Source organism: Planococcus sp. 1R117A (assembly GCF_051417975.1).
Lineage (GTDB): Bacteria > Bacillota > Bacilli > Bacillales_A > Planococcaceae > Planococcus > Planococcus shenhongbingii.
In genome coordinates this window covers 1,036,996-1,094,359 of the sequence record NZ_JBPRLO010000001.1, presented here as the reverse complement: position 1 = coordinate 1,094,359, position 57,364 = coordinate 1,036,996, and the positions used below count along the sequence as shown (strand labels likewise).

General features: G+C 44.0%; 57 protein-coding genes and 2 riboswitches (2 of these 59 running past the window's edge). Of the genes, 36 read left to right on the top strand and 21 right to left on the bottom strand.

Going from position 1 to position 57,364, the window contains the following annotated elements:
* From ACSFXN_RS05150 to ACSFXN_RS05125, 6 genes are all read right to left on the bottom strand, one after another.
* Nucleotides 1–881, bottom strand: partial view of an EamA family transporter gene (locus tag ACSFXN_RS05150; protein WP_437149100.1) — the 5' portion only. The gene continues 19 nt to the left of window position 1, outside the view; 881 of the gene's 900 nt are visible here — the first part of the coding sequence; it begins with the start codon at nt 879–881; the stop codon falls past the left edge of the window.
* A 193-nt stretch (nt 882–1,074) separates the two neighbouring features.
* Nucleotides 1,075–2,622, bottom strand: coding sequence for an alkyl hydroperoxide reductase subunit F (gene ahpF / locus ACSFXN_RS05145; RefSeq protein ID WP_437149099.1), 1,548 nt, complete (start codon nt 2,620–2,622; stop codon nt 1,075–1,077).
* Nucleotides 2,623–2,634: 12 nt separating this feature from the next.
* Nucleotides 2,635–3,204 (bottom strand): alkyl hydroperoxide reductase subunit C, encoded by a 570-nt coding sequence (ahpC, locus tag ACSFXN_RS05140; protein WP_437149098.1) that lies wholly within the window; start codon nt 3,202–3,204, stop codon nt 2,635–2,637.
* A gap of 429 nt (nt 3,205–3,633) precedes the next feature.
* Entirely contained in the window at nt 3,634–5,082 is a 1,449-nt protein-coding gene (locus ACSFXN_RS05135; protein ID WP_437149097.1) for an SLC13 family permease, read from the bottom strand.
* 1 nt (nt 5,083) lies between these two features.
* A complete protein-coding gene (locus tag ACSFXN_RS05130; protein WP_437149096.1) occupies nt 5,084–6,265 on the bottom strand; it encodes a glycerate kinase family protein in 1,182 nt (393 codons plus the stop codon).
* 293 nt (nt 6,266–6,558) lie between these two features.
* The gene (locus ACSFXN_RS05125) at nt 6,559–7,194 is read right to left on the bottom strand and encodes a GntR family transcriptional regulator (RefSeq protein ID WP_437149095.1); all 636 of its coding nucleotides are present in this window, start codon (nt 7,192–7,194) and stop codon (nt 6,559–6,561) included.
* A 282-nt stretch (nt 7,195–7,476) separates the two neighbouring features.
* Between ACSFXN_RS05125 and garR the strand changes: the two genes are divergently transcribed.
* The 4 genes from garR (at nt 7,477) to ACSFXN_RS05105 (ending at nt 12,226) form a co-directional block, all read left to right on the top strand.
* Nucleotides 7,477–8,367 carry a 2-hydroxy-3-oxopropionate reductase gene (gene garR, locus ACSFXN_RS05120; RefSeq protein WP_437149094.1) on the top strand — a complete coding sequence of 297 codons (891 nt, stop codon included), beginning with the start codon at nt 7,477–7,479 and terminating at the stop codon, nt 8,365–8,367.
* Between the two features lies 1 nt (nt 8,368).
* Nucleotides 8,369–9,814: a four-carbon acid sugar kinase family protein gene (locus tag ACSFXN_RS05115; protein WP_437149093.1), complete on the top strand. Its 1,446-nt coding sequence runs from the start codon at nt 8,369–8,371 to the stop codon at nt 9,812–9,814.
* Between the two features lie 138 nt (nt 9,815–9,952).
* Complete coding sequence (locus ACSFXN_RS05110) at nt 9,953–10,789, top strand: class II fructose-bisphosphate aldolase (protein WP_437149092.1); 837 nt, start codon at nt 9,953–9,955, stop codon at nt 10,787–10,789.
* A gap of 114 nt (nt 10,790–10,903) precedes the next feature.
* A complete protein-coding gene (locus ACSFXN_RS05105; RefSeq protein ID WP_437149091.1) occupies nt 10,904–12,226 on the top strand; it encodes a gluconate:H+ symporter in 1,323 nt (440 codons plus the stop codon).
* 106 nt (nt 12,227–12,332) lie between these two features.
* On the opposite strand, the gene ACSFXN_RS05100 is transcribed toward ACSFXN_RS05105, so the two are convergent.
* The gene (locus ACSFXN_RS05100) at nt 12,333–13,094 is read right to left on the bottom strand and encodes a DeoR/GlpR family DNA-binding transcription regulator (protein ID WP_437149090.1); all 762 of its coding nucleotides are present in this window, start codon (nt 13,092–13,094) and stop codon (nt 12,333–12,335) included.
* Nucleotides 13,095–13,333: 239 nt separating this feature from the next.
* Between ACSFXN_RS05100 and ACSFXN_RS05095 the strand changes: the two genes are divergently transcribed.
* Genes ACSFXN_RS05095 through phnX form a run of 5 tightly spaced genes read left to right on the top strand, consistent with a single transcriptional unit; the run spans nt 13,334 to nt 18,644 of the window.
* The gene (locus ACSFXN_RS05095) at nt 13,334–14,086 is read left to right on the top strand and encodes an ABC transporter ATP-binding protein (protein ID WP_437149089.1); all 753 of its coding nucleotides are present in this window, start codon (nt 13,334–13,336) and stop codon (nt 14,084–14,086) included.
* On the top strand, nt 14,079–15,698 hold the full coding sequence (locus ACSFXN_RS05090) for an ABC transporter permease subunit (protein ID WP_437149088.1): 1,620 nt from the start codon (nt 14,079–14,081) through the stop codon (nt 15,696–15,698). The genes ACSFXN_RS05095 and ACSFXN_RS05090 overlap by 8 nt, the downstream gene beginning before the upstream one ends.
* A gap of 29 nt (nt 15,699–15,727) precedes the next feature.
* Nucleotides 15,728–16,711, top strand: coding sequence for an extracellular solute-binding protein (locus tag ACSFXN_RS05085; protein WP_437149087.1), 984 nt, complete (start codon nt 15,728–15,730; stop codon nt 16,709–16,711).
* Nucleotides 16,712–16,728: 17 nt separating this feature from the next.
* Nucleotides 16,729–17,823 carry a 2-aminoethylphosphonate--pyruvate transaminase gene (gene phnW / locus ACSFXN_RS05080; protein WP_437149086.1) on the top strand — a complete coding sequence of 365 codons (1,095 nt, stop codon included), beginning with the start codon at nt 16,729–16,731 and terminating at the stop codon, nt 17,821–17,823.
* Nucleotides 17,820–18,644, top strand: coding sequence for a phosphonoacetaldehyde hydrolase (gene phnX / locus ACSFXN_RS05075; RefSeq protein ID WP_437149085.1), 825 nt, complete (start codon nt 17,820–17,822; stop codon nt 18,642–18,644). The genes phnW and phnX overlap by 4 nt, the downstream gene beginning before the upstream one ends.
* Before the next feature lie 132 nt (nt 18,645–18,776).
* Here phnX and codA read toward each other — a convergent pair whose 3' ends face one another.
* Nucleotides 18,777–20,036: a cytosine deaminase gene (codA, locus tag ACSFXN_RS05070; RefSeq protein ID WP_437149084.1), complete on the bottom strand. Its 1,260-nt coding sequence runs from the start codon at nt 20,034–20,036 to the stop codon at nt 18,777–18,779.
* 266 nt (nt 20,037–20,302) lie between these two features.
* Here codA and ACSFXN_RS05065 point away from each other — a divergent pair, with 266 nt between their 5' ends.
* The 3 genes from ACSFXN_RS05065 to ACSFXN_RS05055 all read left to right on the top strand — a co-directional run bounded on the left by ACSFXN_RS05065 (nt 20,303) and on the right by ACSFXN_RS05055 (nt 21,270).
* Nucleotides 20,303–20,800 (top strand): LURP-one-related/scramblase family protein, encoded by a 498-nt coding sequence (locus ACSFXN_RS05065; RefSeq protein WP_437149083.1) that lies wholly within the window; start codon nt 20,303–20,305, stop codon nt 20,798–20,800.
* Between the two features lie 108 nt (nt 20,801–20,908).
* Nucleotides 20,909–21,052, top strand: coding sequence for a hypothetical protein (locus ACSFXN_RS05060; RefSeq protein ID WP_437149082.1), 144 nt, complete (start codon nt 20,909–20,911; stop codon nt 21,050–21,052).
* A 2-nt stretch (nt 21,053–21,054) separates the two neighbouring features.
* Nucleotides 21,055–21,270 (top strand): GyrI-like domain-containing protein, encoded by a 216-nt coding sequence (locus ACSFXN_RS05055; RefSeq protein WP_437149081.1) that lies wholly within the window; start codon nt 21,055–21,057, stop codon nt 21,268–21,270.
* A 77-nt stretch (nt 21,271–21,347) separates the two neighbouring features.
* Here the strand turns inward: ACSFXN_RS05055 and ACSFXN_RS05050 are convergent, their stop codons facing one another.
* Both ACSFXN_RS05050 and ACSFXN_RS05045 read right to left on the bottom strand, forming a co-directional pair.
* A complete protein-coding gene (locus ACSFXN_RS05050; RefSeq protein ID WP_437149080.1) occupies nt 21,348–21,719 on the bottom strand; it encodes a VOC family protein in 372 nt (123 codons plus the stop codon).
* A gap of 24 nt (nt 21,720–21,743) precedes the next feature.
* Nucleotides 21,744–22,457 (bottom strand): DUF4386 domain-containing protein, encoded by a 714-nt coding sequence (locus ACSFXN_RS05045; protein ID WP_437149079.1) that lies wholly within the window; start codon nt 22,455–22,457, stop codon nt 21,744–21,746.
* A 473-nt stretch (nt 22,458–22,930) separates the two neighbouring features.
* On the opposite strand from ACSFXN_RS05045, the gene ACSFXN_RS05040 reads away from it, so the two are divergent.
* The 9 genes from ACSFXN_RS05040 to ACSFXN_RS05000 all read left to right on the top strand — a co-directional run bounded on the left by ACSFXN_RS05040 (nt 22,931) and on the right by ACSFXN_RS05000 (nt 31,236).
* Nucleotides 22,931–24,451 (top strand): malate:quinone oxidoreductase, encoded by a 1,521-nt coding sequence (locus tag ACSFXN_RS05040; protein ID WP_437149078.1) that lies wholly within the window; start codon nt 22,931–22,933, stop codon nt 24,449–24,451.
* 153 nt (nt 24,452–24,604) lie between these two features.
* Nucleotides 24,605–24,985: a VOC family protein gene (locus ACSFXN_RS05035; protein ID WP_437149077.1), complete on the top strand. Its 381-nt coding sequence runs from the start codon at nt 24,605–24,607 to the stop codon at nt 24,983–24,985.
* 344 nt (nt 24,986–25,329) lie between these two features.
* Entirely contained in the window at nt 25,330–25,764 is a 435-nt protein-coding gene (locus tag ACSFXN_RS05030) for a MarR family winged helix-turn-helix transcriptional regulator (protein ID WP_300990786.1), read from the top strand.
* A gap of 109 nt (nt 25,765–25,873) precedes the next feature.
* Nucleotides 25,874–26,467, top strand: a complete 594-nt coding sequence (locus ACSFXN_RS05025) for an NADPH-dependent FMN reductase (RefSeq protein ID WP_437149076.1) — start codon at nt 25,874–25,876, stop codon at nt 26,465–26,467.
* A 175-nt stretch (nt 26,468–26,642) separates the two neighbouring features.
* On the top strand, nt 26,643–27,584 hold the full coding sequence (locus tag ACSFXN_RS05020; protein ID WP_437149075.1) for a ring-cleaving dioxygenase: 942 nt from the start codon (nt 26,643–26,645) through the stop codon (nt 27,582–27,584).
* Nucleotides 27,585–27,633: 49 nt separating this feature from the next.
* Complete coding sequence (locus tag ACSFXN_RS05015) at nt 27,634–28,239, top strand: flavin reductase family protein (protein ID WP_437149074.1); 606 nt, start codon at nt 27,634–27,636, stop codon at nt 28,237–28,239.
* Between the two features lie 22 nt (nt 28,240–28,261).
* The gene (locus tag ACSFXN_RS05010; RefSeq protein ID WP_437149073.1) at nt 28,262–28,882 is read left to right on the top strand and encodes an alpha/beta hydrolase; all 621 of its coding nucleotides are present in this window, start codon (nt 28,262–28,264) and stop codon (nt 28,880–28,882) included.
* A gap of 47 nt (nt 28,883–28,929) precedes the next feature.
* A complete protein-coding gene (locus ACSFXN_RS05005) occupies nt 28,930–29,865 on the top strand; it encodes a ring-cleaving dioxygenase (RefSeq protein WP_437149072.1) in 936 nt (311 codons plus the stop codon).
* Nucleotides 29,866–29,988: 123 nt separating this feature from the next.
* Nucleotides 29,989–31,236 carry a diguanylate cyclase domain-containing protein gene (locus ACSFXN_RS05000; protein ID WP_437149071.1) on the top strand — a complete coding sequence of 416 codons (1,248 nt, stop codon included), beginning with the start codon at nt 29,989–29,991 and terminating at the stop codon, nt 31,234–31,236.
* Nucleotides 31,237–31,294: 58 nt separating this feature from the next.
* On the opposite strand, the gene ACSFXN_RS04995 is transcribed toward ACSFXN_RS05000, so the two are convergent.
* Complete coding sequence (locus ACSFXN_RS04995; RefSeq protein ID WP_437149070.1) at nt 31,295–32,683, bottom strand: PLP-dependent aminotransferase family protein; 1,389 nt, start codon at nt 32,681–32,683, stop codon at nt 31,295–31,297.
* A gap of 108 nt (nt 32,684–32,791) precedes the next feature.
* Between ACSFXN_RS04995 and azlC the strand changes: the two genes are divergently transcribed.
* The 3 genes from azlC to ACSFXN_RS04980 all read left to right on the top strand — a co-directional run bounded on the left by azlC (nt 32,792) and on the right by ACSFXN_RS04980 (nt 35,036).
* Nucleotides 32,792–33,538, top strand: a complete 747-nt coding sequence (azlC, locus tag ACSFXN_RS04990; RefSeq protein WP_437149166.1) for an azaleucine resistance protein AzlC — start codon at nt 32,792–32,794, stop codon at nt 33,536–33,538.
* Nucleotides 33,535–33,867, top strand: coding sequence for a branched-chain amino acid transporter permease (locus ACSFXN_RS04985; protein ID WP_300990776.1), 333 nt, complete (start codon nt 33,535–33,537; stop codon nt 33,865–33,867). Before azlC ends, ACSFXN_RS04985 begins: the two co-directional genes overlap by 4 nt.
* 230 nt (nt 33,868–34,097) lie before the next feature.
* Nucleotides 34,098–35,036, top strand: a complete 939-nt coding sequence (locus tag ACSFXN_RS04980) for a Gfo/Idh/MocA family protein (RefSeq protein WP_437149069.1) — start codon at nt 34,098–34,100, stop codon at nt 35,034–35,036.
* 37 nt (nt 35,037–35,073) lie between these two features.
* Here the strand turns inward: ACSFXN_RS04980 and ACSFXN_RS04975 are convergent, their stop codons facing one another.
* Both ACSFXN_RS04975 and ACSFXN_RS04970 read right to left on the bottom strand, forming a co-directional pair.
* Nucleotides 35,074–36,000 (bottom strand): AEC family transporter, encoded by a 927-nt coding sequence (locus ACSFXN_RS04975; protein WP_437149068.1) that lies wholly within the window; start codon nt 35,998–36,000, stop codon nt 35,074–35,076.
* Nucleotides 36,001–36,195: 195 nt separating this feature from the next.
* Entirely contained in the window at nt 36,196–37,068 is an 873-nt protein-coding gene (locus tag ACSFXN_RS04970) for a LysR family transcriptional regulator (protein WP_437149067.1), read from the bottom strand.
* 229 nt (nt 37,069–37,297) lie between these two features.
* On the opposite strand from ACSFXN_RS04970, the gene ACSFXN_RS04965 reads away from it, so the two are divergent.
* Both ACSFXN_RS04965 and ACSFXN_RS04960 read left to right on the top strand, forming a co-directional pair.
* Nucleotides 37,298–38,047 (top strand): TerC family protein, encoded by a 750-nt coding sequence (locus ACSFXN_RS04965; RefSeq protein WP_437149066.1) that lies wholly within the window; start codon nt 37,298–37,300, stop codon nt 38,045–38,047.
* A 209-nt stretch (nt 38,048–38,256) separates the two neighbouring features.
* Entirely contained in the window at nt 38,257–38,874 is a 618-nt protein-coding gene (locus ACSFXN_RS04960) for an HAD family hydrolase (RefSeq protein WP_437149065.1), read from the top strand.
* A 73-nt stretch (nt 38,875–38,947) separates the two neighbouring features.
* Here ACSFXN_RS04960 and ACSFXN_RS04955 read toward each other — a convergent pair whose 3' ends face one another.
* The 6 genes from ACSFXN_RS04955 to pgeF all read right to left on the bottom strand — a co-directional run bounded on the left by ACSFXN_RS04955 (nt 38,948) and on the right by pgeF (nt 43,759).
* Nucleotides 38,948–40,501, bottom strand: coding sequence for a polyamine aminopropyltransferase (locus tag ACSFXN_RS04955; RefSeq protein WP_437149165.1), 1,554 nt, complete (start codon nt 40,499–40,501; stop codon nt 38,948–38,950).
* Between the two features lie 16 nt (nt 40,502–40,517).
* The gene (locus ACSFXN_RS04950) at nt 40,518–40,913 is read right to left on the bottom strand and encodes a DUF350 domain-containing protein (RefSeq protein WP_437149064.1); all 396 of its coding nucleotides are present in this window, start codon (nt 40,911–40,913) and stop codon (nt 40,518–40,520) included.
* Nucleotides 40,914–40,936: 23 nt separating this feature from the next.
* Complete coding sequence (locus ACSFXN_RS04945) at nt 40,937–41,488, bottom strand: DUF4247 domain-containing protein (RefSeq protein WP_300990768.1); 552 nt, start codon at nt 41,486–41,488, stop codon at nt 40,937–40,939.
* A 60-nt stretch (nt 41,489–41,548) separates the two neighbouring features.
* The gene (locus ACSFXN_RS04940; RefSeq protein ID WP_437149063.1) at nt 41,549–42,220 is read right to left on the bottom strand and encodes a PspA/IM30 family protein; all 672 of its coding nucleotides are present in this window, start codon (nt 42,218–42,220) and stop codon (nt 41,549–41,551) included.
* Between the two features lie 19 nt (nt 42,221–42,239).
* Nucleotides 42,240–42,749, bottom strand: a complete 510-nt coding sequence (locus ACSFXN_RS04935) for a DUF4178 domain-containing protein (protein WP_437149062.1) — start codon at nt 42,747–42,749, stop codon at nt 42,240–42,242.
* A gap of 242 nt (nt 42,750–42,991) precedes the next feature.
* Complete coding sequence (pgeF, locus tag ACSFXN_RS04930) at nt 42,992–43,759, bottom strand: peptidoglycan editing factor PgeF (protein ID WP_437149061.1); 768 nt, start codon at nt 43,757–43,759, stop codon at nt 42,992–42,994.
* A gap of 370 nt (nt 43,760–44,129) precedes the next feature.
* Here pgeF and ACSFXN_RS04925 point away from each other — a divergent pair, with 370 nt between their 5' ends.
* The 5 genes from ACSFXN_RS04925 to ACSFXN_RS04905 all read left to right on the top strand — a co-directional run bounded on the left by ACSFXN_RS04925 (nt 44,130) and on the right by ACSFXN_RS04905 (nt 48,889).
* Complete coding sequence (locus ACSFXN_RS04925; RefSeq protein ID WP_437149060.1) at nt 44,130–44,693, top strand: class I SAM-dependent methyltransferase; 564 nt, start codon at nt 44,130–44,132, stop codon at nt 44,691–44,693.
* 205 nt (nt 44,694–44,898) lie between these two features.
* Nucleotides 44,899–45,978: a tRNA 2-selenouridine(34) synthase MnmH gene (mnmH, locus tag ACSFXN_RS04920; protein WP_437149059.1), complete on the top strand. Its 1,080-nt coding sequence runs from the start codon at nt 44,899–44,901 to the stop codon at nt 45,976–45,978.
* 148 nt (nt 45,979–46,126) lie between these two features.
* Nucleotides 46,127–46,310: riboswitch (Lysine riboswitch) on the top strand.
* A 135-nt stretch (nt 46,311–46,445) separates the two neighbouring features.
* The gene (locus ACSFXN_RS04915) at nt 46,446–47,288 is read left to right on the top strand and encodes a transporter substrate-binding domain-containing protein (protein WP_437149058.1); all 843 of its coding nucleotides are present in this window, start codon (nt 46,446–46,448) and stop codon (nt 47,286–47,288) included.
* A gap of 63 nt (nt 47,289–47,351) precedes the next feature.
* A complete protein-coding gene (locus ACSFXN_RS04910; protein ID WP_437149057.1) occupies nt 47,352–48,119 on the top strand; it encodes an amino acid ABC transporter permease in 768 nt (255 codons plus the stop codon).
* 35 nt (nt 48,120–48,154) lie between these two features.
* On the top strand, nt 48,155–48,889 hold the full coding sequence (locus ACSFXN_RS04905) for an amino acid ABC transporter ATP-binding protein (protein ID WP_437149056.1): 735 nt from the start codon (nt 48,155–48,157) through the stop codon (nt 48,887–48,889).
* A 110-nt stretch (nt 48,890–48,999) separates the two neighbouring features.
* Here the strand turns inward: ACSFXN_RS04905 and ACSFXN_RS04900 are convergent, their stop codons facing one another.
* The gene (locus ACSFXN_RS04900; protein WP_437149055.1) at nt 49,000–49,935 is read right to left on the bottom strand and encodes a DMT family transporter; all 936 of its coding nucleotides are present in this window, start codon (nt 49,933–49,935) and stop codon (nt 49,000–49,002) included.
* 185 nt (nt 49,936–50,120) lie between these two features.
* Between ACSFXN_RS04900 and ACSFXN_RS04895 the strand changes: the two genes are divergently transcribed.
* Both ACSFXN_RS04895 and ACSFXN_RS04890 read left to right on the top strand, forming a co-directional pair.
* Nucleotides 50,121–50,609 (top strand): Lrp/AsnC family transcriptional regulator, encoded by a 489-nt coding sequence (locus ACSFXN_RS04895; protein ID WP_437149054.1) that lies wholly within the window; start codon nt 50,121–50,123, stop codon nt 50,607–50,609.
* Nucleotides 50,610–50,625: 16 nt separating this feature from the next.
* On the top strand, nt 50,626–51,006 hold the full coding sequence (locus ACSFXN_RS04890) for a MazG nucleotide pyrophosphohydrolase domain-containing protein (RefSeq protein ID WP_437149053.1): 381 nt from the start codon (nt 50,626–50,628) through the stop codon (nt 51,004–51,006).
* A 51-nt stretch (nt 51,007–51,057) separates the two neighbouring features.
* Here the strand turns inward: ACSFXN_RS04890 and ACSFXN_RS04885 are convergent, their stop codons facing one another.
* Nucleotides 51,058–52,884 (bottom strand): APC family permease, encoded by a 1,827-nt coding sequence (locus ACSFXN_RS04885; protein ID WP_437149052.1) that lies wholly within the window; start codon nt 52,882–52,884, stop codon nt 51,058–51,060.
* A gap of 230 nt (nt 52,885–53,114) precedes the next feature.
* Nucleotides 53,115–53,256, bottom strand: a riboswitch (cyclic di-AMP (ydaO/yuaA leader).
* Nucleotides 53,257–53,472: 216 nt separating this feature from the next.
* Between ACSFXN_RS04885 and ACSFXN_RS04880 the strand changes: the two genes are divergently transcribed.
* The 3 genes from ACSFXN_RS04880 to ACSFXN_RS04870 form a co-directional block, all read left to right on the top strand.
* The gene (locus ACSFXN_RS04880; protein ID WP_437149051.1) at nt 53,473–53,814 is read left to right on the top strand and encodes a zinc ribbon domain-containing protein YjdM; all 342 of its coding nucleotides are present in this window, start codon (nt 53,473–53,475) and stop codon (nt 53,812–53,814) included.
* 163 nt (nt 53,815–53,977) lie between these two features.
* The gene (locus tag ACSFXN_RS04875; protein WP_437149050.1) at nt 53,978–57,133 is read left to right on the top strand and encodes an SNF2 helicase associated domain-containing protein; all 3,156 of its coding nucleotides are present in this window, start codon (nt 53,978–53,980) and stop codon (nt 57,131–57,133) included.
* Nucleotides 57,134–57,144: 11 nt separating this feature from the next.
* Nucleotides 57,145–57,364: the 5' end (the start) of an NUDIX hydrolase gene (locus ACSFXN_RS04870; RefSeq protein WP_437149049.1), read on the top strand. It continues 395 nt past the right edge of the window; the window shows 220 of its 615 coding nt (coding positions 1–220); it begins with the start codon at nt 57,145–57,147; its stop codon lies beyond the right edge, outside the window.

Here is a 57,364-nt window from a genome sequence, read left to right as displayed (position 1 = left end):
ATTCGGAAAAGGTTCGGGCTGAGTTCATTTAAAGCAATAGCGGCTAGTATAATCGCGATGCCAAACCATTGGTACGGCGACACAACTTCTGACAGAATAAGGCTGGCCGACAGAATGGCAATCGGCAATTCGATAGACGTTAAGATATTGGCAACTCCTCCTGACACCAAAGGCGCACCAGCCGCAAAAAATAATGGCGGCAGGACTGCTCCAAACAGCGAAACACCCACTGCAGTTGCAAACAAATCTTTCTCCAATGGCAATACAGTTGGCATGTCACCCATGAATACGACAAGCACTAAAATGGTTGAACCTGTCACCATCAGAGAACTGCGCGTCCACGGATCCACGTTTACAGCCACCTTGCCACTGCAAAAAATAAATCCGGCATAGGTGAAGGCGGATAGAATTCCAAAAATGAACCCTTTAATCGGCAATCCCTGTATGTCGCCATTTACAAAATTTGAAGCAAAAAAGACCCCTATTAAGATTAATAGGATGGATAAGACTGTTACAGGAGCAGGTTTTATTTTACTGAAAATCCATTCCAAGATAATCCCGATCCACACGAATTGGAACATTAAAATGATGGCTAATGAAGCCGGCAAATATTGCATTGAACCGTAATAAAAAATACTTGTTAAGCCGATAAAACAGCCGGTCATCATAATTTGAAGAACATTCTTCTTATGGAGTCCTTTAAAGCTGGAGCGTTTAAGGAGAGTGAAAGACCATAATAAAAAGAAGGAAATTACCATTTGAACGATATTGATTTGGCCAAGTGAATAGCCGTGGCTAAACCCGATTTTGGCAAATATCGGAGTAAATCCGAAAAATGACGCACCTATTAATATATAGATAACACCTTTATTAAAATTCATCATCTAACCCCCTTCATGCCAAGGCACAACTAGATTATCATATCATAAATAAGCTGAAGATTAACCGTTCCTCCAGCAGTTAATCTGAAGGAATAAACGATGCTTCACGGGAACAATCTTTAATGCCAAGCAAAAGGACTGTTGAGAGGAATTAAATTCCTTTCAACAGTCCTTTACTTTTATTCAAGCTTTTTTATACCAAAACAGGAACTTCACTTCTGATGAGGTAATCGAACGCACTCAATGAGGCAGTGGCGCCGGATCCCATCGAAATGATGATTTGTTTATACGGGCTGTTTGTGCAGTCGCCTGCAGCAAACACGCCAGGTACACTTGTTGCTCCGCGCTGATCGATAACAATCTCACCGAATTTATTGCGTTCAACGGTGTCGCCTAACCAGTCTGTATTCGGAACAAGACCAATTTGAACAAATACTCCGGAGAGTTTGACATGTTTTACGTCTCCTGTTTCACGCTCAACATAAGAAATGCCGTTCACTTTGTCTGTTCCTGTGATTTCCTGCGTTTGGGCATTAATTACGACTGTTACGTTCGGCAGGCTGTGCAAGCGGTCTTGCAGGACCGAATCTGCTTTCAGCTCTGAATTGTATTCAAGAACGGTAACGTGGTTCACAATGTTCGCCAGGTCGATGGCTGCTTCGACGCCGGAGTTGCCGCCGCCAATAACGGCTACATCTTTGCCGGCAAATAATGGGCCATCACAGTGTGGGCAGTAAGCTACCCCTTTGTTCTTGAATTCAGCTTCGCCAGGCACTCCGACGTTGCGCCAGCGGGCACCTGTCGAAAGAATGACAGTTTTGCCTTTTACAACAGCGCCGTTTTCAAGTTCAATTTCGATGTAATCCTTCTTTTCTAAACGCTTGGCACGTTGCAGATTCATCACATCGATGTTGTACTCTTTCACATGTTCTTCCAGGCTTGCTGCAAACTTAGGCCCTTCCGTTTGCTTGACACTGATGAAGTTTTCAATGCTCATCGTATCCAACACTTGACCGCCAAAGCGTTCAGCGACAATACCCGTCCGAATGCCTTTGCGTGCTGCATAGATGGCCGCACTTGCACCGGCTGGTCCTCCGCCGACTACAAGAACCTCGTAAGGCTCTTTGTCCGCAAATTCAGATGCATCTGGAGCACTGCCCAATTTAGCAAGCAATTCTTCCAATGACATCCGTCCGCTGGAGAAAGATTCCCCGTTTAGGAACACAGTCGGAACTGCCATGATGTCTTTGCTTTCAACCTCTTCTTTAAATGCCGCCCCGTCAATCATGGTATGCGTTATATTCGGGTTGAGGACACTCATCAAGTTCAGCCCTTGGACAACTTCCGGACAGTTTTGGCAGCTTAAGCTAATGTAAGAGTCGAAATGGTAAGTGCCTTCAATGCTCTTGATTTGGTCAATCACTTTCTGCTCGACTTTCGGAGCCCGCCCGCTAACTTGTAAGAGAGCAAGCACTAAAGAAGTAAATTCATGGCCAAGAGGGATGCCCGCAAATGTAATTCCGGTATCTTCTCCGACACGATTTACGCTAAAGCTCGGTGTTCTTTCCAACTCCGTGCGTTCAACTTTAATGTTGGAAGACATGGTGGATAGTTCATTTACTAGAGCCAACATGTCGCGGGAAACGTCGTCAGATCCTGCACTGACTTTAAGCAGCACGTCGCCTTCCAACAATTCTAGGTATTGCCCTAATTGTGCTTTTATATCTGCGTCTAGTATCATTGTCTGAACTCCTTAAATTTTCCCTACAAGGTCAAGGCTAGGCTTAAGTGTTGCGCCGCCTTCTTCCCATTTTGCAGGACAAACTTCACCAGGATTGTTGCGAACATACTGTGCTGCTTTAATCTTGCCGACAAGCGTGCTTGCATCGCGGCCGATGCCGTCTGCGTTGATTTCTGCTGCTTGGACAATACCTTCTGGATCGATGATGAATGTACCGCGTTGTGCCAGGCCTGCTTCTTCGTCAAGAACATCGAAGCTGCGAGTAATTCTTTGAGAAGGGTCGCCAATCATAACATATTCGATCGTGCTGATCGCATCTGAATGATCGTGCCATGCTTTATGAGTGAAGTGAGTATCCGTTGAAACAGAATACACTTCAACTCCTAAACTTTTCAGGGTAGCGTATTGCTTTTGAAGATCCTCAAGTTCAGTAGGGCAAACGAATGTAAAGTCTGCGGGGTAGAAGCAAACAACACTCCATTGCCCTTTCAAGTTTTCCTCAGTAACTTCGATAAACTCACCGCTTCCAGCGTTGTAAGCTGAAGTTTTAAATGGTTGGATTTCTTTTCCGATCAATGACATATAAAATACCTCCTAGATGTTTTTTAGAATGATTATAGTCAGTGATTCAAAAAAATATTAATCAAAGCGTTTCACCTTAATTAATATAATTATTTAACTATAATGATTCTAATCATATATCTATTGTTATATGAAATGGATTTTTTGTCAAAGGTAACCCCTTATTTAAATTAATCTCTTCGGATTCCTATGAAATCAATGCTTCGGGTCATAATTCGTTAGTAATGGTTTTAGTGGAAGGTAGGAAAATTGAGACCAAATCAATCTTTTTGAATAATATTAATTTTCAATAATCTTATGTATTTCTCAATCAAAGAGCATTAACTGATAGAAGGTCCACTGTTGGATATAAAGATAAGAACCTTGTAAAGCACAACAAGCAAACAAGGACACGGCTTCAAGTGCCATATCCCTGTTCTTTGCCGCCGTTTATAATTGCAGTCCTGTCCATTGCCAATAGGAAAAGTAAAACAGCATCATCACACCGATATAAAGAGGCATTAATATGACGCTTATTTTTAACAAAGTTCTTGCATTGTATGAAGCCCCTTCATCTTCATAAAAGAGCAGCAATGCTTTTGAACTGACAGGAAACGTCACGCAATAGTTCATGCCGATCAAACTTAAAAACACGACGGTTGAAGGGTTTACTCCGATCGCTTCACTGAACAGCAAGAACCCTGGAATAAAGACGATGGCACGCGTCGTATGTGAGGTAATATACAAATGGCTTGTCACCGATACGAGCAAAATGACCAACACAATCTGCCAATCCGGGGCATCTGTAAATAAATGCAGAAAGGCCAGCATTTCTTTTTCCAGCCATTTGACGACGCCTGTTTCCACCAATATTTTTCCAAGTGCGGCAGCAGCAGCGACAAACATGATCAAATTCCATGACACGGATTTCATTCCTTGTTTCCAGCTGATAATTCCGTAGGTCGGCGCCATGACTAAGATGGCACCGACCATCGCAACAAAAGCAATGTCATAGCCATGGATACTTTCTGTCATCCAAAAGGCGATTAAAGAAATCAGCAAGATCAAGGTCTTTTTTTCTGTCCGGTTCAGCTGTTTTTTCAAAACAGATGTTTCAGCTGTTTGATCGAGTTTCGGCATTTTTCCACCATTTTTCGGCCAGAGCGTCCATTTGACCACTAAAAAGGAAACAAGCGTCATCACCAATGCGAAAGGAAGTCCCCACACAAACCATTGGATAAAAGAAATGGATTGATGAACGGTGCTTTCAAGCAAGCCGATTCCGATTAAATGAGAACCTGCTCCAATAAGGGTAGCGGAGGTGCTCATCAAAATGATGATAGGCGCTAAAAGCACCAAAACATTTTGTTCTTTTTCTGTGTACTTTTGGTTTAATTGATTGATAATCGGCATGGCCAATGCTGCCCGGCCGGAAGTTGAAGGGATGAAAAACACGGTTGCGAATAACACGGCACTTATCCCGGCGAGGACCCTTTCTTTTTCGTTCGATTTACTCAATATGATCAGGATTAATCTTTGGGCTAATCCAGACTCTTTGACGGCATTGCCGATGATAAAAGAGCCGATCATCAACCAAACCACTTCCTCTGAAAGTGATTCGTATAACAGCTCCGGTTCAGCCGCATTCATGATGATGACGAATGCAATGAGCGAAATGGCTACAAATCCAGCTGGTATTTTCGTGGCAACCCATAAAATCATCGCTGATAAAAAGGCAAATAAAGCAATCTTTGAACGATAGTCCAAGTCATCAATCAAAACTATGGCTAGCAAGACCAGAACATGTAAAACAACAAGAACCATCGGCTTTGGAAATGCACGAATACGGGATATTAATGGATGATCCTTTTTTATTTGCTTTTCTAATCCTTCAATCATATTAGACAGGCACCTTCTTCAACACACCTTTATTTGTCATCCTCCAGCCGATAGCAACTTTCCGCAGCGCGGAATAGGTGCTTTCCTCTATCCATTTCGGCGCGTTTTCCATAGCCATTTCCAAGGAAACAGGTTTTTGAATAATACTGCTGTAAGCGTCTATACCGGTCTCGTAGTTCAGGTCTGCTCCTTCTCCAATGGTTCCGGTGATCGCGATAACAGGGATATGGCTCGTTTTGGCAATCCGCGCTACCTCTGATGGGATTTTGCCGTTTGGCGTTTGAAAATCCAAGCTGCCTTCTGCTGTGAACACCATATCGGCTGTTGAAATTTCCTTCTCGATATTGATAAAGTCCATAATGATATCAAAGCGGGGGTGGAGGACGGCATTTGTAAATGCAAGAAGGCCCGCGCCTAAACCTCCGGATGCGCCGCTGCCTGGCAATGAGCGAACATCTAATCCGGTTCCTTCCTGAATGACGCCAGCATAATGTTCCAGTGCTGAAGATAAGGCTTCGACCTGCTCTGAATTAGCTCCTTTTTGAGGTCCAAACACTCTGGCTACGCCTTTTTCCCCGCATAAGATGTTCTTCCAATTACAAGCCACATCGATGGATACATTCTTTAATCGGCCATCTATATTCGCAGTTGTGAGGGAATCCACTGCCAATAAATTTTCGCCGCCTTTGATCTGGACCTTTTGCTGTTCCTTGTTTAAAAATTGAACCCCTAACGCTTCAGCCATGCCGGCACCGCCATCTGAAGTGCCGGAATCTCCACAGCCAATTAAGATATGGTCTACCTCGAAATCTAAAGCAGCGATTATTAATTCGCCTACCCCGTAAGTAGTGGTTTTTAACGGGTTTCGTTCATTGCGAGGGACCAGTTTCAGCCCTGCGACCGCGGCCATCTCGATAACAGCTATCCGTTTACCGTTCTCTTTGTACAAACCGAAATAACTGCTGATTTTCTTTCCAACGGGCCCTGTCACTTCTTTATGGATGATAGAGCCGCCTTTTATATTGATGATTGTTCTAACAAATCCTTCACCGCCGTCGATCATCGGAATCACTACTGCATCAATCGACGGATCGAAGCGCTTTACCCCTCGTTCCATTGCTGCCGCAACTTCTTCCGCATCCAAACATTCTTTAAAACCTGAAGGCACTATTACAATCTTCATCTTAAACTCCTCCTCAAACTCTGATACTTTCTAAGTTACCTTCCAAATATGAGAAGAAGATGAGAAGAACATGAGAATTTGAGTATAAAATAGGAAAATATTAGAAAAAAATTTTTGAAAGTCGCAAAAAGAATAATATAGAACGAAATGAGCCGAGATTAACAGGAAGAAAATGCATTGAAGAAGAATGAGGAGCCGTTTAGTGCATTGAAGGAAAGGGAGGAGGAGAAAAATAAATGCCTTACTTTCTATTCTTCATAGAAATGTAAGGCTGATTTAGAAATCCAATATTATCATTCGTAATTTGTCCTGCCTAAAATGTGCAAACAAAAATCCAGGTCTGCTTGAAGATGAGTCTCCATAAGCAATTTTGCCGCTTGGCTGTCTCTGGCTTTAATGGCTTCATAAATTTTCTGGTGTTCTTCGATCAAGTGGGGGCGTTTGTGCAGCACTACAGTCTTACGGAAAAGATAAATGATTGACTGCATTCGGTTGAGAATGTCGACGATTTGTGAATTGCCGCTTGCTTGAACAATGATTTCATGAAAACGTTCATTTGCTTTCATCACCTCTTCAGTTGTTCCTTCTCTTCCTATTCTAATGCATTGAGAAAGCAACTCCAGTTCCTTTTCAGGCAAATAAATGGCGGCTGTTTGACTTGAAAAGCCCTCTAAAAGAATTCTCACTTGAAATAAGTTTCGCAGATCTTTCTCGGTAGGCTGTACGACTTTTTTACTTACGATAAGGCCTTCATATTCTAATTGCCTTAGCGCTTCCCGGATCGGCGTACGGCTGCAGCCTAATTCTTGGGCAAGCCGTTCCTCAACAATTTTTGTGCCGCTCGGGAGATCCCCATTTAATATCCTGTCACGCATCACTTCGTACGCTTGATGAGAAGCGGTCCGAGAATTCTTAATGCCCTGACTCATTTCAATCACTCCTATTTTTTACAAAACCTAACTGTCATTAACGTATCAAAAAAAGTGAAAAAAAGATAGAGACTCTCCGGGTAAAGACCAATAGGCAAGTTCCAATAAGCAGGTACATAACTAGTAAAATGTATACAAAATGATACCATATTGTATACAAAAAATAAAAAAGAGTATACAATTCATCATGTAAGGGCTTTCTATAATCAAATTTAAGCAAACAATATAAGCAATTGATTTTTATGAAAATAGAACAAACGAATAATTGAGGAGGAATAAAGGATGAAAAAAATAGGGTTTATTGGTTTAGGAATCATGGGAAAACCGATGGCAGCAAATCTTTTGTCAAAAGGATATGAAGTAACGGTCAACGATCTTAACGAAGCTGCCGTTCAGTCTTTGGTGGAATTAGGCGCAAACCGTGCGGAATCTGCGAAAGTAATCGGAGAAAGCTGTGAAGTGGTCATTACGATGCTTCCTGCCAACAAACATGTGCAGCAAGTTGTTCTAGGAGAAAATGGTGTTCTTAGCGGAGCGAAACCAGGAACAGTCATTATCGATATGAGTTCCATAACTCCAGTAGTTTCAAAAGAAATTGCTGCATTGGCATTGGAAAAAGGTGTGGAAATGATGGATGCTCCTGTTAGTGGAGGAGAACCGAAGGCCATCGATGGAACTTTGGCAATTATGGTAGGCGGGAAAGAAGAAGTCTTTGAGCAAGTGAAAGATGTTCTTTACGCAATGGGCAGTGAAGTTACATTGGTAGGCGGAAATGGCAGCGGTACGACTGCGAAATTAGCCAACCAAGTAATCGTCAATTTAAATATTGCCGCTATGTCTGAAGCATTGGTTTTAGCAAGCAAAGCGGGCATTGATGTGGAAAAAATGTACAAGGCCATCAGAGGTGGTTTAGCAGGAAGTGCTGTACTTGACGCAAAAGCGCCATTAATCCTTGACCGCAACTTCGTAGCTGGCGGAAGAATTGATATCAACATGAAAGACATCACGAACGTCATTGATACGGCTCACGAAATCGGCGTGCCAATGCCGTTGTCAAGCCAATTGCTGGAAATCTTCCACGCATTGAAGGTTGATGGAAAAGCTGCGGATGATCACGGCGGCATTGTTCAATACTTTGAAAAACTGGCAAATGTTGAAGTAAGGAGAGGTTAAAATGGGCACGATTAAAAGTACGGATACAAGATTAGTCAACGAAATTTTTGAGGAAATTCCACCAGTAGACAGAGATGCTGTAAAAGAAATGCTAAAAAACGAATTAGTTGATCTGAATAAAAAAATCATCGTGCTTGATGACGATCCTACTGGTGTCCAAACCGTTCACAATATTTCCGTCTACACGGATTGGTCGGTCGACAGCATCGAAAAGGGCTTTGCAGAGCAAAATGCGATGTTTTTCATCTTAACGAACTCCCGAGGCTTTACAGCAGCTGAAACAGAAAAAGCACATAAAGAAATTGCTGAAAATGCATTGGAAGCAGCGAAAAAGCAAGGCAAGGATTTTATTATCATCAGCCGTGGAGATTCGACTTTGCGCGGCCACTATCCGCTTGAAACAGAGGTATTGAAGGAAACAATCGAATCCGGTTCAGACATCAAGTTTGACGGAGAAGTAATTGTTCCATTCTTTAAAGAAGGCGGCCGTTTCACTGTCGACAACATCCACTATGTGCAGCATGAAGACCATTTGGTGCCGGCTGGTGAAACGGAATTTGCGAAAGACCGGACATTCGGCTACACAAAATCTCATTTAGGTGAATGGGCGGAAGAAAAATCAGACGGCAGATTCAAAGCGGAAAACGCAACTTATATCTCACTCGAAAGCTTAAGAGCGCTTGAAGTCGATAAGATTGCCGATCAATTGATGGAAGTCAGTGATTTTAACAAAGTCATCGTTAACGCGGTAGACTACGTCGATATCGAAATTTTCACCATAGCACTCATCAAAGCGATGAAAGCCGGCAAACATTTCATGTTCAGAAGTGCAGCTGCTCTTACCAAAGTAATCGGAGGAGTCAGTGATAAAGGGTTGCTTACGAGAGAAGAGCTGATCAAGGAAGAGTCTGGCAATGGGGGGTTGATCATTGTAGGTTCTCACGTTAAAAAGACAACTGAGCAGCTTGAGGAATTGAAGAAATGTGATTTTATTGAGTTTATCGAGTTTAATGTCCATCTTGTATTGGATCCGGAACAGTTTAAAGCTGAAACCGAACGGGTCATTGAAACATGTGAAAATCTTATCCGTTCAGGTAAAACAGTAGCCGTTTACACAAAACGGGAAAGAATGGATCTTGGCGAAGGCAAAAAAGAAGAGGAACTTATGCTATCGGTTAGAATCTCTGACGCCGTAACCAGCATCGTTCAAACCTTAAAAGTGAGACCAAGCTATATTGTTGCGAAAGGCGGCATTACTTCAAGTGATATCGGAACAAAAGGCCTTCAAGTAAAAAGAGCAACTGTTGCTGGGCAGATTAAGCCGGGCATCCCTGTTTGGTTTACTGGAGAAGAAAGCAAATTCCCGGGCATTTCTTATATTATCTTCCCAGGAAATGTAGGAGCCAAAACCACCCTTAAAGAAACCGTTGAACTATTGGAGAAATAAGGGGATTATCAGGATCCGTTAAAATTTCATTCGTATACGGCTGCAACTTTTTCAAGGGGGCAGCCGTATACAAAACGGAAAAAGTTTTGAAAACGAATACAATTGTCATCCCATTACTTATAAACTAAGGAGCTCATCATGTTAGCGAATACAAAAGATATTTTACTGGATGCACAAAAAGGAAAATACGGCGTTGCAGCATTTAACGTATATAGCTTAGAAACGGTTCAAGCAGCTATAAAGGTTGCGGAACAGGAAAACCAGCCTGTAATCATTGCTTTAGGGGAACGATACTTCCCGACAGTAGATGTGGAAGGATTTTCAGCAATGGTAAGAGCAATGGCAGAAAAAGCGAGTGTTCCCATTTCTCTTCATTTGGATCACGCTTATGAGAAGCAATCAATCATTCGTGCCATCCGTTGCGGGTTTTCATCAGTCATGTTTGATGGTTCAGCATATGAGATTGAGAAGAATATGCGCCTTACAAAAGAGATTGTCGAAATTGCCCATATGGCGGGCGTATCGGTTGAAGCTGAGATTGGTTCTTTAGCGAAAGGGGCTTTCTCTGATGAAGAAGAAGGCGACGGGACACTTACGGACCCGGAGACCGCGAAGAAATTTGTTGAAGAAACAGGCGTAGATTTTTTAGCTGCCGCTATTGGAACTGTCCACGGCATGTATAAAGGAGAACCGAAGATCGACCTGGACCTATTGGAAAGAATCCGGCAAGTCGTTGATATTCCCCTTGTCCTTCATGGTGGTTCAGGAACCCCTGAAGAAAAAATCAGACAGGCCATCGAATTAGGAATAGGTAAAATCAATGTGAACACAGAAGTATCCGTGGCTGCCGTTACCCATCTGCAAAAGTATTTTGAAAGCAAAGAAATCGCCCATCTCTCTTCTGTTATGGAAGACATGCAGCTGTCTATGGAACCGGTAATGACTAAATTCGTTAAATTGTTTTCTGGAAAATAATTTTAGTATAGGCGGGCATAACTTCCGCTTCGCTAGGTTACAGACACTGGAAGTCCTGCGATATCCAATCTTCGCCATTGTTTCGTTAATGGCTTTCTAAAAGGAGTAAATAATATGCCGATAGTTTCAATTATCATAGGGGTCGCCCTATTACTTGTATTAATGATGGTTTTTAAACTGAATGCCTTCATTGCTTTAATTCTGGTTGCTTTAGTTGTGGGTATTTTAGAAGGAATGTCGCCGATTGATGCGATGGCATCTGTCCAAAGCGGTTTAGGCAGTACGCTGGGCAGTCTAACCATGATCATCATCTTTGGTGCAATACTCGGTAAGTTAATGACAGATTCGGGTGGAGCTCAAAGAATTGCCACAACACTTATTCGGGTATTTGGGAAGGACAGAGTTCAACTGGCTGCCGTTTTAACGGCATCTGTTACAGGGATTGCCCTCTTTTTCGAAACTGGTGTTGTCGTTCTGATTCCACTCGTATTTACAATTGCCGCTGCTGCCGGTGTACCTATTTTGTATGTGGGGATGCCGGTAATTGCCGCCCTTATCACAATGCATGGCTTTGTTCCGCCGCACCCTGGGCCAACGGCAATAGCGAGTGTATTTGATGCAAATATCGGTCAGACATTAATCTTGGGAATCATTATTGCGATTCCTGCAATTATTATTGCCGGACCTCTATTTACGAAGTTGTTTAAGAAAGAGGATTTGGAAGTTGAAATTCCAAAAGGGTTATTTAATCCGAAAGAATTTACAGAAGAAGAAATGCCAGGATTTGCAACAAGTATTATTACTTCGTTGATGCCTGTAATCCTGATTGCATCACAAGTAATTGTAGAAATCTTTTGGCCAGAGTCGTCAGTTATGCCGTTCTTCGATTTCATCGGTAATCCGAACGTCGCCTTACTGATCTCTGTTCTTATTGCCTTCTTTACTTTTGGCCTCAACCGGGGCAAAAAAATGGAAGACGTCATGAAATCTTTGGCAGAGGCAGTCAGTGGAATTGCCTTGATTCTGCTTATCATCGCTGCAGGCGGTGCGTTCAAGCAAGTATTGATCGACAGCCATATTGATCAATACATTTCTGACATTATGATAGGATCGACATTATCTCCGTTGATTCTTACTTGGCTCATCGCTGCTATCCTAAGGGTTGCGGTAGGTTCTGCAACAGTGGCCGGAATGACCGCTGCGGGAATCGTAGCGCCTCTTATCGCGGCGACAGGAGCAAGTCCGGAACTAATGGTGTTAGCTGCTGGTGCGGGAAGTATCACCTTCTCTCACGTGAATGATGCAGGGTTCTGGATTTACAAGGAATACTTTAACCTGACCATCGGGCAAACGCTTAAAACTTGGTCTGTAATGGTGACTATAATTTCAGTCGTCGGCCTTGCCGGTGTATTGATCTTGGATATGTTCGTAGGATAAAGAAGTATTGAAATGAGAAGGCCAGCTTATTAAATTAAGCTGGCCTTTTTTGCATTGATTTGTACTTGGTCGATATGATGCCCTGTTTTTCTAATTCATCTCATGATCATTCTGAAATGATTAAATTCGTGCTTGTTTTATTAAATCGATTGACGAGATTTTTATTTAAATTTTTATCTGTAATGATGTAATCAATTTTTTCAAGAGGCGCAATTCCAATGGTGACATCTTTTTCGAACTTTGTACTGTCAGCAGCAATATAAACTTCTTTAGATAGTTCAATCATTTTTTTTCTAGTAAGGGCTTCTTCTAAATTATAATCGGAAATCCCTTTTTCAAGCGTAATGCCACTCGTACAAATAAACGCCTTCACGATATTCAATTCACTAAAATTAAACAAATAATCGAAAGTTACAACAGATTGTTCGTTTTTTCTTATCTTTCCTCCTATAATTATCAGCTCCACATCACTATCCATTAACTCTGTGATAACGGGAATGGAATTTGTTACGACGGTCAAATTCCTTTTATTTCTAATATATTTCGCGATTTGATAGGTGGTGGAACCACTATCGATATAAATACAGTCCCCGTCATTAATATATTCACTGCATTTTTTGGCAATGCTGTCTTTTTCCTCTAAGTGGCTGATCATGCGTTCATCGATGGTGGATTCTCCAAATTTTGATTCCACAAGTTTAACTCCCCCATAGATTTTCTCGATTTTTCCTTGTTTGGCAAGAAGGTTAATATCTCTGCGAAGTGTGTCGATGGAAATGTTCAATGCTGCGGTTAGCTCAGTGATCTTTAATACTTTTTTCATCGTTAATAGTTCGATGATTTTTTTTTGCCTTTCAAGTGGAAACATGTCATCACCCTTAAGTAAGTATTTTTTATCCGTTCCTGTTAATATACGGACGGCTCATGATTTGTTCAACATATTGTGGGAAGTAGAGAAGAATATAAGCAACATGCACTTACAATATATACATATTATTACACAAAATATGCACGACATAGGCATAATTTACATACAATTTACGCAAATCATCATTCGGATTTACAAACTGCCTCTATACTAAAGTTGAATTCAAGGAGGTGGACGGTTTGCTTAAATTGAAAAATATCAGCAAACAATTCGATGATAAAGTGGTGTTAAAAGATATAAACTTGGAAATCAAAACCGGAGAGATTGTTTCGCTGCTTGGCCAAAGCGGGAGCGGCAAAACAACTTTATTGAATATTATTTTGGGACTAACCAAAATGAATAGCGGAAACATCGTTTTTAATGGGGTAGATGTAAGTAATATCTCGATGAAGGAGCGGGGATTTAATATCGTCTTCCAAGACTATGCACTTTTCCCTCATTTAAATGCTTATGAAAATATTGTGTACGGATTAAAAAATAAAAAGGGATCGGTGACGAAGAAGGAAATTCAGGAGTACATCGAATTCCTGGAACTTGAACCGCATTTAACAAAGAAAATCGGAGAATTATCAGGCGGCCAGAAGCAACGGGTGGCGCTTGCCAGAACATTGGTGATGAAACCCGAGATTCTGTTGTTGGATGAGCCGTTAAGCGCATTAGACGGCGTCATCAAAGAATCCATTAAGGAACGGATTAAGTCCATTGCAAAAGAATTCAAACTGACAACCATCATTGTCACGCATGATCCCGAGGAAGCTTTGACTTTGTCGGACAAAGTCCTAATCATCAACAATGGCAGCATTTCACAATTTGGCACACCACACGAAATTATTAATGAGCCGAATAACGAGTTTGTAAAAGAATTTATTCTTAAACAATTGCAGATCAAAAGGCAAAATATATTAAAGTTGTTTGAGTACAATTATGCCTAAACCAAAAAAAGAAATGCGCATCATTTATACGGCAATAATTGTGTTGTTTGCTGCCTTTTTATTATTGCCGCTTGCCGTTTTGTTTATTCGGTCATTCAACACCAGCCAAGGCTTTGCTTTTTCAAATTATGTGTCTGTTTTATCGAATCCGGATTTAATGGGCGCGATTTGGAACAGTATTAAAATCTCCAGTCTTACTGCGGTAATCACTACTGTTTTGGCGTTTATTCTAGCTTATACGGTCAATTGCACGAGAATTTATCGTCCATTGAAAGGTGCTATTAAAACAGGCATTCTGATACCGATGCTTCTTCCCACGATTACATATGGATTTGCGATCATTTATTCTTTTGGCAAGCAAGGCTTGATCACCAAGATTTTTGGCAAAGATTGGTTTGAGATTTACGGATTTAACGGATTATTAATTGGCTATGTCATTTATACAATACCAGCCGCTTTTCTTCTGATTAATAATTCTTTCAAGTACATAGATAAGAAATTCATCATCGTTTCAAAGTTAATGGGCGATGACGCGTTAAGAAGTTTCAGCAATACCATCATCCGTCCCTTGCTGGGAACATTGGGAGGAGCCTTTGTCCTTTCCTTTATCTTAAGTTTTACGGATTTTGGAATACCAGCTTCGGTTGGAGGAACGTATGATGTTGTGGCGACACAACTCTACCAAGTTATGTTGGGCTCGATTCCGAATTTTAATAACGGGGCAGTCATTGCGATTCTCATGTTAATACCGGCAGTGTTTGGCGTCTTGCTGTTAACGTATCTTGAAAGATTTAATTTCCATTACGATAAGTTTTCCGAAACTGAATTGATGGAGAATAAATTCAGAGACATTTTCTTCAGCATGGTTTCCATGGTCATTTTACTGGGGATGTTATCTGTTTTTGCTGTTATGTTTATTGCTCCATTTATGAATAGTTATCCGTACGATTTCACTTTTACGCTGAAGCATTTTATCGATGTATTTGAATCGAGTGAACTGCGGGGAGTTTATACAAATTCAATCGTTATAGCCTTATTTACAGCGGTACTGGGTACATTTATTGCTTATTGCTCAGCAATCTTGAATGCCCGTACCTCGTTAAAAGGGAAATCATCCTTGGATATCATTTCAATGATTACCAATACAGTGCCGGGTATGGTCTTAGGTTTGTCGTATTTGCTTCTTTTTAATGGAAGCAGCCTGAAAGGGACATTCGCCATTATTATTCTCTGCAATATTGTTCACTACTTTACAACCCCTTATTTAATGGCGAAAAATTCATTGTCCAAAATGAACCCGTCTTGGGAAACGACCGGGGAGTTATTGGGAGATGGCTGGATAAAGACTGTTTACCGAGTGATTTTGCCCAATTCAGCATCGACAGTGATTGAAATGTTCAGCTACTACTTCATCAATGCAATGGTCACCATCAGCGGAATCATTTTCTTGGTTTCCGCCCAGACGCAAGTAGTGGCAAGCAAAATAAAAGAACTGCAGCATTTCGCCAAATTCAATGAAATATTCGTTTTATCTTTATTGATCTTTTTTACAAATTTACTGGTCAAGCTTTTATGCGATTATTTACAGAAGAAACGTGCAGTAAACCATTAAAGGATTCTTTATAAAAGTGAGGGAAAAAGATGTTTAAATCATGGAAGAAAATAATTTTGTCTTTAGCTGTATTAAGTTTAGTTTTTGTATTAGCAGCGTGTAACAGCGGAGGGGAAGAAGTCGTCATTTCTACAAATGGTGATGAAGAAGCCGTTGCCGCTATGGAAAATGCTTTAAACGGAGCTGGATACGAAGGCCAATATGTCCTTCAATCTTTAGGCACTTCTGAATTAGGCGGAAAGCTGATTGCCGAGGGAGACCAAATCGAAGCTGATCTGGTCACCATGAGTTCTTATTTTATCGAAAGTGCACAAGATCAGCATTCCATGTTCAAAGATTTATCTTTTGAAACAACGGCATTAGAGGAATATCCATCGTTTTATGCACCGATTTTATCGAATACAGGTTCCATTTTTGTGAATACGGAAGTATTGAAGGAAAATGGTTTGGAAATGCCGACTTCCATCAAAGATTTAACAAAACCTGAATTTGAAGGATTGGTATCCATTCCAAACATTGTTGACTCTTCAACAGGGTGGCTGTTGATCCAAGCGATTATTGCTGAATATGGAGAAACAGAAGGAAAAGCTATTCTTCAAGATTTAATTGCGAATGTTGGTCCGCATCTTGAAAGCTCAGGTTCAGGCCCAATCAAAAAGGTGCAAGCTGGAGAAGTAGCAGCAGGCTTTGGGCTGCGCCACCAAGCCGTACAGGCGAAAGAATCGGGTGCACCGATTGATTACGTCGATCCGATTGAAGGGAATTTCTCTCTAACGGAATCTATTGCAGTGGTAGATAAAGAAGGCGAAAAAACAGACCTGGCCATGAAAATGGCGGAAACGATTGTAAATGATGCGAGAGAAGAGTTATTGAAGCACTATCCGGGTGTCCTTTATGAAGGCGAAACCGTTGACCCTGCTAACGAGCCGGCACATTCCAAGAAATTCGACCAGCCATTGACGGTTGAGCTATTAGAACAGCACCAGGAATTTTTCAATTCAGCAAAACAGTAAAAGAGGAGTGAACATCCATGTATGATTATAAACTTTTGACGCCAGGCCCATTGACCACTACTAGTACCGTGAAAGAAGAAATGCTTTTTGACCGCTGCACGTGGGATCAGGATTATAAAGAAATTACACAGAAAATCAGAGCCCAGCTGCTTGAATTCGCAGGTGCGGAAAAAGAAGAGTATACAGCAGTGCTCATGCAAGGAAGTGGATCGTTCGCGGTTGAATCCGTGATGACTACAGCTCTTGGAGATCAGGATAAGGCCTTAATTATCACCAACGGTGCTTATGGTGAGCGGATTGTAAAAATGGCGAAATACATCGGGTTAAATTATCAGGAATACCGCGTGACTTATAATGAATATCCAAATGAAGCTGAAATTAAAAATATTTTAGAAGAAGATAAAGCGATTACCCATATTGTCATGGTTCATTGTGAAACCACAACAGGCATTATGAACCCGCTTGAGATGATATCCAAACTGTCCAAGCAATATGGAAAAACCTTAATCATTGATGCCATGAGCAGTTTTGGCGGAGTGGAAATGAATGTGCCTGAACTGGGCATTGATTACCTCATTAGTAGTGCCAATAAATGCATTCAAGGGGTTCCGGGGTTCGGATTTGTTATTGCGAAGCTTGATAAACTTTTAACGTGTGAAGGAAATGCCCGGAGTTTATCGTTGGATTTATTTGATCAATGGAAGGAAATGGACAAGGATGGCAAGTGGCGTTACACTTCCCCTACTCATGTCGTGGCAGCATTCTCGAAAGCTATGGATGAATTGATTGAAGAAGGCGGCATTTCAGCGAGATTCAACCGTTACCAAAACAACAACCGGGTTTTGAGAGAGAGATTTGAAAAAATCGGGATTCATTCCTACATCACTTCTGAGAAACAATCGCCGATCATTACCACCTTTCTTTTCCCAAATGAACAATTCGATTTTATAGATTTCTATTCTTATGTGAAAGAGAAAGGATACGTCCTTTATCCAGGAAAGCTAACGGATGTAGATACATTCCGAGTTGGAAATATTGGTGAAATTTACGAAGAAGATATCCATGCACTATGTAACGTAGTAGAAGACTATATGGGAGTGACGGCAAAATGACTAAAGTTGAAGGTGTAGTATTTGATTGGGCGGGAACAACAGTTGATTTTGGCTGCTTTGCACCAGTAAATGTATTCATGGACATTTTTAAAAATGCCGGCATTGACGTAACGATGGAAGAAGCAAGAGCACCAATGGGTATGCTGAAAATTGACCATATTCGTGCCATGTTATCTATGCCTAGAATTTCCGGGTTGTGGGAAGAGAAGTTCGGCCGAGTGTTCAATGAGCAAGATGTAGAGAGATTATATGCGGAATTTGAACCTGCCTTGATGTCTTCCTTAATAGAATATACAGATCCGATTCCAGAAGTTGTGGAAACGGTCGAAACATTGAGGAACCAAGGCTTGAAAATCGGTTCGACAACCGGCTATACACAGTCGATGATGGATGTCGTGGTTCCGAATGCCTTGGAAAAAGGCTACTCTCCTGACTTTTATATTACACCTGATGGCACCAATTCTCTTGGCAGACCGTATCCTTATATGATTTATCGGAATATGGAAGCATTGAAATTATCCGCGCCATGGAAAGTAGTCAAAGTGGGGGATACGGCTTCGGATATAAAAGAAGGGGTCAGTGCTGGGGTTTGGTCAATCGGCGTCATTATTGGCAGCTCTGAAATGGGATTGAGTTTAGATGAGTTTCATGCCTTATCTGAAGCGGACCAAGAAGAAATCATCGCTAAAACAGCCCAATCTTTCATGCAATATGGAGCAGACTTTACGATAAGATCAATGAGTGAACTTCCTCAGCTAATAGAGAACATCAATCGTCTTATCTCAGAAGGCAAGAGGCCTCATTCAAGCTTAATAAAGTAAATTGTATTATAAGTAAACGCAAATACAAAAGAGGAGCCAATTTTATGGCTCCTCTTTTGTATATTTATTATCGGTTTTCCTGTGACTACAATATCAATTTCCTTCAACCCGTTTTCTTATTCAAAGAAATATTTACGAGAAAAAAGGAACATTCATGGTCGTTACAGCCGGTTTTGTTTCAACGATGACTTCGCCGTTCCGGATGGAGTAAAGCACTGGAGCCTGGGTCCGGATCGCTTCGTATTCGGATTCGGAGTCAATGACGATCAAGTTGGCTCGATTGCCTTCTTTGATGCCATAACCCTCTTCCATTCCCAGTGTTTTGGCTCCGTTTATGGTAATGAGATCGAGCGCCTTGACGATATGGCCGTGGTCGGTCATATGGCAGGCATGCAAACCGGTGTCGACAACAGACATCAAGTTGCCGTCTCCGAGCGGATACCAAGGGTCCATGATCGAATCGAGGCCAAAGCAGATATTGATGTCTTCAGCCACCATTTCTTTGACTCTTGTCAGCCCGCGGCGGATTGGATGATTATCGAATCTTCCCTGCAAATGCAAATTGGCTTTTGGCAGGGCCACAAAGTTGATATTCGCCTTTTTCAAAGTTTGGAACAGTTTATACGTATAGGCGTTGCTGTAAGAAGCCATAGCGGTCGTGTGGCTTGCTGTCACACGATGCCCGATGCCTAACTTCAATGCCTCGCCTGCAAGCACTTCCAAATAGCGTGATTGGTCATCGTCAATTTCATCACAATGAATATCGACCAATTTATCGTATTTGACGGCTAGTTCAAGCGCCTTGAACACCGACCGGACACCGTCTTCCCGGGTCAGCTCGTAATGAGGAATTCCGCCCACAACATCAGCGCCCATTTCGATTGCTTTAATAAGCAGTTCTTCGCCGTCCGGTTTGGTGTATAAGCCTTCCTGTGGAAGAGCCACAATCTGCAAATCCATCCACGGTTTGATTTCTTCTTTTACTTCCAATAAGGCTTCCAAGCCTTTTAACGTCGGGTCACTGACATCGACGTGCGTCCGTACATGCTGAATGCCATGTTTCAGCTGCATCTGAATCGCTTTCAAGGCACGTTTTTTAATATCGTCTTTTGTTTCGTTGACGATTTGCTTTCGCTCGGACCAAATTTCAATGCCTTCGAAGACAGAACCAGATTTGCTCCATCTCGGAGTCCCGGCAGTCAGTACATAATCCAGATGAATATGCGGCTCTACATAAGGAGGCAGCACGATTTTTCCATTCAAGTCGATGACTTGGCCGTTCATTGCCTCATTGGCATTTGTTGCCTCGGTAATTGTTTTGATTTGGCCTGCTTGAATGTCGATATTCCATTTGCCTTCTTGGCCATAAAGCTTTGCATTTTTTAATAACATGCTTAACCCATCCTTTCGTAAAAGTTTTTGCAGCCGTTTATGCTGCACTCGGTTTTTTGAATTTTGGAGCATTAAATAATTGGTCGCCTCATCAGCATCTTAACAAAATTCAGTATTAAGTGCAGGGTTACCATCTTCGGTTAATTTGACTATCATCCTTTTAGCTAAGAAGGCATTTTAGTTAATCTGGAGAATATAAATAAGGGAAATCATCGATTCCATTGAAAAATTCTTTTTAACAAACAAGTTACTGAAGGAGGTCCACGATGAAGCAGCTTTACATCAAGCAGAAGGTGCTTAGCCTAAGCGGAAAATTTGCGGTGAAAAATCAGCAAGAACAGGACGTTTACTACGTGGAAGGCAGTTTCATGCAAATTCCGAAGACGTTTTCCATTATGAATACAGCAAGTGATGAAGTGGCGCTTATTACAAAAAAGACGTTCAGTTTGCTGCCAAAGTTTTTTGTAGAGGTGAACGGCCAAGAGGTGCTGACGATTGAGAAAGAGTTTTCTTTCTTCAAAGCGCGTTACAGGATTGACGCAGCAGGCATCGAAGTGCTCGGCAACTGGTGGGATATGGACTTTCAAGTTTTGCGGCACGGCGAAGTGGTTGGCCAAGTGAACAAGGAATGGTTCGCTTGGGGCGATAGTTACCAGGTTCAAATATTGGATGAGGATATGGAAACCATCGTTATTGCACTTGTCGTTGCCATCGATTGCGTTAAGGCTGACCAAGCCGCGGCTTCCTCAGCAGCTTCGACGTAAATCGAATGTTTCAGCCTCTTCCGATCAATCCCCTACAAAAACAGCGCGGGAATTGTCAGGAACAACAGGTCGAGCCTGTTTAAGATGGAGTTAAGGGAGGTCATTGGAGTGGATTCGATTCAGAATTTAAACAAGGCATTGGCTTATATCGAAGCGAATCTAGAAAGAGAAATCGACTTTTTGGAAGTGGCGAAGATTGCTTGCTGCTCGGAACATCAATTCAATCGGAAGCTTTTTCCCGGTCTTTCCTGAAGATGCACGGAACCAAAGCGTATCCGCCAATGACTTTCCAATTCAATACTTCGGGACCACAGCCGGAAACCTTATTGAAAACATGGGAGAGGGTGTATGCCGAATGGATGCCTTCTTCCGGCTACGAGCTGTCAGAGACGATTGAATTTATTTGTGATTTAAATCTCTCATCTAATTCGATGGAAAATGAGATTTGGATTCCTGTGAAAAAAAGATAAACCACACTAGCAGGAAAAAAGACAGTCCACCTACTGCGTAAGCAGCATGTGAACCGTCTTTTATTTAGATTTAATCCTTAGCGGTGCTGATCAAACAAGATCGGGTTTCCATCAGGATCTTCGATGATAAAGCTGGCAGGTCCTTGGCTAGTTTCATCGGCTTCGCTGGCAAAATGTATGCCGTCTGCCTTCAGCTTTTTCTGAAGGTCGCGGATGTCAGTAAAAGCGTCCAGGTTCTGCGCATTTTCGTCCCATCCCGGATTGAAAGTCAGGAGATTCTTTTCAAACATTCCCTGGAACAATCCAATGACCGTCTTGCCGTTTTTCATAATAAGCCAGTTCTGGTCGATGTCGCCGCCGAATACTTCGAACCCCAGTTTTTCATAGAAATTTTTTGATGCATGGATATCGTTCACTTTTAGGCTGACTGAGAAATTACCCAATTGCATAGTGTTGCCTCCGTTTCAGTTAGATTAAGAAAATGCGTTCTTTTTTGCAGCCATGGAAGCAAGCGCCGGTTCATTGAATCCTTTAACGATAAGCCATACGGCCAGAATCATCTCAGTAGCGGCCACCGGCACTGCCAGAATGCCGCCCCAAAGAGAAACTTGTTCAATGACATCAAACATCACTAGCAAGGCACAAACAAAAACACATATTGCTCCTATTATACCCAAGACGGAGATAAACCTGGGCACGAGCCTCGTTTGGTAAAAAATATAGCTGTACATAATAGTGTTGACACCTAAAAAGAAAAGCGGCCCAAGCATAAAAGTCCAGTCATGGATGGCGATTAAAGATGTTCCGGCAGCTTGAAAAGAGGCAGTATCCGGGGAGTCTGCTGCTAGAAATGCCTGGCTTAAAGTCAGCAAAGCCAATACGCTGATCAACCCGACCGTAATGACGACCGCTTCCAGAAATCGGAAGCACACATGCCACAACGCTATCGTTTCGTTATACTTTCTTAAAAATGGAAACATGGTCGTTGCAGTGCCGACCGCTGATATGACCAGGATCAATTCCATCAACGCTCCAAGTGCCAATTGATTGGCGTATCTGGAACCTTCAACCAGGTAATCCGGGTTACTCAGAATCGGATTGTATAAAAGAACACCCACTACCGCTGAAATGGCCGCCAGTAAAAACAGCACTCCTGTAATTTTTGCCGCTCTTTTGTTTGAGAACATCTTTTCCCTCCTCTTTATATTGAATTCAATTTCATTTTACCTAATAAAACTAAATTAGCTATAAATTATCGTAATATTGAAAATATATTAGGCGCTTAACTTCTCATAAATAGCAAAGGACTGCAGGTGCAGCGGAACAACAACTCTAATCTCAAATACCAAATTTATTGAAAAAGTGAAAGAGGTTGGGGCAATCCAATCTCTTTATTTTATTTTGTAAGGAAAACTCCTCCTTTGAAAAGGAGGAGAAGGCTTTATTTTTATAGGATTTGAGTTTTTTGAACGGACTTTTCCCTTTAAATCACGTATAATAAGAGATGTTTGAATACGTAAATAATAACCATACACTGTGATATAGTTAGAATAAAGACAGAAAAGGTGTTTTTTTAGACCGCGTCCTGGTTTAAGGTGTTACCTGAGCTGGAGCGTTTACATCCTATCTGCCAACAATAGAGTAGAAAAGGAAGGTTATAATGGGCAACCTACAAAATAAGAAAGACATTATTTTAATCGGTGCTGGAGTCATGAGCGCTACTTTAGGAGCAATGATTAAAGAAGTGGCACCGGAATGGAATATCAAAGTATTTGAAAAGCTTGAACAAGCCGGAGCAGAAAGTTCCAACGAATGGAATAATGCAGGGACAGGGCATGCTGCACTGTGTGAGCTTAACTATACACCGGAGCAAGCGGACGGCACTGTAGAAATCAAAAAAGCGATCAATATAAATGAGCAATTCCAGCTTTCAAGACAGTTTTGGTCTTTCCTGGTGAAAAACAAACGAATCAGCAACCCCCAGGATTTTATCATGTCTCTGCCGCATATGAGTTTGGTGCAAGGGGAAGACAATGTAAAATTCCTAAGCAAGCGTTTTGAAGCGCTTTCTAAAAACCCATTGTTCCACGGGATGGAGTATTCCGATAACCCTGAAACCCTGAAAAAATGGATTCCGTTGATCATGGAAGGCCGTACAGTAGATGAGCCGATTGCAGCAACAAAAATCGACTCAGGAACAGATGTTAACTTCGGTGCTTTAACGAAGATGCTGTTTGAACACTTAAAAGAACAGAATGTTGGAATCAACTATAACCACAACGTTAAAGACATCAAACGCTCTGGCGACAGCAAATGGGAAGTCAAAGTACAAGATACGGCCAACAACAAAATCGAATACCACAGTGCTGATTTCGTGTTTATCGGCGGCGGCGGCGGAAGTCTGCCGTTGCTTCAAAAAACAGGCATTCCGGAATCGAAGCATATCGGAGGATTCCCGGTAAGCGGGCTGTTCCTGGTATGCAAAGATCCGGAAATCGTTGAGCAGCACCATGCGAAAGTATACGGCAAAGCGAAGCTTGGTGCTCCGCCGATGTCCGTGCCACATTTGGATACTCGCTTTATCGACAACAAAAAATCATTGCTGTTCGGACCGTTTGCCGGCTTCTCGCCGAAATTCCTGAAAACAGGTTCGAATATGGACTTGCTTGGATCTGTAAAACCGAACAACGTCTTCACGATGCTTGCTGCAGGGGCGAAAGAAATGTCGTTGACCAAATACCTCGTTCAGCAAGTCATGCTGTCGAATGAAAAACGCGTTGAAGAACTGCGTGAGTTCATCCCGACTGCCAAAGTGGAAGATTGGGATGTCGTGGTTGCCGGGCAGCGTGTGCAAGTGATCAAAGATACCGACAAAGGCAAAGGAACGCTTCAATTTGGTACGGAAATCGTAACGGCTGCTGACGGCTCAATCGCCGCATTACTGGGCGCATCTCCAGGTGCTTCAACGGCTGTCCATGCGATGCTTGAGATTTTCGAAAAATGCTTCCCGGAACAAGTTGAGAACTGGGAGCCGAAAATTAAAGAAATGATTCCTTCTTTTGGCTTGTCCTTAATGGAAAATCCGGAGCTTCTTCGCGACATCCATAAATCAACAGCCGAGGCGCTTCAATTGAACGAAGAACTTGCGTCTATGGCTAAAGAAAAAGTATTAACCAAATAACAAAACAAAGAACCTTCAATCCTTCGCTGGATTGAAGGTTCTTTTTGGTTTCTTTCAAAGCAAATGCACATTGAAATGCGAAAGGAATTGTTTTAATATTCAAGTTACATCGACGTGAAATTTCTTTGAGGAATAGAAAGAGGAGGGAAGTAAATGATCAAACAAGTCGGCCAGATTATGCTGTATGTGAACGACCAGGACGAGGCAGTCAGATTTTGGACGGAAAACCTGGGATTCGAAGTAGTTGCTGAAGAAAGCAACGGAGAAATGAGATGGATTGAAATTGCGCCGGAAAGAGGGGCTGAAACGACCATCATTCTGCACAACAAGGAAATCATCGCTCAAATGTCACCTGAACTGAATCTGGGTACGCCTTCGCTGATGTTTTTCACGGAAAATCTCGATCAATTGTACAACAAGCTGTCAGAGCAAAATATTACAGTCGGGGAAATTGTCGAGATGCCTTCCGGCAGAGTCTTTAACTTTGCCGATAGGGAAGAAAATTACTTTGCCGTGATGGAGAAAAGTAAGTGAAAAAGCATTTAGGCGCTTTAAGGCCAGTAAACACCATCCAGTTGAGGATGGTGTTTAATTTTTTAATATCTTCAAATTTTATAAAGGCCAAATCTTTTCTGTTATGTATTATTTATTCATGATAATCATTATGAAAAGACGCTTTGAGGGTCTTTTTGGTCAGCTGCTTCTTTCAGTTCCCTTTAGTTATCATAAGTTGCCATTTAAAACGAAGGGAGAAATGAGCTCAAAATGGAATGAGCAAGTTCAAAAGTTCAACCAAAAAGGTTGACGGGTCAAAATAGCCATGTTATGATTATCTCGAATTAAAGATAAATTAATTCAAGATAAATGAGGTGAACCAAATGGAATTGCCGAATCTTAACTTGAAAGCATTGACCGTCCTTGTACGGGCAACCGATTCCCTTCACGAGGTCATTAAAAAGGATGTGGCCCAGTATGGCTTGAATCCGACCGAGTTTTCGGTATTGGAGCTGCTGTACCATCAGGGAAAGCAGCCGATTCAGCTGATTGGGAAAAAAGTGTTGATTGCGAGCAGCAGCATCACTTATGTCATCGATAAGCTGGAAGCGAAAAAATTCGTTGCCCGGAAAGCGTGTCCTGAAGACCGGCGCGTGACTTTTACCGAACTCACGAAAGAAGGCCAACGCTTAATGGAGGCCATTTTCCCGGAACATGAGAAAACGATCAATGAGGTATTTCAAGGCATGGACCGAGCGGAAGTTGAAGCTTTTATTGAAACCGTCAAAAAAGTAGGCTATCAAGCAAAAAGCCTTTAATTTTTTTTAATTATATATCTCGAATTCAAGATATTTGATAAAAATTTCCATAGCTAAAGTGCAATGTGAATAGAGCCTCAAAAGAACTTTTAAGGAGGTGAAAGAATACATGGGTTTTTTCAATAAATTATTCAAAACACAACAAGAGGAGGAAACAACAATGACAAACTTAAACATCGGCATCATCTTGGGATCAACACGTGAAGGGCGCTTAAGCCCGCAAGTAGGGAACTGGGTCAAAGAATTGGCAGACAAGCGCGGCGACGCCAACTACACGATCATCGACATCGCGGAATACAAATTGCCGTTACTAGGTGAAAATGGTAGCGACGCATCAGGCGCAGCCGCATGGTCTGAAGCGGTGGCAGCACAGGACGGATTCGTCTTCATCGCTCAGGAATACAACCACTCGATCACAGGATCTTTGAAAAACGCACTCGATTACCTGCGCGAAGAGTGGAACAACAAAGCAGCGGGCATCGTGTCGTACGGTTCGGTCGGCGGTGCGCGTGCAGCGGAGCATTTGCGCGGCATCCTGGGCGAATTGTCGGTAGCGGACGTCCGCGTCCACCCGGCATTGTCCCTGTTCACGGATTTTGAGAACGGTGCGGAATTGAAAGCGGCTCCGGTCCAAGCGGAATCGGTCAACCAGATGCTCGATCAGGTCATCCCTTGGTCTGCAGCGTTAAAAACAATTCGCTAAGTATTTTTGTTCAAAGAAATTCGCAAAATGTGCATGAGCACATGCACATTTTGTGTTTTTAATAACTATAAATATTGAGCAAAATGTTTTCATAGGAATGGAAGGTTTTGCTGAAGGTTTATAGAGAACATAAATGATTGGTTATTTAGTTTATCAACGAAAGGAAGAATTCACCGTGAAGAAAATAGTAGGACACCACCATATTTCAATGATCACCAAAAAAGGCCGGCAAACCAATCAATTCTATCAAAAAGTACTGGGATTGCGCCGAGTAAAGAAAACGGTCAACCAGGATGATCCAAGTATGTACCATCTGTTTTACGGCGATCTGACCGGCAGCCCGGGCACCGAATTGTCGTTCTTCGAAATGCCGATGGCTGGCAGAACGAAACGCGGCACCGATGCCATCACCCGCATCGGACTGCTGGTCCCTTCGCATGACAGCTTGCTGTATTGGAAAAAGCGGTTCGAACTGCTGGGTGTGGAGCATGGGGAATTGACCGAGTATGCCGGACGCGACGCCCTTCCTTTTGAAGATGGGGAGGGCTTGCGGCTGATCCTGTTGAATAATGACGGGGCGGATGTCCCTTCTTACTGGCAGCCCTGGAAAGATTCAATTGTTTCACCTGAACACCGCATTTTGGGAATGGGCGCAGTGGAAATGACGGTTCAGTCGCGGGAAAGCTTAGCGAATACGCTGACCGGCTTGTTCGGCTACGAGCTCGCTTCCGAACAGGACCATACAGCCGTCTACCAATCGGTTCGAGGGCAGGCATTTGGCGAAATTGTTGTGGTCGAACAAGACGGACCGAAAGAAAAACCGGGGAAAGGCAGTGTCCACCATGTGGCGATCCGCGTGAAAGATGGCGTGGAACTCAGACAGTGGCGCCAGCGGATTCAGAAATTCGGTTTTCAGGTCATGAAAATAACCGACCGCTATTATTTTGAAAGTTTATATTTCCGGGAGGAAAACGGGATATTGTTTGAACTGGCGACGGATGGCCCTGGATTCACTGTGGATTCGACGATTGAATCGTTGGGAAAAGAGCTCGACTTGCCGCCGTTCCTGGAAGCCAGACGTGCAGAAATCGAAGCAAAATTAGAACCGATTGAGTAAAACAGAAAAGATGATAAGTCAAAATTTATTAGCAAAGGGGCAATAAAACATGATTCCAATCAATCCAAAACAAAATACGGAACGTGACAATTACAAGCTGATGATCGGCTCAATTATTCCGCGGCCGATCGCTTTTGTCACGACCCAATCGGAGTCAGGGGTTGTCAACGGGGCCCCATTCAGCTACTTCACGATTGTTTCCTCAAACCCACCGATGGTGTCCGTAGCCATTCAGCGGCCAACAGGCGAACAGAAAGACACCGCCCGCAACATTTACGAAAACGGTGAATTTGTGGTCCATATTGTGGACCGGGACAATGTCACCAAGATTAACGAAACCGCAGCTTCCCTGCCGCCAGAGGACAGTGAAGTGGACATGGCCAACCTGACTTTGGTGCCGAGCACAGAGATTTCTGTTCCCGGTGTCCGGGAATCGAAAGTGCGCATGGAATGCCGCTTGGTGCAGGCGGTACCGCTCGGCGGCGAAGGACCGGGCAGCGACTTGTTTATCGGTGAAGTGGTTCAGTTCCATGTGGATGAAGCCATTTACGAAAACGGCCGCATCGACCCAAGAGGCTTGGATGCCGTCAGCCGGTTGGCAGGCGCAAATTACGCCGCCATTGGCGAGATCTTTTCAATCGAGCGGCCCAAATAAAAGAAGAAAGAAGGAATAAAGGATGGAACATATATTTAAAAAAGGATTCAACCCCGAAAAGCCGGTCTTCCTGCTGTTGCACGGAACGGGCGGAAACGAGCAGTCGTTATTGTCACTGGCACCGATGATTGATGCAGAGGCATCTGTACTCAGTGTCAGAGGGAATGTCTCGGAACACGGCATGCCCCGTTTCTTCCGGCGTTTAAGCGAAGGCGTATTCGATGAAGAAGATTTGGTGTTCCGTACGAACGAACTGAATGATTTTTTGGATGAAGCTGCGGAGAAATACGAATTCAACCGTGACAACATCGTCGCGATCGGCTATTCGAATGGCGCGAATATCGCCGCCAGCCTGCTGTATCACTTTAAGGATGCGCTAAACGGTGCCATCCTGCACCATCCGATGGTGCCAAGACGCGGCATGGAGCTTCCCGACCTTACCGGAAAACAAATTTTTATCGCTGCCGGCACCAACGATCCGATTTCCCCGGTCCGGGAAGCGGAAGAACTGCAAGAAGCACTCGAAGCGGCAAACGCATCGGTTGCTGTCCATTGGGAAAATCATGGCCACCAGTTGACCGGAAGCGAAGTAGAAGCTGCGAAACAGTGGTACCAGCAGAAATATACAGCCATAAACCAATAATATTTATTGAGTCATGAATAGAATAAAAAATTACAGGAGGAAATAAAATGAAAAAAACAGCTGGAATTCACCATATCACGGCCATTGTTGGCCATCCGCAAGAGAACGTTGATTTCTATGCAGGCGTATTGGGATTGCGTCTCGTCAAGAAAACAGTGAACTTCGACGATCCGGGAACGTACCATTTGTATTTCGGCGATGGCGGCGGAAAACCGGGAACCATCATCACGTTCTTCCCATGGGCAAATGCCTACCCGGGGAAAATCGGCGCTGGACAAGTCGGCGTAACTTCTTACGTCGTTCCAACAGACGCGTTGTCGTTCTGGGAAGAGCGGCTGGGAAAATTCAATATCCATTTCACAAAAGAAGCACGTTTCGGCGAGACGTACCTGTTGTTTGAGGATCCGCATGGCCTCCAACTGGAACTGGTTGAACGGGAACAAGGGGAATTGAACCAATTTGAGTTCGGCGGCATTACACCGGCTGTCGCCATCAAAGGATTCGGCGGCGCAACGCTGCTTTCCTCACGCCCCGAACAAACGGCGAAGACCCTGGAAGAAGTGATGGGGCTTGAGAAAGTCGGAGAAGAAGGCGACTTGATTCGTTTCCGTTCGTCCAGCGATATCGGCAATGTTATCGATGTCAAAGCGACGCCGCTTGGCCGCGGACAAATGGGCGTCGGTACCGTGCACCACATTGCATGGCGCGCAGAAGACGACCAGGATCATTTGGAGTGGCAGGAACATGTCCGGAACCACGGATTTGGCGTCACCGAAGTCAAAGACCGCAATTATTTCAACGCGCTGTACTTCCGGGAGCACGGCGAAATCCTATTCGAAATTGCGACCGATCCGCCTGGCTTTGCGCATGACGAAACACTGGAAACGATGGGGCAGAACTTGATGTTGCCCGAGCAGTACGAAACGCGCCGGGAACAATTGACGGCTTCACTGATTCCGATCGAAGTCCGTCCGCTCGATTAAGAAAGACAGGTATGATGCCTTGAGATTTTTCTATATAAGACTTGAGCTATTCACTGGAGGCTAATCGGGTATCAATCCGGTTAGCCTTTTTGTTTTAGCTTTTTAAAGAGTGGAGGAAACGAAATGATCACCCGTATTCACCAAAACATATTTGAACTGGTCTGGAATAACACGAACGATGCCATCTTCACCATCGGCTACGATGGACGGATTCTGTCGGCCAATCCCTCGTTTGAGAGCATTTTGGGCTGGAAGCAAGAAGACTTGAACGATGCCAATTGTTTTCCGTTCTTTGCGAATGTTACGCCGGCCGAACATGAAGAACAATTGGCGTTGTTCCGGCAAGGGCAGGATATTCCGTACCATGTGACCAAGCGGAAACAAAAAGATGGACAGGTGTTGGATATCCTGGCTTCTTACCGGGCGGTCAATGAAGGCAACGTGCTGGCAGTGGGCATGTACAAGGATTTTACGGAGCAGATGAGCATTCAACGGAGGCTGGAGGCCAGTGAAACCTGTTACCGCAATTTGATCGAGTTTATCCCGGATGCCATTTTTGTCGAGCATAACGGAGAAATTGTCTTTGCCAATACTTCGGCTCTGCAACTGACCGGAACTGCTGGCGTATCTGAGCTTCTCGGCCAATCCATTTGGGATTTCTTGAAGACTGACGACCGAGAAACCTTGTCAGAACGAATAAAGCAGGCACTGGCCAGAAAAGAACCGATCATTGAACAAGTTTCACAGCTCACGGGAGAGGCCATTTGGGTAGAAATCAAAGCAATGAATGCCACTTTTGAAGGGGAACCGGTGATTCAACTGCTGCTGCGGGATGTCACGGCAAAGAAAAATTATGAAGCGCAGCTGGAATACCTGGCTTTTCATGACCCCTTAACCGGGTTGACGAACCGGCGCTATTTTACGGAACAGATCAACGAGGCGATTGAACGCGCTACAGCGCATGGCGAGATGCTGGCTTTTCTATATATTGATATTGATAAATTCAAAGGGATCAACGACACGGAAGGCCATCAGATAGGCGATGAATTGTTGAAACAATTTGCCGGAAGGCTGCGCACGAATATCCGAGGAGAAAATGTCCTTTGCCGGGTAGGCGGCGATGAATTTCTCGTACTGATCGATAAAGTGAAGGGCAAAGAAGTGGTGGAAAAAATCGCTGAGCGCCTGCATCAGGCATTCCAGGAGCCTTACTTTCTGGAAGGACGGGAAATCGTAGCCACTTCCAGCATCGGCATCTCGTTATTTCCGGAAGACGGAGAAAATTCAACCACGCTGATCTTACGGGCGGACGAAGCTTTATACAAAGCAAAAGCCCAGCGGAACCAGTATCAATTTTACATTAAAGAATAAAGAAGCGAACTAGAAAGGAAGGACAGAGGAGCAGTCCCTCTGTCCTTCCTTTCTAGTTTTAGTCGAGAAGCTGCTTAATGATTTTTAAACCCGTCTCCAGTTCATCCAGAGAACCCGTTGAAGAAAGCGCAATGCGCAAATACTTATTTGAAGTAGTCTGTCCGCTTAAGAAGCGGTTGGAATGAAACACGCGAATCCCATGCTTCTCCATTTCGGCTTCTACTTCAGCATTTCCGATGTTCTCATCAATTTGAAGCCAACGGTAAAAACTGAGCGGATGTCCGCTATTTTCAGCCAAAGGAAAATAGCTGAAATACAAATCATTCGCCTGTTCAGCAAGCTCTTTCTTTTGCAAAACAATTTCTTGGGCTTTTCCAGATAAAATCAGCTCAGTAATGACTTCTGCGTCAAAAGAAGAGGTCTTTACATTGATATTGAAAATCGCCTGAGAGATTCTATCACGCATGCCATTGCCAAAAACCATATAGGCAACGCGCAAACCGGAGCAGATGGACTTAGAGGTGCCGCAAATATAGACGGTTTGCTCTGGCAGTAAATTGAACATCGGCTGCTGGTAATCAGTGATGATGCCCGCTGTAAGAAAGGCATGGATGTCGTCTTCGATCAAGATTAATCGGTGTTTACGAATGACCGCGGCCAATTCCTGTTTGCGGAAATCCGGAATCATAATGGTGGTTGGATTGCTGCAAGAAGGCATCAGAAAAATGCCGTGAATAGTGATTTGGCCGCATTGCTTTTCAAGTTCACCCGGCAGCATCCCGAATTGGTCTCCAAGAATAGGAACTAATTGAATATGGAACAGTTTCGCCAATTCGATGAAATTTGAATAGGTATATAAATCAGTAGCAATTCGATTGCCAGGTTCGAATAGCGCCATCAAAGTAACCGCTAAAGCATTTTGGGCACCGGAAACAATCGCAACCTGGTCGGGGTCCGAATAGATGCCGAGCGGTTCCATCCAGTTGAGCGCGGCAGTTTTTTGATGGGGCATTCCTGTTGGATCATTGTAATTCAGCAATTGCTCCACATAGCTTTTCTTCGCTACCTTCTGAAGAGTATCTGTTACGTGCGCATTGGTCTGCTCAAAAGAAGCGACAAAACCAAGCTCGATGCGGTTGGGCGTATGGTCCGCTGAAATGGTGATGGACCGTGCTGCATTCGGCGCGACAAAAGTTCCACTTCCTGTAATGGCATAGATTAAGCCTTTTCTTTCACATACTTTGTAAGCGCGGGTAATGGTGGTGAAATTCAGATCCAGAAAGTCGGCCAGTTCCCGCTGCGGAGGCAGTTTTGAACCAGGAGCTAGAAAGCCATTGGCAATATCTTGTTCCAGCATAGAAGCAAGTGAGGAAAAGACAGGGCGTTTCAACGCTTTCTTATCCGGTTTCCAGGACATGGGGTATTGTTCGAATGAATTGACGGGCATGGTAATCTCCTTATAAATTAATTTTTATAATTATAACACTTTAGATTCTTCGGATTATTGTAATCCATACAATTATTTCATTCATTGTATGTTTTTTGTATGCTATAACTGAAGAAGAACTTATTGCAAGGACGTGAAATCGTGAAAAGATATCCTCATATACAATTGGCATTTAAAGCGGCTTTTCCATACACCGTACCTATTTTTGCAGGGTTTCTTTTCTTGGGAATCGCTTACGGCATCTTTATGAATTCATTGGGATTCCATGCCATTTACCCGATTTTGATGAGTTTTTTTATATTTGCCGGATCTATGGAATTTGTGGCAGCAAATTTATTGCTTCTCGCTTTCAACCCGATTAATGCGCTTTTCCTGACACTTATGGTCAATGCTCGGCATTTGTTTTATGGCATTTCCATGCTGGACAAATTCAAAGGAGTGGGGAACAAGCGCTGGTACCTGATTTTTGGGCTTTGCGATGAATCATTTTCGATCAATTATTCAGCGAAGGTTCCAAAAGACGTAGATAAAGGCTGGTTTTTCTTTTTCGTTACTCTTCTCAACCATTCTTACTGGGTGATCGGCTCAACTATTGGCGGTGTTTTCGGTTCATTGGTCGTGTTCAACACTGAAGGTTTGGAGTTTGTCATGACTGCACTTTTTGTGGTTATTTTCATAGAACAGCTGATGACAGGGAAAAAGTACGCCAGTGCATTAACGGGGCTTGGGCTTTCAACTGCTTGTCTTGTTGTATTTGGAGGAACCAATTTCACCATTCCGGCAATGCTGGCAATTCTCGGGGTCCTTACTGTATTTAGAAGACCTATGGAGAAGAAAGTGGAGGTGACAGCATGACGATGACTTTAACGCAACAAGTTGTGACGATTGCGATGGTGATTATCGGCACTATGCTCACGCGCTTTCTTCCTTTTCTCATTTTTCCACCGAACAAAGCTACGCCGAAGTATGTCCAGTATTTAGGGAATGTCCTGCCTGCCGCTGTCATTGGGCTGTTGGTCATTTACTGCCTGAAGGATGTCAATCTGTTTTCGGGAAGCCGGGGCATCCCGGAATTTCTGGCAATTGCTGTCGTAGCGGTGCTGCATGTCTGGAAGAGGCAAATGCTTTTGTCGATTGCAGGAGGGACCATCGTTTATATGCTTTTGGTGCAAACGGTATTTTAAGCTCGTAATTATGAAGAAGAAAGTAGATGAAATCATGCAGCAGAAACCAAAAGGAAGAGACGAGGCAAAATTATAGCCACGTCTCTTCCTTTTATCTATGTTGCAGGAATGTTTTGGTATCATATGTAATATCCAGCGTGGTAAAATTTGTTTCACAATATTTGTTCTTAGGTAAACACCTGAGTATATAAAGAAAAATACAGTCAGCATGACGGAGAAGGAGGCATAAAATGAGGTTTGGAATTATTGGGACCAATTGGATTACCGACCGGCTGCTCAAAGCTGCCAGAGACGTGCCGGCGTTTAGCATTGGCGCCGTATACTCAAGGACAGCAGAGCGGGGCAGGGAGTTTTCTGCGAAATATGGAGTTGCGGCAGTTTACACAGATATAGCTGAAATGCTCCAAAGTGGAGACATCGATGCAGTTTATATCGCATCACCCAATACGTTTCACGTGGAACAAAGTGTATTGGCGTTGGAAAACGGTATTCACGTCCTTTGTGAGAAGCCCGCGGTCACTTCCGTTGCAGAGATGGACCGTGTCATTGAAGCTTCCCGAAAGCACCAAAAGATGTATATGGAAGCGATGAAATCGACTGTCACTCCAACTTTTTTAAACCTGAAAAAGAATTTGGCTAAGGTTGGCCAAATCCGGCGTTTTGTCTTCCATTTCAATCAATATTCTTCCCGCTACGACAAATATAAAGAAGGCATCATTGAAAATGCCTTCAAACCGGAGTTAGGGAATGGAGCAAAGATGGATTTAGGGGTTTATTGCATCGCGCCGATTATCCATCTCGCAGATGAGCCGGAAAGGGTCCTGAAGAATAGCTATTCCTTATCAACAGGTGCAGATGGCCAAGGGAGTATGATCTTGGATTACCAAGAGTTTGAAGCAGTCATCATGTATTCGAAAATCACCGATTCGTATGCGCCATGCGAAATCCAAGGCGAAGAAGGCGTCATTGAGATCAATAAAATCAGTGATCCCACTAAAGTGGTCATCAAATACCGGGACGGGCAGACGGAAGACCTTTCTATGCCTCAGGAATTTGACACGATGTATTATGAGTTGAAGGAATTTATAAATTGCGCGGAAAACGGGCAAATTGAATCTGCCATCAATACGCACGAAATATCCCGGCAAGTCATCAAAGTTCTTACATAGCACTGTCGATGAACTGTTGAATGTAACAGCGTAGCAATCACGGAAATAATAGTTTTGCTGAATAGACCACGGCAGTGACGGTTGCCATGCTGAAGACAGTAGACATCAATACAGCTTGTGCGGCGTAATCAGGATGGTTTCCATATTCCAAGGCGAAAAGAGAACTGTTTCTGGAAGTTGGAAAAGAGCTGGCGATGAATAGAGCCTGGGCTGTAGTGCCTTCTAGACCCAACACGAGAATCACCGTGATGGCAATCACTGGAGACAGGATCAATCGGCCTACAATGCTTAGTACCAAAGGCAAAGAAAACCGGATTAGTTTGAGCGATGCGCTTTGTGCTCCGAGTGTGATCAAAGCGATTGCCAAAAAAGCGTCGGACGTGTTTTCAATAGGAGTCCAGATAAAGCTGGGAATCTGAATGGATAAAGCATGGCAAAGGATTCCAGCTAAAAAAGCATAGATGACCGGGTTTTTTAGGAAAACCTTCATAGCTTGCAGCCCTCTGTTATTGACCGATACGGAATTATACAAGCCATATGTATAGGTAAGCAGGTTCTGGAAAATCAAGACGACAATTTGGATGGACAGCCCTAAAGGGTTCTGATGGAAAATCAGCTGGCTGACCGGCAAACCGAAGTTCCCGGAGTTGACGAGCACCACACTGTTTTTGAAGGTAGCAGAAAGGCTGTTGTCAAATTTCGCTGACTTCGCTATTCCGGCACTTAACGCCATCAAACATAGGCTTTGGAGTATTAAAAAACTAAGGACATGAAAAAGGGTATCCGCCTGCATGTCGTTTTTATAAATATTAACAAAGCTCAAAGCTGGCATTAAAAGATAAGTATTCAATTTAGCGAGTGTATTCATATCCAGAGAATACTTAAGATGAAGAATGGCACCTGCGCCGATCAGCAAAAAGACCGGTACAATGACGTTCATAATAATGAGCAACAAAACCTCCATATGCGCTTCTCTCCATTCCGAAACAAAACATTGAAACTCTTGCTTTTAGGATGTTTTCATTACAGTGTACTCATTCATCATAAGACCATCCGGGACTTAGATAAAATACCAATTGTGGATGGACAGGCATATAAGAAAAGAATGGCGGGGCAGAAAAAATCGGCAAAAAAGAGCATGGAAAGGTTCCACGCTCTTTTATAAATTCTTCTTAAAATCGATTGTTCGGACAAACTGTACAAATTCATTAGCGGCTTTCGATTGGAGAGCTTCTTCACGGTAAAGCAGCCAGGTTCTTCTAACCAATGGATTTCCTGATTTGTCTTCTAAGTTGATTTGATGGAGATTATCATGATTTTCAATGAGAACACTGGGAAGGATGCCGTATCCCAAACCATTCAAGACCATTTCTTTGCAGGTATCCGCTTTATCCACTTCCATTCCGAGCAAGGGCGGCTGAGAAAATGTGCCGGTCCACCAATTATCAATCATCGTTTTTAACAAGCTATCTGTTTCATATTCGATCCTTGGCATGGAAGGCAATTCGTCCAGTCCAATTTTTTCCTTGGAAACGATGCAGAGATTTTCCTCGAACAAAAGATGTTTTGGTCCAGACCAATTATAATCGCCGCGGACAATTCCGACATGGACTTCCTGATTGTAGGCCAGATTGAAAACGTCCCGGCTCCAGCCGGTTCTCACTTTATAATTCACTTTCGGGAATTGGTCCCCGAATAGCTTGAGCAGGGCCGGAAGCTTGTGTCTGGTTATATAATTTGAAACCCCCAGCCGCAAAGTGCCGCTGACTTCCTGGCCCATATTCAAGACCTGGTCTTTGATCTGGTAAAAACGTTCAAGCATTTCATCTGCGCATTTGGCTAAGAATTCTCCTTCTGGAGTAAACTGAACACCTTTTGTACCTCGAACGACAAGGGTCCTCCCGTATTCCTGTTCTATTTGCTGAATCCGTTTGGTTAAAGAAGGCTGAGAAATATACAAATTTTCAGCTGTTTTCGTGATGTTCTTTTTTTCATAAAGCACTTTTAAGATAAGCCAGTCACGTTCGTTCATTGCTTCTTCTCCTTACTTCTTATCACTGCGACATCTATATCGAAACATTACCATATCATCCCGGAAAAAAGAGAGAGAAAAGACCGTTTTACTAATGATTTCTCCGTTTTCTTTTAAAATGACAAAAAATTTAGTTTTCTTTTCCGTAGCTTAGTATACTATAGAAAAAAGGTTCTCTAGTGGCAAAAGGCCACCTCAATTGATGTCCAGCCCGTTGGGAGGAAAAATAATGGGAGCAATCTTATTGGAATATGCTTGGGTTATGCTGGTTCTGGTTGGACTAGAGGGGATTCTGGCTGCGGATAATGCCGTGGTCATGGCCGTGATGGTCAAGCATTTGCCAGGGGAACAAAAGAAGAAAGCGTTGTTTTACGGACTGGCGGCAGCGTTTGTGTTCCGCTTTGCTGCTTTGTTCATGATAACGTTGCTAGTGGGCGTCTGGCAGATTCAGGCACTTGGAGCCGCTTATTTACTATTCATCGCTTTCAAGCATATTTATGATCAACGGAAAGGGCAAGGCAATGATTCCCTACTGGAAACGAAGAAAGGTTCCAGTTTTTGGGGCACTGTTTTCAAGATTGAAGTGGCGGATATCGCCTTTGCGGTCGACTCGATGCTTGCTGCGGTTGCCTTGGCGCTGACATTGCCGCATCTGGGCGATACCAATATCGGAGGCATTAATGCCGGGCCCTTTGTAGTCATGCTGAGCGGCGGATTGATTGGTGTCATCATCATGCGGTTTGCCGCTCATAAATTCGTTCAGCTGCTTGAAACTTACCCGCAGCTTGAAACAGCCGCTTTTATCATTGTGGGTTGGGTCGGAGTGAAGCTTTTGGTCATGACGCTGTCCCATGAAAAAATTCATATCCTGCCTCATGATTTCCCTCATTCGTTTACTTGGACAATTATATTCTGGAGCGTCTTAATCGGCATCGTTGTAGTCGGCGCCTGGCTGGGTCTGAGAGAAAAAGAGAAGTAGGAAAAGTTTAGTTGAAAAGAACTTTGAATTCGATTCTCCTTAACAGAGGCGGATTGCAAAGTTCTTTTCAAATTTTGGATAAGCAAGAATTCGCTCCGAGAAAGCAGATGCTACGCAGCTTTTTAAAATCCCGGGTTTTAGCACAGTATTTGGTTTACCTATCCGAAAAGGGTAGAATGGAGTCATATCAGTTCAGAGGAGAGGATTTAATGGACAGTATCATTTTTGACTTGGACGGAACATTGTGGGATTCACGAGAAACAGTAGTCATGGCGTGGAACAAAGCGATTGAACAGAACGACAAAATAGATCATACATTGACGAAGCAGCATTTGAAAGAAACCATGGGGCTCCAGATGCATGAAATCATGCAAAAGCTGTTTCCAAATTTGAATGCAGAGATGCACAATGAAATCATTCAATCATGCGGAGAAATCGAAGGCGATTATATAAGTGAGCGAGGCGGCATCCTGTATGAAAATTTGGAAGACGTTTTGAAGGCTTTATCGGAGAAATATAAGCTGTATATTGTCAGCAATTGCCAAGAAGGATACATCGAAGCGTTCTATGAGTATCACGAACTGGAAAAATACTTTGAGGATTTCGAGAACCCGGGAAGAACAGGGCTTTCAAAAGGAGAAAATATCAAGTTAATCATGGAGCGGAACGGATTGAAAGATCCGGTTTATGTCGGGGATACAGCAGGAGACCGAAAAGCGGCAAAAGATGCCGGCGTTCCTTTCGTTTATGCCAAATACGGCTTCGGCGAAGTAGAGGATTACGACTACGCCATCGAAAAATTCGATGATTTGCTGGAGATTTTTTAATAGAGTGAAAGAAGAGGAACAGGTTCCTCTTCTTTTTTATTTTCAGTATCGATGTTAAAGCTTTTTAACGGTCTTAATAATTAGTCCACGATTTCTCATAAACTTCTATCAAGTTCGGCCGAATCAATGTATTGGGTTCGAGTGCAATCGGATCGCCGTTGCTGGCTTCAATAACGGCATCTTCATCTTTTCCAAAAGCCATCAGGGCAGGGAGCAGCTCCGTAGTCAAATACTCGGTATCTTCGATGATTTCGAGGTTTTCTGTCTGTATTTCGGAGCGGGACGCCAGCACGAAGCCCCAGCCACCGAAACTCGGAATATCAGCGTGCAGGTTTTCCGTCTGAAGCCCGGTTGCCTGAATGGTCTTATCGATCGTCCAGTAGACTTGCGGCGCAAATACAGGGCTTGTTGCCTGGACCATCATGGCGCCGTCTGGATGCAGATGGTTGCGGGCAAGCGAGTAAAATTCCAGTGTATAAAGCTTGTTGAGCGATTCGTTGTTCGGGTCGGGTAAGTCGATGATGATGACGTCATAAAAGCCGTCAGCGCCCTCTAAAAAGCGGAAAGCGTCTTCGTTGACCACGTTTACTTTCGGGTTGTCGAGGGAACCTTCATTGAGTTCGGTCAGCAGATGACTGGTCCGCGCGGTTTCCGTCATTTTCGGGTCAAGATCAACAAGGTCCACGCTGCCCAAATCTTCATATTTCAACAATTCACGGACCGCCAGCCCATCACCGCCGCCAAGCACCAGTACACGGTCATGCCGGGCTGCAGCGGCCATCGGTGGATGGACCAGGATTTCATGGTAGCGATGTTCATCCGAGGAACTGAATTGAAGCTGGCCGTCTAAGTAAAGCCGGGTATCGCCTTGCTGTTTCGTCAAAATGATTTTCTGGTAAGAGGTCTGCTCGGAGAAAATTACCGGATCTTTGTAGAGCTGCTGTTCGAAATGGAAGGCTGCCTGTTCCCCGAAAAGAGCTCCAAGAATCAAGATGGCTAAAAACAAAAGGCCGAAAGAAACGTGCAGTTTAAAGCGTTTCAGCTCATGTTTAAAACGGAACACGATCCAAAGCGCGACGGTGACGTTGATCAACGCCACCAGGAAAGCGGTTTTCACTAATCCGAAATAAGGGCGCAGCAAAAACAAAAAGAGCAGTCCGCCGACAAGCCCGCCGGCATAATCGGAGAACAGCACTTTGGCTGCGCTTTTTTGCAGCGATACACCGATTTCATTTGCTTTCCGGATCAAAATCGGCAGTTCAACACCGGTCAAAGAACCGACGATCAAAATCACACTGTATAAAAACAGCGAACCGGTGCCAGGGGGCAGGTAAGCCGTTACGCCGAACAGCAGCATGGCGGAAAAGCCGCCGATAATGCCGATGGAGTATTCAATCCAAATGAATGATGCAATCAAATGCCGGGTCATTTTTTCACTGAAATATGCACCAATGCCCATCCCAGTTAAAAAAAGAGAGATGGTAAGTGTGTACTGCTTCACTCCATCTCCTAAAATGTATGAACCGAGCGCTCCGAACAATACTTCAAAAATGATGCCACAGATGGAAACGATTCCGGATGCATAGTAAATCGCCCGGCTTTGCCGGACGGATTCTTGTTCTATCAGCATTCAAAACACCGCCTTAAGTAATAGAAGCGCCAATGACGAACGCTAACCCGACTGAAACGGCAAATGAAATGATGCCCACAGCTGTATTTCTTTCTTTCAACTGGACCTCCACTGAAAAACGGGGAGTCAGCAATTCGAACAGGAAATAAGCGATAAATTGAAGAAGCAGTCCGAATAGCCCCCAGACGACGGTTTCAAGAATGGAGTCATTATGGAGAATGGAAAAGGTAAGGATTACGCAAGTACCAATAATTTTGCCGGCAATCGACAAAGCGACAGCAGAATTGTTTCCTTTGATTTCTTCCCAATCCTTATATTTTCTTGTCAATAATTCGAAAATGACAAGGCCTATGAGTACTACAGCAATCGCTGAAATGAAATATAAAAATGTCAGTAAGAATGAATTCACTACTCAAGCTCCTTTGCTGTGTTTTATTTTCCGACGCCCGGACCGCCTCCGCGGAATGTTGAGCCGCGGCCAGTGGTAGCTGAAGGAATTGAATTATAACCGCCTCCGCCCGAATAGCATCCACCGCGTGCACAGCGGCTTGCCTGTGACTGGTTCCAGCCAGATCCGAACCGGTTGCTTAAAAGCGATCCCAACAACATCCCTGAGAAAAAGCCGGGATTATAATGGTTCCGGACAAATTCCTGGTCTGCCACTTCCACAAGCGTAGTGCCTGGGTTTTCTGGATCTTCTGTCAAAATAATGAAGTCATCATTATAAACCAGTACTTGCCGGCCTTCGATTTCTTCTCCGACTTGGTCCGGTTCCTGTGCTTCACTCAGCTCTGCTACCGTGCCTGCCAAGTCTTTATCGGACCGGTACAACATGGCGCTGCTGTTTGAGCCGCTGTCACTTTGAACGGCATTTACAAAGGTATAATTGTTTTCGACATAATCTTCTGCCTGCGACAGGCTGCCGCATGCCGACAGGAAAAGCACTGCAGCCACCAGGCCCGTTAGCCATCTCTTTTTTTTCATTGATCGCACACTCCAAATGAACGGGAACGGCCCGCTCACAGAGGAGCAGACCGCAGTTCGTTATTCTTTTCCAAGCTGCTTTTTCAGTGCCGCCAGTTCATTGTCCACTGAGCTGCCTTTTTTAAGGTCATCAAACTCATCATCAAGACTGCGTGAACCTGCCCGCAAGTCTTCCGAAGTTTCAGCTTCCGCTTCCAAGTGCATCACTTTTTCTTCCATCCGATCAAAACCTTGGCGTGATTCGTCGCCTCCTACAGAACTCATCGAGCGGTTGATTTTGGTCCGTGTCTTCGCCGATTCTGCACGGGCTTTCAACGAATCCTTCTTAATCTGCATTTCTTCGTATTCGCGCTTCATTTCCGCCAGTTTTTCGCGCAGCACTGTCGAGTCGCTCGCGGCCCGTTCATAAGCTTCTTTCATGGAATTCGCTTGGATTACATGATTTTGCTTGTCTTCAAGCGCACGGCGAGCCAGATCTTCGTTGCCGGCTTCCACCGCTTCAACGGCCTGCTGCTGGCGTTTTTCGACCATGCTGCTGGCGTCGTCATATTTCTTTTTCAGTATTTTTTCATTAGCCAGCTGCTTCGCCACGGATGTTTCGGCTTCCCGGATATCGAGCGCCATATCCCGCATAAACTGGTCGAGCATTTTTACCGGATCTTCTGCTTTATCAAGTGCTGCATTTAGTTCGGATTCTACATAAGTTTGTATACGACTGAAAAATTGAAACATATTCTCTCCTCCAATTTGGTTAGCTTCCCGCTAAAATAGTGATTTCGTATTCTTCAATTCCGTAGCCTTTGCTGACTTCGACTTCGCCGCCCCATACTTCAACGGATAAAAATGATTCTCCTGATTCATCCGCGTATTCGTAGTAATCCATCTCTGCGCCGTTGACATTCTGGCTGCGGCCTTCTGATGTTACGTAAGCACGGCCTTGTTCTTCAAGAAAATAATCTTTGCCGTCATGCGTAACTTTCTTCGTCCCGGGCTCAAGTCCCGGAATCCGGATTTTTTGATAGACGGCCACTTCCAGCTCATCATCCATTTCCACGCTAAGCCAAATGCTCTTGCCGCCGGATACCAGTTGATAGGCGTTCCACGTATAGCCGCTGTCATTATAATGAATTTTGCCAGCCACTTCGTAATCCGCCAAATCATAGGTGACAAAATCTTTGACGCGCAGATTGCGCAGCGTCCGTTTTTCCACTTCCGGTGCCTTTTTTTCGGTCCCCTTAAATAAACGGCTTAAAAAACCCATTTTCTCACCTCTTTTAGAAATACGAGCCATGCCTAAAGAAGTTTCATTTTTTTGAATATAACAGATTCTTACAGCAAATTAAAGCTCGAGCAGCCACCTGCGGCAATTACTGAAACGGAAACTAATTCCGTTTTTGTTTACCCTAAATGGAGGAGTGCTAAGCCGGCTTGAGCCCTGCTTTAAATAAAAAACTACAGCTAAATCCGGTTACTCGGAAACTAGCTGTAGTTTATACCATTTCTTTAACCGGGCTGCTTTTTCATGATGAAACTCAAATGCCGCCCGCTTTTCTTGTCTTGCCGGTACGAAAAACCGTCAGGGCTTTCAAATGTACAGGTGCGGTCGATGTTAATTTGCTCCGGCGGAATACCGGCCAATTCACATTGTTTTTTGACAGCGAGCTGATTGTCGATATGGTATTTTCCGGTTGCTTCGTTGTAATACATCAAGTCATCCACATAGCCGAGATCCTTGAATTTCAAATAGACGTCTTCGTCCACTTCGAATCTTTCCTGGCTGAGAGCCGCTCCGAGCTGGACATGGAAATCCGCAGGGCTGCATTGTTCCACCTGTTTTAAATGCTCGAACAGTTTCAACGTGATTTCTTTGACGGTGCCTTGCCAGCCGGAATGGACAGCGCCAACCAGACCGTTCTTTTCGTTGAAGAACAGCACTGGCACACAATCGGCAGAAAAGCTGCTTAAGAGCACATTCGGCTCATAGGTATATAACGCATCGGTATCTGGTATGGCTGCATCCTGGTGAACAGCGCCGCGCCCTTTGTCGGCAGCCGTCACCCGGTGGAAATTTGCGCTATGTGTTTGGTAGGCACAGACGAAATCTTCCAGTTCCAGTCCCAGGGAAGCTGCCAGTTTTTTGCGGTTTTCTATAATTTGCTCAGAATTGCCGCAAACGTGAAGAGCCATATTGCTCATTTCAAATTCGGCTGCATCTTTCATGGTCATGCCTGCTGCAAATTTTTCATTGTCTAAGTACATCGTGGTTTTCATGTCATCACCTTCCTTTAATATATCTTACCGCTTTGCAGCTGTATAGGAATGTACAAGAAACCCGGAAAAATGAAATTGTCAAAATTCTTTAATCGGAAATCGGTCCAGCGAGCCAGTTGAAATCCAAGGGATAGATTGACCTTCGTTTTTCGAAGGTATATGATAAAAACAACCTTCCAGATAACATCCTGGAATAAAGAGAAAATAGATTCAAGCAAAGTGCTTTCCCAGAAAGCGATAGTTGTTCCAATTAGAGTTTAAATTGCTGTTAAAGTTAGAAAAAGTTATTGATGCTTTCTTATTTTTTTACGATGTTCTGCATAAATAGTTTGCTTACAGCTAAGCCAATTGTGAACAGGGGGCCAGAAAAATGAGTACAATAGAATACGTGAAGAATTTAATCAAAGACCGGAACATCGCCTCCATTACGCCGACTTCAAAGATGGGGGTACGGGAAGTATGTGAAAAAATGGATCTCAGCAAAAAAGTAGTGATTGTTGAATATGGGCCTGCTACAGGTGTATTCACCAATTATTTGCTTGAGCATATGACGCCAGATTCCCTGATCATTGCCATTGAACTTAATGATAATTTTGTTGATTACTTAAGGGAAAACACCAGAGATCCCCGGTTGAAAATTCACCATGACAGTGCAGAAAATGTGCATGAAATCGTCCATCAGCATGGAGTCGAAATAGTGGATTATGTGATTTCGGGTATCCCGTTCTCGTTAATGGATGAAGAAACCCGTGAAAATATCGTAAAAAGAACAAGCCATGTATTAAAGCCGGGAGGGAAATTTCTTCCTTACCAAACCTTTTTCCAAAAAGACGAACATTTGATGGTTTACCTGCGGGACTATTTTTCCAATGCCCAAGATAAATTCTTTCTGCGGAATCTTCCGCCTATGCGGGTTTATGAAGCGACTAAATAAAGAGAAGCACCAATCGGTTAATGTCGGATAACTTTCCCATTAAAGAAGGCAGGCCTGTCAATACGGCTTGCTTTTTTCTTTGCTTTTACAAAGAGCAAGCCATGAAAACTTTTATATGGATTCAATGGGTGTATACTTGTAAATGTAATTTGAAGAATTTAAGCCATACTATAGAGCCTTTTAATGGCTTTTTGGGGGAAAAAGAATGTTTAGCAATATTAAAGTAGAAGAACTGATTCCGGTCATCGAAAACAAAAAAATGGCGCTCATTGATGTCCGGTCGCCATCTGAATATAAAAATTTCACTATACCGGGAAGCATCAATATTCCATTTTTTGATGATGCGGAACGGGCAGAAATCGGAACGCTTTATAAACAAGTCAGTGTAGAAGCTGCAAAAGAACGCGGGCTGGAAATCATTTCAGCAAAATTGCCGGAATTCGTGCGGGCATTCAAGAAAGTCGAAGGAGATAAAGTGGTGTTTTGCTGGCGCGGAGGCATGCGCAGCAGAACGACAGCGACTCTTTTGAGTTTGATGAACGTCCATGTCCATCGCCTTGATGAAGGCATCCGGGCTTATCGGAAATGGGTGGTAGCCGAGCTGGAACAAAAGGAAACCCCTTCGAAAGGATTTGTATTAAACGGATTAACCGGCGCAGGGAAAACAAGAGTATTAAAGGCGCTGCAGGAAGAGGGATATCCGGTCATTGATTTTGAAGGGATGGCCAATCATAAAGGATCGATTTTCGGTCAGATCGGTCTGGAACCGCATAATCAGAAAGTCTTTGATTCGCTTCTGGTCCATCAGCTGAAAAAGCTGCAGAATTTTCCTTATGTGCTGATTGAAGCAGAAAGCCATCGCATCGGGAAAGTGGTGATTCCGCCGTTTTTAAGTGATTTGAAAAATCGGAGCATCCATTTGGTCATCGATTTGCCGATGGAAGAACGGGTGAAAGAAATCCTGGAAGATTACCGTCCTTCGGAACATCAGGAAGAATGCATGGAAGCATTTCAGCGGATCAAATCGCGGATTCATATGCCTATCGCCAAGCAAATCGAATCGGATTTGGAAACGGGCAATTTTGCTTCGGCCATTCAGCTGCTGCTGGAGCATTATTACGATTCCCGCTACAAGCATACCGGCCTCCAATACCCGGATTCGCAGAAAAAGTTCTTGGTGGTCAACAATATCGAAGAAGCAATCCAAGCGGTTAAAGAAAATCTCCCTGCTTTCTCTGTGGGTGGAGAAGCCACCGATCCAGGTCAATTAGTGCAAAAGAAATAAGTGGGAAAGCTGAACAAAAAGTCTCTGCTCCCATTGTGGAAACAGAAAATCAGGACAAATTTTTGATAAATAAAAATAGGATTGACAGATAAAATATATCAATGTAGACTATGAAAAACATGAATTGAATATTACCTCACACTTTTTGCAGTGAGGTAGAGGCGCGACGTTTAACAATCCTTGGAGGAGTTCGAGAAAATGATGATCCCAAGGAGAAGGAAATGTCGCCGAAGTGTGCAATAACTCTCACTATTGCATGCTGGGTCTGCGGTTAATAGCTGCAGGACTGTCGCAATGGATTTCCCGATTTATTGCGAAGAGCTATCTCATCCAGGGACGAAGAAGAGGATTTAGGGCAACTATGTATAGTGCGATCTGAGTCTACCTCAGGTCTTTTTGTGCAGAGGTGCCCTTTTTGTATATTCAATTACCACTAAGGTACCAAACACAAAGGGGAGAGTTTAATTATGAAGAAAAAATTGACGTTATTTTCAACCATGTTCCTGTCGTCGATGCTGCTGATGTCAGGATGCGGATCAAGCGAGGAAGCCGGAAGCGGCGGATCATCAGAAGAATCTGAGACATTCAAAGTGGGAATGGAAGCAGCTTATGCACCGTTCAACTGGACACAGGGAGATGACTCCAACGAGGCTGTGAAAATTTCAGGGAACGCTGAATATGCAGGCGGCTATGACGTAGAAATTGCTAAAAGAATTGCTGAAGACATGGGCAAGGAATTGGAAATTGTAAAAACGGAATGGGATGGTCTGGTGCCTGCTCTGACTTCCGGCAAGATTGATGCCATCGTTGCGGGCATGTCACCGACGGCAGAGCGCAAAGCAACCATTGATTTTTCAGACCCGTACTATACGTCAGAGTTGGTTATGGTCGTTCAAAAAGGCGGCAAATATGAAGGGGCAACTTCGCTTTCCGATTTTAAAGGAGCGAAAATCACAGCACAGTTGAACACTTTCCATTATTCCGTTATTGACCAGATTGAAGGCGTATCGAAAGAAACAGCGATGGAAAGCTTCCCTTCCATGCGGGTAGCGCTTGAATCAGGGATTATTGATGGCTACGTGTCAGAACGGCCGGAAGCGGTGAGTGCTTCTGCTGCCAATGAAAATTTTGCCATGGTGGAATTTGAAGACGGGTTTGAAACGTCTGAAGAAGACACAGCAATTGCGGTAGGGCTTGAAAAAGGCAGTGAACTGACAGAACAAATCAATAAAGCATTGGCTGGCATTTCTGAAGAAGAGCGCCAGGAAATTATGGATACTGCAATTAAAAACCAACCAGCTGCCCAATAATGATTAGGTGGTGCCGGCTACATATGTATGCAGCCGGTTTTAACTATTTTTAGGAGGAAAACAATGAGTTTAGAATGGGTTATCACCATACTTACAGATAACTGGCCCATGTTCCTGCGCGGAGCGGTCATGACGTTATGGATTTCAGTGATCGGCACTTTGATTGGAGCCGCTATTGGATTGATCATCGGTATTATCCATACCATTCCGATGCCGGAGCGGGGAATCAAAAAAATCGGTTTGAAAGTCATTAACGGACTTCTTTCTGCATACATCGAATTTTTCCGGGGAACACCGATGATGGTACAGGCGATGGTTATTTTCTATGGATCCGCCATGGCATTTGGAATCGATTTGGACGTCTTTACAGCGGCCATATTCATTGTATCCATCAATACAGGGGCCTATATGTCGGAAATTGTTCGGGGCGGCATCATTTCCGTCGATAAAGGACAGTTCGAAGCTGCCCAGGCCATTGGGATGAACCATTTTCAAACTATGATCAATGTCGTCATGCCGCAGGTCATCCGCAATATTTTGCCGGCAACAGGCAATCAGTTTGTCATCAATATTAAAGATACGGCGGTGCTAAGCGTTATTGGAGTGACGGAATTGTTTTTCCAGACAAGAACCGTATCAGGGAACAACTTCCGTTATTTCGAATCGTTCTTTATCGCTTGTGTCCTTTATTTCATCATGACATACAGCATCACACTTCTATTGCGCAAACTTGAAAGAAAAATGGCGGGGCCGAAAAACTACAGCATGATTGGCGGCTTGCCGATGCAAGTAGTGAATCCGGAAGACACTTCGCATAAAATCAAAGAATAGACAGGTCAATAAGCAGAAATGGAAGAGGAGAACTTATGGAAAACGTAATTGAAATTCAGCATTTAAGTAAATCCTTCGGCACGCATGAAGTGCTAAGAGACATCGATTTTTCCGTGCGCAAAGGCGAAGTGGTCTGTGTCATCGGCTCATCAGGATCCGGAAAATCGACGCTTTTGCGCTGCATCAACCTGCTTGAAAAGCCAAGCGGCGGAAAAATCATCTATAACGGGGAAAACATCTTGGATGACCGCCACGACATCCATGCTTACCGCACGAAACTTGGGATGGTGTTTCAGCAATTTAATCTTTTCAACAACCATAATGTCTTGAACAATTGTGTGGTCGGACAGGTGAAAGTGATGAAACGCCGGAAAGAAGAAGCGGAAAAAGTGGCGATCAAATACTTGAAGGTTGTAGGCATGGACCAGTACATTAATGCCAAAGCAGAGCAACTGTCAGGCGGACAAAAACAGCGGGTAGCAATTGCACGGGCACTGTCAATGGAGCCGGATGTTATGCTGTTTGATGAACCCACATCAGCGCTTGATCCGGAAATGGTCGGGGAAGTGCTGAAAGTCATGAAAGACCTAGCGAAAAGCGGCTTGACGATGCTCATCGTGACTCATGAGATGGAGTTTGCAAAAGAAGTCGCCGACCGGGTAGTGTTTATGGATAAAGGCGTCATTGTCGAAGAAGGGCCACCCGAACAGCTTTTCAATCAGCCGCAAAAAGAACGGACGCGCGAGTTTTTGAAGCGTACATTAAGATAAGAAAAGTGCAAGCGCCCGCATAGCCCCGACAAGCACTGGAGTCTGGACACCGAATACGCAAGTCGAATTTATATACTTTCTTAATTCAATAAGAAAAACAAACCCTCTGATCAGCCAGGCTTGACCTGTTCTGTCAGAGGGTTTGTTACGTCTGCAGCTTTTTCTATAGGAAGTGCCTGCGTTTTGAAATAGCTGAAGAAATAACAGCCCAGAATCACCAAGGCACTTCCAAGCAATTGGACGCCCATCATTTTTTCGCCCAGAATGAAAAACGCTAAAATGGCCGTGAAAATCGGATTGAAGTTCAAAAAAAGCCCCGATGTGGTAGCGCCCAATTTGTTGACGCCGATGTTCCAAAGAACAAAACACAAGACGGTCGAAATGACGCCGGTATACAAAATGGAATAGACAAAAGGGGCGTTAATGTTGGTCACAGTAAAGTCAGCCATATTAAACGGCAGCAGGAAGGCAACGCCGAATACTCCGGAATACAAAGTGGCCATCATTGGAGAAGTGGATGCCATCGCCCATTTGCTGCACACCGAATAAATTCCCCAGACCGCTACCGCAGCGAGCATATACAGATCACCTTTATTGAATTGCATGGAAAACAACAAATCAGCCCGGCCTTTTGTCAGGACCAAAATGACACCGGAAAGTGAAAGGCCCATCGCGGCTGTCTGCAGCGGCCGAATTTTTTCCTTCAACAAAATGGCTGAGAAAACGGCAATGGAAATCATATTCAACGTGGAAATCAGCCCGATATTTGTAGCTGAGGTATTTTCCAATGCGAGAAACTGCAGGATATTGAACAGCACAACGCCCGTTATGCCCATAAGGATGAGCGGCAGAATCGCTTTGCGCGGCGGCAGAATCTTTTTCTCTGTGGCCCAGACCAACGGTATCAGGCAAAGGACTGCGATCATCCAGCGCAGGCTGGTCAATGTCATGGGAGAGGCATGTCCAACAAGCCACTTTCCTACTACAAAGTTCCCAGCCCATAAAAAACTCGTCAACAGCAATAGCCCATGATAGAAATAACGCATAATTGGCCCCTTTCTTCATATCCTTAATTAACAATTTTATCATTCCAAGGTATAATTCGAGTGGTTGTTTTGTTTATTGAACAAAATTCAAAATAAAATAAAGTAAATTTTAATTTTTCTTAAATTTATTCTAAAAGGGTTGCCGGGACCTGTGCATTACAGAAAAAATAAAAGGGGGAAAAGCAGTGGAATCGATTGTCAGCAAAGTGCTTGACCGGACAGATGTCCAGATATTAGATATTCTGCAAAAACAGGCGGACTTGAGCAACACTGAAATAGCGAAGCGCGTCAATCTTTCACCTCCAGCTGTCCATTCAAGAATTAAACGACTCGAAAGCGAGGGGTATATCAGCCGGCAAGTCGCCATCTTAAACCAGGAAAAGCTTGGCTTCGATTTATTGTGTTTTATTTTCATCAGTACGAACCTTCATCAGGCGGAAGAATTGAATATGTTGGAAAGTGCCTTGGAAAAGATGCCGGAAGTGCTGGAATGCCAATGCATTACCGGAGAGTATGATTATTTATTGAAAGTCGCTAACCGGAACCGCAGTGAGTTGCAGACATTTATCCGGAAGCTGAACGGTCTTGGGGTGACCAAAATCCAAACCAACCTGGCGCTTCGGGAAGTCAAATATTCGACGGTGCTGCCGATAGGAGAAAGCCAAATAGATTAAGAAACAGAGGTGCGAGATGAAGGATATGCAGGAGTTTGCGAAGCAGTATCAAAAAGAAATGGGCTGGAGCATTGAAGCCGGCAATTATGAAGAGAACCGGGCTTCACTATTGAATAACTATATGTTATTAACGACGGAAGTGGCTGAAGTCGCTGAAGAATTGCGCAAGGCTTTTAACCTGACCCATAAACATGTACAAAACGGGCTGGAAGAAAAAGCGGCGTTCGAGTTAGCATCAGAAGCTGTAAAAGAGGATGTCGGAAAAGAACTGGCGGATTGCCTTGCTTATATCATGAAATTCGCGAATTTCTTTGATATCAACTTAGAGGAAAGTTTTTATAGAAAGATGGAGGAAGTTAAGAATCGGCAGAATAAAGATGCAATAGCTAAAAAATAATTGATGAAACAACGAGCAAAGCCCGTCAAATGAGACGGGCTTTGCTCGTTGTTATTTTTTCAAGTGGAAAGGCACGGTAATGACAATCAGGTTTTTCCGGATCAGCAAAGCAGCGCGGATAAGAAAACCCGACTGGTTATGAAGGATATTCTGCCAGCCCTTTTTGGGAATAAACTGCGGGATGACTACTGTGACCCGGTAATTCAATTCATTGGCTTTGTGCTCCACGGTGTCCAAAAATTTCATCAGTGGATGAATGATGCTCCGGTAAGGGGAATACAAAGTCGCGAGCCGGACATCGGGCTGCCATTTCTTCCACTTGGCTTCAAATTTCTTTTCATCTTCTTTATCAAAAGCGACATAAACGGCAATAATCTGATCCACTGACAGCGAACGGGCATAGTCAATAGAGGTTTCCACCACTTGTGTTATGCCTGCTACCGGAATAATCATGACATTTCCTTTAACGGGAAGTGCTTTGCCTTGAGCCGAAATCCGGAGTTGATCCGCCACCGCGTTATAATGGCTTTTGATGCGGTGGAAAATATAAATGATCATCGGCAGGAAAACCAGAATGGACCATACTTGAGTGAATTTCGTTAAGAAAAAGATGATGGTCACCATAAAGCAGATCAAAGCACCCGCCGAGTTGATGACTAACTTGTTCTCCCAGTCTTTCGGTTTTTCGCGGATCCATTTCATCATCATCCCGGTCTGGGACAACGTAAACGGGATGAACACCCCTACCGCATAAAGCGGGATTAGCCGCTCTGTATGGCCGCCAAATGTCACAATTAGCAAAATGGAAGCAATCCCGAGAATGAGAATGCCATTGGAATATCCTAGCCGGTCTCCTCTGACAGTAAACATCCGTGGAATGAATTTATCCGTTGCTAAATTGACAGCCAGCAAAGGAAAAGCTGAATAACCGGTATTGGCTGCCAAAATCAAAATTAGCGCTGTTGTCCCTTGAACAAAAAAGTACAGGAAGTTCCGGCCGAATGTTTCTTCAGCAATCTGGGAAACCACCGTTACTTCAGCAAGGGGCGAAATTCCATAATAATAAGCCAGGAAAACGATTCCCGAAAACAACAGACCCAATAGGATTCCCATCGCTGTCAAGGTTTTAGCGGCATTTACGGGAGCAGGCTCTTTAAAGTTAGGGATTGCATTGGATATCGCTTCGACTCCTGTGAGCGCTGAACTTCCTGAAGCGAACGCACGCAACAGGATAAACAAACTGATGCCTGCAACAGGTGCTCCGAGCTGCGGATGCAAGTCAGGAGGCACTGTGCCGGTCAGAATCTGATAAATGCCGACACCAATCAAAACAAAAAGCGCCAATACGAATAAATAAACCGGATAAGCCAAAATCGATGCCGACTCCGTGACCCCCCGTAAATTCAAGAGAGTAAGAAATACCACAAAAGCCACAGCAATTGCGATATTATGTCCATGCAAACCAGGAAAAGCAGAAGTCAGGGCATCTGTTCCCGCAGAGACACTTACAGAAACCGTCAAAATATAATCGACTAACAAAGAGCCGCCGGCGACCAAACCGGGATTGGTGCCCAAATTCTCTTTTGCGACAATATAGGCACCGCCGCCGTGAGGGTAGGCAAAAATAATTTGCCGATAAGACAAGATCAGGACGGTCAAAAGAATCAACACAGCGCAGGCAATCGGAATAGAGTACCAGAAGGCCACCGCACTTACTGTAATTAACACAATCAAGATTTGTTCAGGTCCATAGGCTACAGAAGAAAGAGCATCTGAAGAGAGAATTGCTAAGGCTTTCTTTTTATTGAGTTTTTGTTCGCCCAGCATATTTGTTTTTAACGGCCGTCCGATCAAAAATCGTTTTATCGCAGAAACCATTGTTTGCACCTTCCATAGTTAGAAATGGTATTTATAAAAAATATTCTATGATTTCAGGTTAGCTCTTCTATGTTCCGATAAAATGTTCCGCATCCCGGCTCTCTTTAAGTTTTCTGGACATCCCTGCGGCTAGAAGCAGGCACAATAAAAAGACCTGCTTTATATTCAAGCAGCTTGTTTTGATGCGAAAAAAGCGCAGCAAAAAAGCTTCCCGAATAAAGGGGTCCTTGGACCTCCTTCGCTTTAGCCGACGAAGTTAGCTGACGGGCAGGATGGCGAAAGAGTTGCTCTCATCCTTTCTGCAAAACGCAGAATTAGCCCCAATAGAGTGGTTCCCCCGTTCCCGTTTCCAGGATTTGGCCGAGGTATTTAGTTGTTGATGAACGTTATTCTACTCCGCTTTTTCAAAAAGTCAATTTTAATCCTTTGTGAAAAAATGAGTGCTTTCAAAGGACGGAAACTAGAAAAATCCGGCGGTTTTCTAGCGGTCTTTCTATTCGAAGGCTACGGCAAAAGCTTAAGCCATGGTAGGATAGAAGAAACATCACGAATGCATTTTTGAAGAGAACGGAATGGAGGAAATGAAACATGGAAACTTTGCCGAATTGCCCGGTGTGCGGTTCTGAATACACTTATGAAGACGGGAATATGCTTGTTTGCCCGGAATGTGCCCATGAATGGACGCCAGGTGCAGAAGTGGAAACCGCTGAAACTGAAAAAGCCGTCAAAGACGCTAATGGAAATATCCTGGCTGACGGTGACTCTGTCACAGTCATCAAAGACTTGAAAGTAAAAGGCAGTTCGTCCGTTCTGAAAATCGGCACGAAAGTGAAAAGTATTCGACTAGTAGATGGCGACCACAACATCGACTGCAAAATCGACGGCTTTGGCCCAATGAAATTAAAATCGGAGTTTGTTAAAAAAAGCTAATGCCGTTTTATATGGCTTGTAAATCAGAACGATAAGAAAACCGGGCCGTGTGCCTGGTTTTTTCTATAGAGAGAACCTATCCGAAAAGGGTAAACATTGTTTAACTCGGTTGATTTAGCGATAATATTAAGTATCTGATATGGATTGAAGGAAGGATCAGCTGATGAATGTGGTGCTGGATAAAACAAAAATCAAAAAATTATGCGGCGATGCCGCTTATAAAAAAGGGAAGTCCTATTTCCTGGGCGGAAAAGTCCAACTGGAGCCGCGGCAAAAGAAAAGCTCTTCGGTCACAGGGACTGTCAAGGCCGGAAGCCATTTTCAAGTAACGGTACAATCGGACTTCAACGAACAAATAGAAGCAACTTGCAGCTGCCCTCCCGTAGGATTCATCAAAACTTACTGCCAGCATATCGCAGCCGTCTTGCTGGCCATTGAAGAACAGCAGCGCGCCGAAAATCCGATGGCAGACAGAATGCTTGGGCTATTCGGCAATCAGCCGGTGCAGCCGAGCGGCAAACAGCTGCATTTTGATAAACGGCAGACGCTTCATGTGGAATTTCTTTGCTCCCCTATCGATCTTGGAGCTGCGGGTTTTGTAATAGGGATTAGGCTGAATGTCGGTGATAATTCCCTGGAACGTATTGCGGAGCCACTGGAATTTTTGCGGAAAGTTGGCATGCGCCAGCCGTTCGAATACTGCACGGGCCGCATCTATAATCCGGAGCGCCATAACTTCAGCCGGGAAACCGATGCTGTGCTGCGTTTGTTGACAAAAATGCAGCCGATAAAAGCGGACTTGGCTAAAGGAGCCTTGCTGATTTCAGCGGCTGAATGGGAAATGTTGCTGCCTTTATTGGAAGCTGCTCCAGCTGTTGCATTTGAGCAGTACGGACGATTATACGACGGCGTCCATTACGGCGACCGGCTTCCGCTGTCTTTTGAACTGGATACAGCAGAGGCAGGCTACCGGCTCGAAATGGAAGGCCTCGAACGCATTACCGTTTTCGAGTCCTACAGCTATGCTTTTTCGGAAGGCCAATGGTTCCAGATGGAAGAAGAAGACTGTGGAAGGCTTGCGGAACTGAAAAAAATGTTCAGTGAAAACGGAAAACAGGAACTGCTGATTCCGGAAGCGCAAATCAGCCACTTCAGGGAAACGGCCATTTCCGGCTTGATGCGGCTCGGCCAAGTGGATATTGCGGAAAGGGCATCGAGAGGGCTGAAAGAAACGCCGCTGACAGCGAAGCTGTTTCTGGACCGCGTCAATAACCGGCTGCTGGCAGGACTGGAATTTCATTACGGCCGGCAGTCCATCAATCCGTGCGAAGAGATGGAGCAGGGCTATCAATATCTGCCGGGTGTAAGACGCCAGCTTGACAAGGAGCAGCGCATTTTGAAAAAAATTCAGGACAGCCAGTTCACGCAGACTCCGGGCGGCTTTTACCTGCAGGATGAAGAAGCTGAATATGATTTTCTCTATCACGCTGTTCCGGAACTGGAGGAGCTGGTGAAAATCTATGCGACAACTTCAGTAAAATTGCGTGTACAAAAAGCTTATATGGGTCCGAAGATCAAAGTGGAAGTCAAAGAGCGCACAGACTGGCTGTCATTCCGGTTTGACATGAAAGAAATTCCCGAAAAGGAAATACAGCAGCTCTTGAAGGCAATTGCTGAGAAAAGGAAATATTACCGGGTTCCGAACGGCACGTTGATGTCACTGGAAACTCCGGAATTCTGGGCAATGGGTGATTTTATCGGTGAACTCGGGCTTTCCGCAGAAGAACTGGACGAAGAAGAAATCCGCGTGCCCTTGATTCATGGCATGCAATTAGCGGAGGGCCTTGAAGAAAGCGGTCTGGCAGAGCCTGGTGAAACGTTTGCGAAACTTATGAAGAATTTGGCAGACCCGGGCAAGCTGGACGAAGCAGTGCCAAAGTCTTTAGAGCCGGTGCTCCGTGACTACCAAAAAACTGGCTTCAGCTGGATGAAGCTATTGGCGGCATACCGCTTCGGTGGTATTCTGGCAGATGATATGGGCCTCGGAAAGACTTTGCAGAGCATCGCTTACATCGTGTCGGTGCTGCCGGAAGTGCGCAAGCGCAAACAGCCGGTCCTCGTTGTTTGTCCGTCATCGCTTGTTTACAATTGGCTCAATGAGCTGGAAAAGTTTACGCCTGAAATCCAGGCGAAGATTATCGATGGCAACCGGGCGGCGAGGGTGTCGGCGCTGAAAAACCTGACTGGTTTCGATGTTGTCATCACCTCATACCCTTCCTTGCGGATGGACGGGACGCTGTACCGGGATAAACAGTTCCATACTGTCTTTTTCGATGAAGCCCAAGCGTTTAAAAACCCGGTGACCCAAACAGCAAAATCGGTAAAAGCGATTCAAGCGGATTATCGATTTGCATTAACGGGAACACCTATAGAGAACTCACTGGATGAACTTTGGTCCATTTTCCGGGTAGTCTTTCCGGAACTGCTGCCAAACAGGCAGGCATTCAACGAATTGAGGCGTCAAAATGTGGCCAAAAGGATCCGGCCATTTATCCTGAGGCGCACGAAAAAAGAAGTGTTAGGGGAATTGCCGGAGAAAATAGAAACTGTGCAATTCTCAGAACTGCAGACGGAACAGAAAAAGCTGTACGCGGCCTATTTAGCAGAATTGAAGCATGATGCTTTGAAGCATCTGACAAAAGGAAGTTTCCGGAAAAACCGCATTAAAATTTTGGCCGGATTGACCCGTTTGAGGCAGATTTGCTGCCATCCTGCGTTATTCGTCGAAGGATACGCCGGAGGATCGGCCAAATTTGATCAGTTGATGGAAATCGTGGAGGAATGCCGCCTCTCTGGCCGGCGCGTGCTGATTTTCTCGCAGTTTACCCAAATGCTCGGAATCATCGGGCGCAATCTTGGAAAACATGGCTTGCCTTATTTTTATTTGGACGGCCAGACCTCGCCTTCTGAACGGGTAGCGATGTGTGAGCGTTTCAATGAAGGGGAAGGGAACCTGTTTTTAATTTCCTTGAAAGCGGGCGGGACCGGCTTGAATCTGACGGGAGCCGATACGGTCATTTTATATGATCTTTGGTGGAATCCCGCCGTCGAACAGCAAGCTGCAGACCGGGCACACCGCATGGGGCAAAAAAATGAAGTGCAGGTCATCCGGATGCTCGCGAAAGGCACCATTGAAGAAAAAATCAGCGAACTCCAGGAGAAAAAGAAAAACCTGATTGACGAAGTCATTCATTCGGGGCAGGAATCGTTTACTGCCTTGACAGAACAAGATATACGGGAAATACTGATGATTAAATAAGAGGTGATTGGATGGATGCCAGAAAGATTACCGAAAAGATACAGACCCATAAGCCGGAAGTGCTCGGGAGCCGCGATTTTGCGAAATTTGCGATTCTCTTGCCGCTGATTGAAAAAGACGGGGAAATCCATGTCCTTTTTGAGAAAAGAGCGGAAACGCTCCGGAAACAGCCGGGGGAAGTGTGTTTTCCAGGAGGCAGGATTGATCCGCAAGACAAGTCGCCGGAATCTG

Coding starts and splice junctions, on each gene's coding strand:
- ahpF (WP_437149099.1), bottom strand. CDS start 2,622: ATGATACTAGACGCAGATATAAAAGCACAATTAGGGCAATACCTAGAA.
- ahpC (WP_437149098.1), bottom strand. CDS start 3,204: ATGTCATTGATCGGAAAAGAAATCCAACCATTTAAAACTTCAGCTTAC.
- ACSFXN_RS05135 (WP_437149097.1), bottom strand. CDS start 5,082: ATGATTGAAGGATTAGAAAAGCAAATAAAAAAGGATCATCCATTAATA.
- ACSFXN_RS05130 (WP_437149096.1), bottom strand. CDS start 6,265: ATGAAGATTGTAATAGTGCCTTCAGGTTTTAAAGAATGTTTGGATGCG.
- ACSFXN_RS05125 (WP_437149095.1), bottom strand. CDS start 7,194: ATGAGTCAGGGCATTAAGAATTCTCGGACCGCTTCTCATCAAGCGTAC.
- garR (WP_437149094.1), top strand. CDS start 7,477: ATGAAAAAAATAGGGTTTATTGGTTTAGGAATCATGGGAAAACCGATG.
- ACSFXN_RS05115 (WP_437149093.1), top strand. CDS start 8,369: ATGGGCACGATTAAAAGTACGGATACAAGATTAGTCAACGAAATTTTT.
- ACSFXN_RS05110 (WP_437149092.1), top strand. CDS start 9,953: ATGTTAGCGAATACAAAAGATATTTTACTGGATGCACAAAAAGGAAAA.
- ACSFXN_RS05105 (WP_437149091.1), top strand. CDS start 10,904: ATGCCGATAGTTTCAATTATCATAGGGGTCGCCCTATTACTTGTATTA.
- ACSFXN_RS05100 (WP_437149090.1), bottom strand. CDS start 13,094: ATGTTTCCACTTGAAAGGCAAAAAAAAATCATCGAACTATTAACGATG.
- ACSFXN_RS05090 (WP_437149088.1), top strand. CDS start 14,079: ATGCCTAAACCAAAAAAAGAAATGCGCATCATTTATACGGCAATAATT.
- ACSFXN_RS05085 (WP_437149087.1), top strand. CDS start 15,728: ATGTTTAAATCATGGAAGAAAATAATTTTGTCTTTAGCTGTATTAAGT.
- phnW (WP_437149086.1), top strand. CDS start 16,729: ATGTATGATTATAAACTTTTGACGCCAGGCCCATTGACCACTACTAGT.
- phnX (WP_437149085.1), top strand. CDS start 17,820: ATGACTAAAGTTGAAGGTGTAGTATTTGATTGGGCGGGAACAACAGTT.
- codA (WP_437149084.1), bottom strand. CDS start 20,036: ATGTTATTAAAAAATGCAAAGCTTTATGGCCAAGAAGGCAAATGGAAT.
- ACSFXN_RS05065 (WP_437149083.1), top strand. CDS start 20,303: ATGAAGCAGCTTTACATCAAGCAGAAGGTGCTTAGCCTAAGCGGAAAA.
- ACSFXN_RS05055 (WP_437149081.1), top strand. CDS start 21,055: ATGCACGGAACCAAAGCGTATCCGCCAATGACTTTCCAATTCAATACT.
- ACSFXN_RS05050 (WP_437149080.1), bottom strand. CDS start 21,719: ATGCAATTGGGTAATTTCTCAGTCAGCCTAAAAGTGAACGATATCCAT.
- ACSFXN_RS05045 (WP_437149079.1), bottom strand. CDS start 22,457: ATGTTCTCAAACAAAAGAGCGGCAAAAATTACAGGAGTGCTGTTTTTA.
- ACSFXN_RS05040 (WP_437149078.1), top strand. CDS start 22,931: ATGGGCAACCTACAAAATAAGAAAGACATTATTTTAATCGGTGCTGGA.
- ACSFXN_RS05035 (WP_437149077.1), top strand. CDS start 24,605: ATGATCAAACAAGTCGGCCAGATTATGCTGTATGTGAACGACCAGGAC.
- ACSFXN_RS05030 (WP_300990786.1), top strand. CDS start 25,330: ATGGAATTGCCGAATCTTAACTTGAAAGCATTGACCGTCCTTGTACGG.
- ACSFXN_RS05025 (WP_437149076.1), top strand. CDS start 25,874: ATGGGTTTTTTCAATAAATTATTCAAAACACAACAAGAGGAGGAAACA.
- ACSFXN_RS05015 (WP_437149074.1), top strand. CDS start 27,634: ATGATTCCAATCAATCCAAAACAAAATACGGAACGTGACAATTACAAG.
- ACSFXN_RS05010 (WP_437149073.1), top strand. CDS start 28,262: ATGGAACATATATTTAAAAAAGGATTCAACCCCGAAAAGCCGGTCTTC.
- ACSFXN_RS05005 (WP_437149072.1), top strand. CDS start 28,930: ATGAAAAAAACAGCTGGAATTCACCATATCACGGCCATTGTTGGCCAT.
- ACSFXN_RS05000 (WP_437149071.1), top strand. CDS start 29,989: ATGATCACCCGTATTCACCAAAACATATTTGAACTGGTCTGGAATAAC.
- ACSFXN_RS04995 (WP_437149070.1), bottom strand. CDS start 32,683: ATGCCCGTCAATTCATTCGAACAATACCCCATGTCCTGGAAACCGGAT.
- ACSFXN_RS04985 (WP_300990776.1), top strand. CDS start 33,535: ATGACGATGACTTTAACGCAACAAGTTGTGACGATTGCGATGGTGATT.
- ACSFXN_RS04980 (WP_437149069.1), top strand. CDS start 34,098: ATGAGGTTTGGAATTATTGGGACCAATTGGATTACCGACCGGCTGCTC.
- ACSFXN_RS04975 (WP_437149068.1), bottom strand. CDS start 36,000: ATGGAGGTTTTGTTGCTCATTATTATGAACGTCATTGTACCGGTCTTT.
- ACSFXN_RS04970 (WP_437149067.1), bottom strand. CDS start 37,068: ATGAACGAACGTGACTGGCTTATCTTAAAAGTGCTTTATGAAAAAAAG.
- ACSFXN_RS04965 (WP_437149066.1), top strand. CDS start 37,298: ATGGGAGCAATCTTATTGGAATATGCTTGGGTTATGCTGGTTCTGGTT.
- ACSFXN_RS04960 (WP_437149065.1), top strand. CDS start 38,257: ATGGACAGTATCATTTTTGACTTGGACGGAACATTGTGGGATTCACGA.
- ACSFXN_RS04945 (WP_300990768.1), bottom strand. CDS start 41,488: ATGAAAAAAAAGAGATGGCTAACGGGCCTGGTGGCTGCAGTGCTTTTC.
- ACSFXN_RS04940 (WP_437149063.1), bottom strand. CDS start 42,220: ATGTTTCAATTTTTCAGTCGTATACAAACTTATGTAGAATCCGAACTA.
- ACSFXN_RS04935 (WP_437149062.1), bottom strand. CDS start 42,749: ATGGGTTTTTTAAGCCGTTTATTTAAGGGGACCGAAAAAAAGGCACCG.
- pgeF (WP_437149061.1), bottom strand. CDS start 43,759: ATGAAAACCACGATGTACTTAGACAATGAAAAATTTGCAGCAGGCATG.
- ACSFXN_RS04925 (WP_437149060.1), top strand. CDS start 44,130: ATGAGTACAATAGAATACGTGAAGAATTTAATCAAAGACCGGAACATC.
- mnmH (WP_437149059.1), top strand. CDS start 44,899: ATGTTTAGCAATATTAAAGTAGAAGAACTGATTCCGGTCATCGAAAAC.
- ACSFXN_RS04915 (WP_437149058.1), top strand. CDS start 46,446: ATGAAGAAAAAATTGACGTTATTTTCAACCATGTTCCTGTCGTCGATG.
- ACSFXN_RS04910 (WP_437149057.1), top strand. CDS start 47,352: ATGAGTTTAGAATGGGTTATCACCATACTTACAGATAACTGGCCCATG.
- ACSFXN_RS04905 (WP_437149056.1), top strand. CDS start 48,155: ATGGAAAACGTAATTGAAATTCAGCATTTAAGTAAATCCTTCGGCACG.
- ACSFXN_RS04900 (WP_437149055.1), bottom strand. CDS start 49,935: ATGCGTTATTTCTATCATGGGCTATTGCTGTTGACGAGTTTTTTATGG.
- ACSFXN_RS04890 (WP_437149053.1), top strand. CDS start 50,626: ATGAAGGATATGCAGGAGTTTGCGAAGCAGTATCAAAAAGAAATGGGC.
- ACSFXN_RS04885 (WP_437149052.1), bottom strand. CDS start 52,884: ATGGTTTCTGCGATAAAACGATTTTTGATCGGACGGCCGTTAAAAACA.
- ACSFXN_RS04880 (WP_437149051.1), top strand. CDS start 53,473: ATGGAAACTTTGCCGAATTGCCCGGTGTGCGGTTCTGAATACACTTAT.
- ACSFXN_RS04875 (WP_437149050.1), top strand. CDS start 53,978: ATGAATGTGGTGCTGGATAAAACAAAAATCAAAAAATTATGCGGCGAT.